This window comes from Bacillus sp. YH3-2-B2 (genome assembly GCF_053663335.1).
Window position 1 is genome coordinate 854,385 of the sequence record NZ_JBSJQE010000001.1, and the last position, 57,671, is coordinate 912,055.

General features: G+C 49.9%; 11 protein-coding genes (2 of these 11 cut by a window edge). 8 read left to right on the plus strand and 3 right to left on the minus strand.

Annotated features, from left to right (window positions below; all coding sequences use genetic code 11):
- The 5 genes in view from ACWJJX_RS04210 to ACWJJX_RS04230 are tightly spaced (at most 17 nt apart) and all read left to right on the plus strand, a layout consistent with a single transcriptional unit that may run on beyond the window.
- A protein-coding gene (locus ACWJJX_RS04210) for an amino acid adenylation domain-containing protein (protein WP_454022750.1) crosses the window boundary here: on the plus strand, positions 1–4,766 show its 3' portion. It extends 10,186 nt beyond the left edge of the window; 4,766 of the gene's 14,952 nt are visible here — the last part of the coding sequence; its start codon lies beyond the left edge, outside the window; its stop codon occupies positions 4,764–4,766.
- A 1-nt stretch (position 4,767) separates the two neighbouring features.
- Positions 4,768–18,192, plus strand: coding sequence for an SDR family NAD(P)-dependent oxidoreductase (locus ACWJJX_RS04215; RefSeq protein ID WP_454022751.1), 13,425 nt, complete (start codon positions 4,768–4,770; stop codon positions 18,190–18,192).
- A gap of 17 nt (positions 18,193–18,209) precedes the next feature.
- Positions 18,210–28,751, plus strand: coding sequence for an SDR family NAD(P)-dependent oxidoreductase (locus ACWJJX_RS04220; protein ID WP_454022752.1), 10,542 nt, complete (start codon positions 18,210–18,212; stop codon positions 28,749–28,751).
- Positions 28,741–45,042 carry an amino acid adenylation domain-containing protein gene (locus ACWJJX_RS04225; protein ID WP_454022753.1) on the plus strand — a complete coding sequence of 5,434 codons (16,302 nt, stop codon included), beginning with the start codon at positions 28,741–28,743 and terminating at the stop codon, positions 45,040–45,042. Before ACWJJX_RS04220 ends, ACWJJX_RS04225 begins: the two co-directional genes overlap by 11 nt.
- Positions 45,043–45,055: 13 nt before the next feature.
- On the plus strand, positions 45,056–52,513 hold the full coding sequence (locus tag ACWJJX_RS04230; RefSeq protein ID WP_454022754.1) for a beta-ketoacyl synthase N-terminal-like domain-containing protein: 7,458 nt from the start codon (positions 45,056–45,058) through the stop codon (positions 52,511–52,513).
- Between the two features lie 133 nt (positions 52,514–52,646).
- Here ACWJJX_RS04230 and ACWJJX_RS04235 read toward each other — a convergent pair whose 3' ends face one another.
- Complete coding sequence (locus ACWJJX_RS04235; protein WP_454022755.1) at positions 52,647–53,858, minus strand: cytochrome P450 family protein; 1,212 nt, start codon at positions 53,856–53,858, stop codon at positions 52,647–52,649.
- Between the two features lie 288 nt (positions 53,859–54,146).
- Here ACWJJX_RS04235 and ACWJJX_RS04240 point away from each other — a divergent pair, with 288 nt between their 5' ends.
- Together ACWJJX_RS04240 and ACWJJX_RS04245 are read left to right on the plus strand one after the other, a co-directional pair.
- Positions 54,147–54,581: a NucA/NucB deoxyribonuclease domain-containing protein gene (locus ACWJJX_RS04240; RefSeq protein ID WP_174737271.1), complete on the plus strand. Its 435-nt coding sequence runs from the start codon at positions 54,147–54,149 to the stop codon at positions 54,579–54,581.
- A gap of 59 nt (positions 54,582–54,640) precedes the next feature.
- The gene (locus ACWJJX_RS04245; protein ID WP_077722226.1) at positions 54,641–55,396 is read left to right on the plus strand and encodes a YoaK family protein; all 756 of its coding nucleotides are present in this window, start codon (positions 54,641–54,643) and stop codon (positions 55,394–55,396) included.
- Positions 55,397–55,429: 33 nt separating this feature from the next.
- Here ACWJJX_RS04245 and ACWJJX_RS04250 read toward each other — a convergent pair whose 3' ends face one another.
- Positions 55,430–55,792 (minus strand): hypothetical protein, encoded by a 363-nt coding sequence (locus ACWJJX_RS04250; RefSeq protein WP_007410383.1) that lies wholly within the window; start codon positions 55,790–55,792, stop codon positions 55,430–55,432.
- A gap of 192 nt (positions 55,793–55,984) precedes the next feature.
- Positions 55,985–57,313, minus strand: a complete 1,329-nt coding sequence (locus ACWJJX_RS04255) for a S8 family peptidase (RefSeq protein WP_454022756.1) — start codon at positions 57,311–57,313, stop codon at positions 55,985–55,987.
- Positions 57,314–57,490: 177 nt separating this feature from the next.
- Here ACWJJX_RS04255 and ACWJJX_RS04260 point away from each other — a divergent pair, with 177 nt between their 5' ends.
- Positions 57,491–57,671: the 5' portion of a hypothetical protein gene (locus ACWJJX_RS04260; RefSeq protein WP_326355222.1), read on the plus strand. Its footprint extends 53 nt past the window's final position; only the first 181 of its 234 coding nucleotides appear in the window; it begins with the start codon at positions 57,491–57,493; the stop codon falls past the right edge of the window.

The following is a 57,671-nucleotide window of genomic DNA, read 5'->3' on the forward strand; positions in this document are numbered from 1 at the left end:
GGCTGTTATTGACTTATGCATGGCGGGCGATAGAAGATGCGGGCTGTAAGCCGGAAAGCCTTTCCGGCACAAATACGGGTGTCTTTATCGGCACCGGAAATACCGGTTATAAAGATTTGTTCACAAGGGCAGGTCTTGCGCCGGAAGGACATGCGGCGACAGGCAGCATGATTCCTTCCATCGGTCCGAACCGTTTAAGCTATTTGTTAAATCTTCACGGGCCGAGCGAGCCGATTGAAACGGCATGTTCAAGCTCGCTTGTTGCGATTCACCGGGCGGTATCCGCTATAGAAAACGGAGAATGCGACATGGCGATTGCCGGGGGAATCAACACGATTCTGACGGAAGAAGCGCATATCAGCTACAGCAAAGCAGGCATGCTCAGCAAAGACGGAAAATGCAAAACCTTCTCCAAAGATGCCAACGGGTATGTCAGAGGAGAAGGCGCGGGAATTCTGATGCTGAAGAAACTGACAGATGCAGAACGTGACGGCAATCCGATTTACGGCGTGATCCGCGGTACGGCTGAAAACCACGGCGGCCGGGCGAATACGTTAACCTCGCCGAATCCGAAACTGCAGGCTGATTTATTGGTGAAAGCATATCGGAAAGCGGGAGTGGACCCGAGCACCGTCACGTATATTGAAGCGCACGGTACAGGAACGGAATTGGGCGACCCGATTGAAATAAACGGTTTGAAAGCGGCGTTTCACGAGCTGGCGAAAACAAATCAAGAGCCCGAAGTCTCCGATCACCGCTGCGGCATCGGTTCGGTCAAGAGCAATATCGGCCATTTAGAGCTTGCCGCGGGAGTATCAGGCGTCATGAAAGTGCTTTTGCAAATGAAGCACAAAACGCTGGTGAAAAGCCTGCATTGCGAGACGATCAATCCGTACATTCAGCTCGATGACAGTCCTTTCTACATCGTGCGGGAAAATCAGGAATGGACGGCAGCGAAAGATAGAAACGGAAATGCGATTCCGCACCGGGCCGGGGTCAGCTCATTTGGCATCGGCGGGGTCAACGCCCATATCGTCATTGAAGAGTATGTTCCGAAAGCAGCCGCGCAGCCTGAGCACAGTCCGGAAAATCCGGCAATCATCCTTTTGTCCGCCAAATCAAAAGAAAAACTGTTTGAACAGGCGCAGCAGCTGCAAAAAGCGATCCGTCAAACGCCGTATACAGATCAAGACTTGGCGGGCGTCGCTTATACGCTGCAAACCGGAAGGGACGAAATGGAAGAGCGCCTGGCCATTCTTGCAGCGACGATGGCGGAATTGGAAACAAAGCTGGAAGCATTTACGAAAAATGAGAAAAACATCGCGGGGCTGTATACCGGCCAGTCTCACCGCAATAAAGATACGTTTGCCTTGTTCACGGCAGATGAAGATATGGACATCGTCATTGACGCCTGGATTAAAAAAGGAAAATTCGCCAAGCTGGCAGAGGTATGGGTGAAAGGCGGCGTGTTGAATTGGAACCGGCTGTATGAAAAGGGTACGCCGCGTTTACTCAGTCTTCCGTCTTATCCGTTCGCAAAAGACACGTATTGGGTGCCTGAGAATCCTGACAAAAATAAGGTCCATACAGAGGAACGGATGAAACGTATTCTGACAAAACAATGGGAACCGAGCCCGCTCGAACTGCGTGAACCGTGCCCACGTTCCGTTGCGATTTTGACAGGCGGGGACACGATCAATCTCGCAGAAGAGATCGCAGCGCATATGCCGAATCACCGTATTATCACAACATCAGACCTTACCGGTGAATATGATTGGCAGGCGTTTGGCGGAGTCATCGACCTCCTCGGCGCAGCGAAAGAAGAAGCTTCTGGAGATATGCCCGGTATCAAATGGCTTCAGCAATTGATTGAGCATGGGCATAAAGAAGGGATGACACTGCTTTGTGTCACGAAAGACCTTGAGTCATTAAATAAAGAGGCCAATCAAACAACAGGAGCAAAACGGGCCGGTCTGTACAGAATGCTGGCATGTGAGTACGGTCATCTGTCTTCAAAGCATCTCGACCTTGAAGGAGCGCTTTCTGATGACAAACTGGCGAAGCAGATTGCCGATGAGTTTCATGCCCGTACTGATGACGCGGAAGTTTGCCGGAGGGACGGCTTGCGCTACCGCGCTGTATTGAGCGGATCAGAAAATATGAATATGCAAGGCGAGAGAATTGATTTTCCGGACAACCATGTGCTTCTGATCACCGGGGGGACGAGGGGGATCGGTCTTTTATGCGCACGTCATTTTGCCGAACATTACGGAGTGAAAAAACTGGTGCTTACAGGCCGTGAGACCCTTCCGCCGCGAAGTGAGTGGACGGGCGGACTGAATGGGGTGACGGCTTCTGTAAAAGCGAAAATTGAAGCTGTTCTCGACTTGGAATCCAAAGGTGTACAAGTGAAGGTATTGTCAGTCCCGTTAGCTGATGAAGCCGGGCTGAGACAGGAACTGAGTCAGATCAAACAGACGCTCGGACCTATCGGCGGCGTGATTCACTGCGCGGGTGTGACCGATAAAGAGACGCTCGCATTCATCAGAAAAACCCATGAAGACATACAGCGCGTGCTCGAGCCGAAAGTAGAGGGGCTTCAGGCGTTATACAGTGTGCTCAGCGAAGAGCCGCTGAAGTTTTTCGTCTTGTTCTCTTCTGTGTCAGCTGCGATACCGGCGCTTTCGGCAGGACAGGCCGACTATGCCATGGCCAATGCGTATATGGACTATTTTGCAGACTCATACAAAGAGCAGCTGCCGATCGTAAGCATTCAGTGGCCGAACTGGAAAGAAACCGGAATGGGCGAAGTCACGAACAAAGCTTATAAAGAGAGCGGGCTATACAGCATCACGAATGCAGAAGGATTACAGCTCCTTGACGGCATACTTCTTGCATCAGCAAGAGGCCCGGTGCTGCCGGCCGTTCTGAATCCTAAGCTGTGGAAGCCGGAGCGATTCCTGCGGCGAAGCAGGCAGGATCAGCCAATGAGCCCTGCTATGGTAAAACCGGCGGAAAAAACCGCTGATACTGCCGCAGACAACGCTCAATTAACAAGGAAAACAGAAGAATGGCTGAAAGAATTATTTTCTGAAGAGCTGCGGATTGACCAGGATCAGCTTGAGACAGACGTATTATTCCAAGATTACGGAGTGGACTCCATTATCCTTGCTCAGCTTCTGCAGCGGATCAATCGGAATCTCTCGGCATCGCTTGACCCGTCCATTCTGTATGAATATCCGACGATTCAATCTTTCGCAAATTGGCTTCTCGAAGGATATACAGAAGTTTTGTCAGAACGGTTTAATTTGGCGGCGGAGCCTGTTATGAAGAAGCCGGCTGAGCCGGTAATTGTAACACAAGCCGTTAAGGTGCAAGAAGAGCCGGCCGAAAAACAGATTCACCGGGAAGATATCGCGGTCGTCGGCATGTCCTGCCGGTTTCCGGGGGCGGCTTCCTTAGAGGCATACTGGTCGCTTTTGGCTGAAGGCCGTTCGGCTATCGGTCCTGTTCCGGCTGAGCGATGGGGTTTGAAAACGCCTTATTACGCGGGAATGCTTGATGGAATTGATCAATTTGATCCGGACTTCTTTTTACTGGCTGAAGAAGATGTAAAGGCAATGGACCCTCAAGCTTTGGCCGCTCTGGAAGAATGTCTCAACCTGTGGTATCACGCTGGCTATACGCCGGATGAGATAAAGGGAGAAGCAATAGGTGTGTACCTCGGCGGACGCAGCCGTCACAGACCGGGTGAAGAGAAACTGCTGGATGCGAAAAACCCGATCGTCGCGCTGGGCCAGAATTATTTGGCCGCAAATCTGTCTCAATATTTTGATATGCGCGGCCCGAGTGTTGTCCTCGATACGGCTTGTTCTTCTGCTTTAGTCGGAATGAATATGGCCGTGCAGGCTCTTGTAACAGGAGAAATAAAAGCGGCCGTCGTCGGCGGTGTGAGCCTGTTTGAATCAGAAGAAACCCATAAATTATTTGAACAGCGCGGCATATTAAGTAAAGCGCAGTCGTTCCATGTATTTGACGAACGCGCCGATGGAGTCGTGCTGGGCGAGGGAGTCGGAATGGTTCTTTTAAAAACCGTGTCTCAGGCCATTGAAGACGGAGATTCTATTTATGCCGTAGTGAAGGCGGCATCCGTCAATAATGACGGAAGAACGGCAGGCCCGGCTACGCCGAGCCTGGAAGCGCAAAAATCCGTCATGAAGACGGCTCTTGAAAAAAGCGGAAAACAGCCGGAAGACATTACTCATATTGAAGCGAACGGTTCAGGCACGGTCGTGACGGATCTGTTAGAACTGAAGGCCATTCAATCCGTCTACCGTTCAAAAGACGCCGGCCCGCTCGGAATCGGATCTGTGAAACCGAACATCGGGCACCCGCTTTGCGCGGAAGGAATTGCAAGTTTCATAAAGGTTGTTCTCATGCTGAAAGAAAAGAGCTTTATCCCGTTTTTATCAGGTGAGCATGAAAACACACATTTTGATAGAGAAAAGGCCAATATTCAGTTCAGCCGCACTCTGGCAGACTGGCCGTCACCAATGCCGGCGGCAGGAATTAACTGCTTTGCCGACGGCGGAACAAATGCCCACGTCATTGTGGAAGCGTGGCAGGAAGACGAAGGGCGCCGAATCAAGCGCCACCCTTTAACACCGCCTGCATTAAATAAGCGGCTGATTTCGCCGGACAGCAAAGAAGAAACGAACGAAAAAGCTGCGGCAAACATCTGGGATACCTATGAAGTGGAGGTTTAACGTGAAGAACTTCAATAAGCAAATCACTTTATCGCTGAAAAATCCGTTTATTTTACATCATGACGTTTACGGACAAAAAGTCCTTCCGGGATTGGCTTATATTGATATGTTTTATCAGATTTTCAAAGAGCGCGGCTATTCATACGACGTGCTTCAGCTGCGCCATTTATCCATATATCAGCCGCTTATCGCGAAAGAAGACAGCGCCGTCAAGCTTACGGTTGAATGTACGAAGGTAAAAGAAGGGCGCTGGAAACTTACCGCAAAAGGGGCTGAGGTCAGCGGCGGACGAGTCCAGCCGGAAGAACGTATTTACGTCAAAGCGGAAATGCACGAGACGGCACCCGCAGTTTTCAGAGACACGCTTGATCTTGACTCTGTCAAACGCGAGGCGGAACGCACCATCGATTTAAATGAGCTGTATGCACAATGCAGAAGCCAGGAATTGGTTCACAGCGGATACATGAAAGCGGAAGGAGAAGTGTTTGAGGAGCGGGACGGCGTCACCTTTGATGTATCGCTCGGAAAAGACGCGATGGGACAGGCCGAAGGGTTTTTGTTCCATCCGACTCTTCTTGACGGAAGCGGCGTCGGCGCAAACCTATTGATCTCCTCGCTGTTAAATGGGGAAAAGAGGCTGTTTCTGCCTCTTTTCTACGAATCTTTTACAGCTTCCGAACCTTTGCAGGCCGGCTGCATCACGAGAATCAAACGTTCGTCGCTCAGGCAGGAAAAAGAGCTCATTTACATTACACTGGAGTTTTTTAACACATCCGGCCGAAAAGTAGCCGAGCTGAAAGATTTTACAAGCAAGCTCGTGCGGGATGCCGAGCTGATCAATACAGACCGAAAGACTGCTGAGAAGTCTCCTGAAAAAGCCGGTTTACCGGAAGTTGCGGCATCGCTTGAAGGCGGACACCCGCATGAGGAAGCAGAGCGGTATGTCATGAATCTGATGGCGGAAAAAATCGGCAAGCCGCTTGAACAGATTGATTCTCAAGTCGGCTACTATGAAATGGGGCTGACATCGTCCGGACTGCTTGACGTCGTCGAAACGATAAGCGAAAAAATCGGCGCAACCCTTTCTCCGACTTTGCTGTTTGAATATACGACGGCAGCAGAGCTGGCAGCTTTCCTGACAGAGCAGTACGGAAGCCATTTCAGCGCGTCTCCTGCAAAAATAGAGAAGCAGGTTGAGAAGCAAACAGAAAGAAGACGGAAAAGCAGTGTTCCGCAAGATGAAGATATCGCGATTATCGGCATGGCCGGCCGCTATCCGCAGGCCGAAAATATTCATGAATTCTGGGAAAACCTGAAAGAAGGAAAAAACTGTGTCACCGAAATTCCGGAGTCTCGCTGGGACTGGCGCAAATTTGAAAATGTAAAGTCGCCTTCCGGAAAGAGCATTTCAAAATGGGGCGGATTTATTGATGATCCGGATTGCTTTGATCCCCAATTTTTCCGGATTACGCCGCGGGAAGCTGAAACAATGGACCCTCAGGAACGGCTGTTTTTACAAACATGCTGGGAAACGATTGAGGATGCCGGATATACGCCGAAATCGCTCGCAGAGGCGCGCGGACGGAATAAGAGACAGCGCGTCGGCGTCTTCGCAGGGGTGATGCATAAGGATTATACGTTGGTCGGAGCTGAAGCTTCTTCTGAAGATCATGTATTCCCGCTTTCTCTTAATTATGCGCAAATCGCAAACAGAGTTTCATATTTTTGCAATTTTCACGGGCCGAGCATGGCGGTCGATACGGTCTGTTCATCCTCGCTGACTGCGGTTCACCTTGCTGCGGAAAGCATTCGGCGCGGGGAATGTGAATCGGCGGTTGCCGGAGGCGTCAACTTGTCGCTGCATCCGAATAAATATCTGACATACGGTTTATGGGACATGTTTTCAACAGACGGGGTTTGTCATACATTCGGGAAAGACGGAGACGGCTATGTACCGGCTGAAGGAATCGGTGCCGTTTTATTAAAACCGCTGCGAGAGGCGGTAAAAGACGGAGACCGGATTTATGCGGTGATAAAGGGCAGTGCCGTCAACCACGTGGGGACAGTGAGCGGAATTTCCGTGCCGAGTCCTGTCGCGCAGGCCGATTTGATTGAAGAATGCCTGGACAAAGCGGGCATCGATCCGCGCACGGTCAGTTATATTGAGGCGCACGGGACGGGAACTTCTCTCGGCGACCCGATCGAGGTTCAAGGCCTTGTCAAGGCGTTCCGCCAGTACACACAGGACAAACAGTTCTGTTCGATCGGATCAGTGAAGTCCAATATCGGCCATGCGGAATCGGCGGCGGGCATCAGCGGCTTAAGCAAAGTTGCCCTGCAGCTTCACCATAAAACTCTGGTGCCGTCTCTTCATTCCGAGGAGCTGAATCCGTATTTAGATTTTGAGCAATCACCGTTTTACGTCCAGCATCATACCGAAGCATGGCAGCAGCCCTCAGTAAAGGAAAACGGAAATGAGACCGTATATCCCCGGCGTGCGGGCATCAGTTCTTTCGGGGCGACAGGTTCAAACGTACATCTCATTCTGGAGGAATTTGTCCCTGAAGAATCACACGGAACAGTGGCTGAACCGGCAGAAGAACAGACATTCATTTTCCCGGTTTCAGCCCGGAATGAAGAACGGCTAAAAGAGTATGTTGCGAAGCTGTCTGCATTTATTCATCCCGGCCTGCCGCTTGAGGATGCGGCGTATACACTTCAGATCGGCCGTGAACAGATGGAGGAGCGGGTTGCGTTCACCGCTCAGAATATGACACAGCTCAAAGAGCGGCTGGAAGGCTTTCTGGCGGGTAAAACGGTCAGCGGGTGCTGGCGGAACCGAGCCGATAAAAGCAAACAGGCAGAGCTTGCTCCGGACTTGATACATAATTGGCTTTCTTCCGGGAGTCTGGAGATGATTGCCGAAAAGTGGGCCGGCGGAGGAACGATGGATTGGAATCTCTTGTACAGTGAAAACAAACCGAATCGGATCAGCCTGCCGACATATCCATTTGAAAAAATCCGGTATTGGGTGCCAAAGGCGGAGAAAAGAGAATCGCTGCCGCAAAACAGGGCAGGCATGCTGCATCCGCTCCTTCATGAAAATGTATCAAACATGTCAGGCGTCCGTTTCCGGTCCTCTTTTAGCGGCGGAGAATTTTTCCTGAAAGATCACGTCGTCAAAAACGAGCGGACGTTACCGGGAGCGGCTTATCTGGAAATGGTCCGGGCGGCCGTTGAACACGCGGCAGAAACGAAGGAAGAAGGAACAGTCCGTCTGAAACATGTCGCATGGATACGTCCGTTTACAGCGGCGGATGAGTCCGCAGAACTGTATCTCCGTCTTTATGATAAAGAAAATGGGGAGATGGGCTTCACGGTTTACAGTGAATCGGCTTCCTCGGAACAAGAGCCCGTTCTCTATGCGCAAGGAAGCGCGGCGTTTGTCCGAGCGGGCGAACCGGCCAAAATCGAGATTGACAAATTAAGAGAGTCACGCCGTCTGATCACACCTGACGCTTGCTATCAGGCATACAAACAGATGGGGATTGAATACGGGGATGCTCACAAAGCGGTCACGGAAATCTATGCAAAAGACAGCAAAGTGCTCGCGAAGCTCTCACTCCCGTCATCTATTTCTCATACAAAAGATCAGTTTGTCCTTCACCCGAGCCTTTTGGATGCGGCCTTCCACGCGACAATCGGGTTAATGCTTGACAGAGACGGGACTGACATAAGGCCGATGCTGCCGTTTGCTCTCGAACAGATTGATGTGTTGAAAAGCTGTAAAAGCGATATGTGGGTTTCCATTGCGTACAGCGGCGAAAGCAAGCCTGAAGATGCCGTGCAGAAGCTGGATATTGATGTATGTGACGAACAAGGCAATGTATGTGTGAAAATGACTGGTTATTCCGCACGGGAAATTGAAACGGATAAAACAGATACACTATTTTTTGAACACGTATGGGAAGAGAAGACCGCTGTACATGAAAAAGCACCGACTCATTTCAAAGCCCGTCACGTGATGATATCAGACCGGTTTACGGATCAAATGAACAGCATACAGACAGACTTCAGCTGTCATGTGCTCCGTGATCAGCATAAGAGTGAAGACGAACGGTTTGAAGCTTGTGCGCTTCAGGCGTTCGAAGAAGTGAAGAAAATCCTCGCTTCAAATTCCGGCGGGCGCGAGCTCATTCAGATTGTCGTGCCTCAAGAAGCGGATACGCAGCTCCTTTGCGGCTTAACGGGGCTTTTGAAAACAGCGGCGCTTGAAAACCCGAACCTGACCGGCCAGCTGATTGAATTGGAGCCGGACGTCAAGGCAGACACGCTGTCCCGATATGTAAAAGAATGCAGCGCTCATCCTGATGACAAGCATATTCGCTATGAAAACGGCAAGCGCTATACGGCACAATGGCAGGAAACAGGGCTTGAACAGTTCGGCGCCGAAAAGCCGTGGAAGGATAAAGGTGTTTATCTGATCACAGGCGGTGCGGGCGGACTCGGATTTTTATTCGCCAAAGAAATCGCCCGGCATGCAAAAGACGCCGTTCTTATTTTAACGGGGCGTTCTCTGTTGGATAACCGTAAAAAAGTCCAGCTTCAAGAACTGTCCGATCTCGGCGCGCAAGCCGTGTACAAACAAACGGACATGACGGAAAAACAAGAAGTTCAATCGCTCACAGCGGACATCTGCCGGAAGTACGGCGGATTAAACGGTATCATACACAGCGCGGGAACGATAAAAGACAACTATATTCTGAAAAAGCACAAAGATGAAATCCGTGATGTACTGGCGCCGAAAGTCTCCGGGCTGGTTCATCTTGATGAAGCGGCAAAGGACATTGAGCTTGATTTTCTGATTCTTTTCTCTTCCGGAGCCGGAAGCGCCGGAAGCGCGGGCCAGGCTGATTATGCGATGGCCAATGCGTTTATGAACGCCTTCAGTGAAAAAAGAAACCGTAAAAAAGCCCGAAATGAACGCTATGGACACACCCTTTCAATCTGCTGGCCGCTTTGGAAAGACGGCGGCATGACGGTTGATGCTGAAACGGAAGCGATGCTGACAAAAGAAAGCGGCATGGTCCCTATGAAAACAGAAAACGGCATCCATGCTTTGTACCGCGGGTGGGCGGCAAACACATCCCAAATCATGGTGACGGAAGGCTACGCCGCAAAAATCCGGGCGTTTCTGAAAAAATCAGCGGATGATCAGCCGGATAAGGGCAGCAAAACGGAAGAAACGGCAGGTCTTACAGCAGGCGGAGAGAACATGCTTGCAGAAAAAACGGAGCATTTCTTGAAACATGTGCTTTCGGAAGTAACCAAACTTCCTGTCGGCAAAATTGACGCCAAGGCGCCTATGGAAGATTACGGAATTGATTCGATTATGATTATGCATTTGACGGGCCGGCTGGAAAAGAGCTTCGGTTCATTGTCAAAAACATTGTTCTTCGAGTACCAGAATATCGAATCGCTGGCGCAGTATTTTATGAAAGCACACCGGGACACGCTGCTGGAAGTGACCGGGATGAAAACAGAAGAAACCCCTGCAGCCAAACCGGCGCTGTCTGAAAAAGCCGAAATAAAGCCCGTTTCCAAACGGAATGAAGGCAAAAAAGGCTTTGCGCAAGTCCGCACAGACACGCGGAAAAATCCAGTGACGGAGCGTGAAGATATCGCGATTATCGGTATATCAGGACGATATCCGCAGGCCGAAAATCTTCAGGAATTTTGGAAGAACTTGAGTGAAGGCACTGACTGCATAACCGAAATTCCAAACGATCGCTGGGATCACAGTCTTTATTACGACGCTGATAAAGATAAAGAAGGCAAGACGTACGGAAAATGGGGAGGATTTTTGAAAGACGTGGACAAATTTGATCCGCAATTCTTCTCTATTTCGCCCCGGGATGCAAAATTGATGGACCCGCAGGAGCGGTTATTCCTGCAATGTGTCTACGAAACGATGGAAGATGCCGGTTACACGCGCAAAAAGCTCACGGAAACATCGGGTGATTTGCTTGGCGCCAATGTCGGTGTTTACGTAGGCGTCATGTATGAGGAATATCAGCTTTACGGAGCCGAAGAACAGGCGCGCGGAAAATCGCTTGCGCTGACCGGAAATCCGTCATCAATTGCGAACAGGGCTTCCTATGTATTCGGTTTTAACGGTCCGAGCATGGCGCTGGATACGATGTGCTCTTCTTCTTTAACAGCCATTCATCTGGCATGCCAAAGCTTGCGGAACGGGGAATGCGAGACAGCATTTGCCGGGGGCGTCAATGTATCCGTTCATCCGAATAAATATTTGATGCTCGGCCAGAACAGATTTTTATCAAGCAAAGGCAGATGTGAAAGTTTCGGTGAAGGCGGGGACGGTTATGTGCCCGGTGAAGGAGTGGGAGCCGTACTCCTTAAGCCGCTTTCTAAAGCGAAAGCGGACGGTGATCATATTTACGGCCTGATCAAAGGAACGGCCGTAAACCATGATGGAAAAACAAACGGGTATTCCGTACCGAACCCGAACGCCCAAGCCGCGGTGATCAAACAGGCGTTAAAAGACGCGGGAACCGATCCGAGGGCGGTCAGCTACATTGAAGCCCACGGTACCGGGACTTCACTCGGTGATCCGATTGAAATCACGGGTCTGACAAAAGCCTTTTCAGAACAAACACAAGATAAACAGTTTTGTGCCATCGGCTCAGCGAAATCCAATATCGGGCACTGTGAAAGCGCGGCGGGCATCGCGGGTCTGACGAAGGTGCTCCTGCAAATGAAACATAAGAAACTCGCACCCTCACTGCATTCCCGGACGCTTAACCCGAATATTGATTTTCTCGCTACGCCGTTTAAAGTGCAGCAGACGCTTGAAGAGTGGAAAAGACCGGTCATAAATGAAAACGGAGTAAATAAAGAACTGCCGAGAACCGCGGGGCTTTCCTCATTCGGAGCCGGCGGCGTCAACGCTCATATCGTCATCGAAGAATATACCGCTGATGAGGATAAGGAGACGGCTTTTGCCGCACCTCATCCGTCGATGATCGTCCTTTCCGCGAAAAATGAACAACGGCTTCAAAAACGGGCGGAACGTCTTCTTGATACGCTTCGGAGCGGGCGTTACCGGGAAGCGGATCTGAGCCGGATCGCCTATACGCTTCAAATCGGACGTGAACCGATGGAAGAGCGTCTCGGAATCATTGTCAGCAATTTGCGCGAGCTTGAAGAAAAGCTTGACGAATTTACGGGCGGCAAGGAGTCAATTGAACGGCTCTACCGCGGACAAGTCAAACAGAATAAAGACACGATGGCGCTGTTTGCGGCTGATGAGGACATGGAAAAAACAATTGAGGCATGGCTTGAAAAAGGCAAAGCCGCAAAGGTATTAGAGCTTTGGGTGAAGGGCCTTCCGCTGAATTGGGATAAGCTGTATCAAATGGGCAGACCGCAAAAAATCAGTCTCCCGGCCTACCCGTTTGCAAAAGACCGTTATTGGATCGACACATCAGCTGATACAGCTGTCAAAAGACCGGCCGAAACACAGTCTGCGCCGATCGCACCGGCGGCCGTCCCGGAACCGGTCATTGAAGTAACAACTCTTCACGAGGAGACTGCCAAAGAAAAACCGTCAAACATTTTATTGCAGCCTTTGAGCGGCGCGACACCGAAAAGAACCGTACAGTCTGCTTCCAGTCCGGCGGTTTCCGCTGAAAAAGTAAGTGCCGAATTAACGGAAAGGTTGGCGGACGTTTTATATATGGATGCCGACGATATCGACGCAGATGACACATTTATTGATATCGGCATGGATTCAATCACCGGTCTTGAATGGATAAAGGCCGTTAATAAAGCGTACGGCACGTCCCTTACGGTGACGAAGGTATATGATTATCCGACAATCCGCCAGTTTGCGGCCTTCTTGCAAAAAGAGCTCGGGACAGAACCGATCCTTGAGGAAGCAGCCGAACCGCAGAAAACAGAGGCCGTAAAAAAACCGTCAAACATACTGCTGCAGCCTTTAAACGCTCATAAGCAGCATGTGATACAAGCAGAAGCGGATATTCTGGAGGCGATGTCTGAAACGGCAGCTTCCGCCGAACCGGAAGAACCGATTGAAGCGGTGCATGACGAGTTATCAAAAGCACTGGCTGATGTATTGTACATGGAGCGGCATGAAGTGGATATTGATGAGGCCTTTATTGACCTCGGTATGGATTCGATTACCGGTCTTGAATGGATAAAGGCCGTCAATAAACGGTACGGCACGGACTGTAATGTAACGAAAGTGTATGATTATCCGACAATCCGTCAATTTGCCGATTTTCTGCGCACGCAGCCGTCCGTCCGCGGAAGAAAAAAACAGGCGGTTCCCGTACGTCCAAAGCCGCTTACGCAGCAAGCCGCCCCGCAGGAGAAAACACCTGCCGAGCCGGAGAGATTAACGGTTCAAAAGGAACCTGAACCGGTGCAGGCCAAACGGGAGCCTAAAGACGAGATAGTGGACGCGATAGCCATCGTCGGCATGTCGGGCAAGTACCCGGATGCGCCGGACCTAAAGACATATTGGGACAACTTAGCCCATGCGAAAAACGCCATTCGCGACATCCCGCTTTCCCGCTGGGATGTAAACAAATACTATGATCCGGCCTTAAACAAGAAGGGCAAAGTATACTGCAGATCAATCGGTATGCTTGACGGCATTGAAGAGTTTGATCCGCTGTTCTTTAATATATCTCCGTCTGAAGCGGAACTTATGGACCCGCAGCACCGGATATTTTTACAGGAAGGTTTTAAAGCCTTTGAAGATGCGGGTTACAGCTCAAAAGAATTAAACGGAAAAAATTGCGGCGTTTATTTGGGGATTATGAACAATGAATACGGCATGATGTTAAACAAACATCAGACAGGAGGAAGCGCGACGGGCAACAGTTTCAGCATCGCGGCGGCCCGCCTGCCTTATTATCTCAATTTGAAAGGGCCGGCCATTCCGATTGATACGGCATGCTCTTCATCTCTTGTCGGGACTCATTTGGCGCGTCAGGCGCTGTTGAATCATGAAATTGACATGGCCCTTGTCGGCGGCGTCACCTTGTATTTAACGCCTGAATCATACATCAGCATGTGTGAAGCAGGAATGCTGTCTCCTGACGGCCAATGTAAAGCATTTGATAACAGTGCGAACGGATTTGTGCCTGGCGAAGGCGCGGGGGCGCTCGTTTTGAAGAGGCTGAAAGATGCGGAAGCCGATCAAGACCATATTTACGGAGTCATTATCGGATCAGGAATTAACCAGGACGGAAAAACCAACGGCATTACCGCACCAAGCGCGAAAAGCCAAATGGATTTAGAGCGTCAAGTGTATGAAGCGCACAACATCCACCCTGAGAGCATCACCTATGCGGAAATGCACGGCACCGGCACAAAGCAGGGGGACCCGATTGAATTAGAAGCCTTATCTTCTGTATTCAAGGAAAAAACGGACCGCAAACAATTTTGCGCCATCGGTTCGGTTAAATCGAATATCGGGCATACGTCGGCGGCGGCAGGTGTAGCAAGCGTCCAGAAGGTTCTGCTGTCGATGAAACATCAGCAGCTTGTGCCGACCCTTCATTTCAGCACGCCGAATGAACATTTTGATTTCGATGACTCGCCTTTATTTGTCAATACCGAACTTAAACCTTGGGAAACAGGCGGAGCACCGCGGCGGGCCTGTGTCAGCTCATTCGGCTACAGCGGCACAAACGCTCATCTCGTTATCGAAGAGTATCAGCCGAAAGACCGGGGAAGCCGTAAGTCTGATGAGACAAACATTTTTGTGCTGTCGGCGAAAAAAGCGCCGCAGGTAAAAACCTATGCCGAGTCTGTGATCCAATTTGCAAAAGCCAATCAGAATATCAATCTTTCAGATATGGCATACACGCTTCAGACCGGGCGTGATGCGATGGATTACCGTCTTGCGGTTACAGCCGGTTCGAGAGAAGAACTGATCAGCCGTTTAACCGATTTTGTAAACGGAAATACGGGTGAAGGGATATATGAAGCCCACATCAAAACGGCAAAAAAAGAAATCAAAGCATTTGAAACGGACGATGATCTGAAGCAGCTTGTCAGGTCGTGGTTCGATAAGAAAAAATACGTCAAAATAGCGGAATTGTGGGCCAAAGGGCTTCAGACGGACTGGGACAGACTCTATCAAGGCGAAAAACCCCGCAGAATCAGTCTGCCGGCTTACCCGTTTGCGAAGGAGCCTTACTGGCTGCCTGAACCGAAAGCCGTACCGCAGGAAACAGAAGACCGGCGCAAGGCTGTGCTTTTAGAAAAGCAATGGGTTCCGAGTGAGGTCGATTCGGCCGGTGAGAAAAGCGGCAGGACGGTCATGATTCTGGCTGATGCAAGGACAGCGGGGCTTGCCGAAGAGACTGCAAAGCATTTCGCTGACTCGTTCATTTTCCCGGCCGATTCCGCTGACACTGCAGCTAGCGATTGGAATCACATAGATGGCGCAATCGATCTGACGGGATGCGGAGACGAAGACCTTTCACTGGAAGGGATCAGCCGGCTCCAGACTCTGATTGATACAAGCCGCCGGCAAGCGCGGCCGCTGACGCTGCTATATGTAACAAAAGGCTTGGAGCCATTTCAGCAGAAAACGATTCATCTTGCAGGAGCGGCAAAAAGCGGCCTGTACAGAATGCTTCAAAATGAGTATCAAAACGTGACGTCCAGACACATGGATGCCGATACAGATACGGATCAGCAGACGCTTGCCAAACAGATTGCAGATGAATTTTCGGCGGACAGCACAGAACCGGAAGTCTGCCGCCGAAACGGAAAGAGATACCGTGTTTTGTTCAGCGAGATTCCAAGCGGGAAGCGAGCAGAACATAAGCCAGCACCGTTTCCTGAAGACCATGTGCTTTTCATTACCGGAGGGACGAGGGGACTGGGTCTCTTATGCGCCCGCCATTTCACAGAAAAACACGGCGTGAAAAAAGTAGTGTTGACAGGCAGGGAGCCGATTCCTCCCCGTCATGAACGGTCAGCCGTTAATACGAGGCTGAAAGAGAAGATACGGGCGATTGAAGAGCTTGAAGCAAAAGGAGTGCAAGTGGCGGTGATCAGTCTGAAATTGTCTGATCATGATGCGGCGGCAGCGGAAATTGAAACGATCCGGCGCACGATGGGACCGATCGGCGGCGTCATTCACTGTGCGGGATCGGTTAATTCAGTAAATCCGGCGTTTATCAGAAAGACTGCCGACGATATACAAGAAGTGCTGGAACCGAAAGTCGCCGGGCTTCAAACATTAAGCAGCCTTTTCACAAATGATCCTTTGCAATTTTTTGTCTTATTTTCTTCAGTATCTGCAGTCGTTCCGGCGCTCGCGGCGGGACAGTCGGATTATGCGATGGCAAATGCGTACATGGATTATTTCGCGGCGGCTCATCAGCATCAATATCCGTTAGTCAGCATTCAATGGCCGAACTGGAAGGAAACCGGATTGGGTGAAGTCCGCACAGAAAACCTGAAGCAGACCGGGCTGCTGGGACTGTCCAACGCGGAAGGACTTGACTTGCTGGACCGCATTTTATCTGAAAACATCCGCCCGTCCGTTCTGCCGGCTATCGTGGATCGGAGCGAATGGCATCCCGACAGGCTGCTCTGTCAAGAGAAAAAACAAAAAGAGACTGAAGCCGTAATAAACGGCAAAGACGCGGACAAACATTCAGACAGAGAACTGCTTCTTGATACGAAGGCGTGGCTTGTGAAACTGTTTTCCGATGAGCTGAAAATCGCTCCGGAAGAACTGGAAACAGACGAACCGTTTCAGGATTACGGGGTTGATTCGATCATTTTAGCACAGCTTTTACAGCAAATGAATCATGCGCTCAAAGAGGACTTAGATCCGTCTGTTTTATATGAACATCCGACGATTGACGCGTTTGCCGAATGGCTTGTATCCAATGGTCAGCCGCTGCTTGCAGAAAGGGAGGAACCTGATACAGAAATGTTGGTTCCGGCTGCCGTACAAACGGTTCACACTGAACAAAAGCGTGATGCCGTAACTGAAGACATTGCCGTCGTCGGAATGAGCTGCCGTTTTCCGGGAGCGGAATCGTTAGAACAATATTGGGATTTGCTGAGAAGCGGCAGGTCCGCAATCGGCTCCGTCCCGGCGGAACGTTTCGGATATGCAAATCAATATGTTGCGGGATTGATTGACAATATGGATCACTTTGATTCCGAATTCTTTTTCATTCCGGAAAACGACGCGAAAGCGATGGACCCTCAGGCGTTGGCGGTGCTGGAAGAGAGCTTGAAACTTTGGTGCCATGCCGGCTATACCCGTGAAGAAATCAAGGGCATAGAAGCCGGTGTTTATATCGGAGGCCGCAGCCAGCATCAGCCCGATCCTGAAAGTCTTGCGAATACCCGCAACCCGATTGTTGCGGGCGGGCAGAATTATTTAGCGGCAAACGTTTCGCAATTTTTTGATCTGCGCGGGCCGAGCATCGTGCTTGATACGGCTTGTTCATCGGCTTTGACAGGAATGAACATGGCCGTTCAGGCACTGAGAAGCGGCGATATCAAAGCGGCGGTAGTTGGCGGCGTCAGCCTGCTGAACACGGATGCGGCGCACCGGATGTTCCAAGAGCGCGGGCTGTTAAACGAAAAACCGGCATTTCACGTATTTGACAAGCGTTCAGGCGGAGTTGTCCTCGGTGAAGGCGTCGGCATGGTTCTGTTAAAAACAGTAAGCCAGGCGCAAAAAGACGGCGACACGATACACGCGGTCATTAAGGCTGCCGCCATGAACAATGACGGCAGAACGGCAGGCCCGTCAGCCCCGAATATGCAGGCGCAAAAAGACGTTATGCAAAGCGCGCTTTTCAAAAGCGGCAAAAAGCCGGAAGACATCAGTTATATCGAAGCAAACGGATCGGGTTCCGCGGTGACTGATTTGCTTGAGCTGAAGGCGATTCAATCTGTATACCGCTCAGGTCCGCATGTTCCGCTCGGCATCGGGTCAATCAAGCCGAACATCGGGCATCCGCTTTGCGCCGAAGGCATCGCAAGCTTCATTAAAGTCGTATTAATGCTGAAGCATAAACAAACGGTTCCGTTTCTCTCAGGAGACGAACCGATGCCGCATTTTGATATAACAAAGACAGATTTTCACTTTCATAAAACAGCCGGCGAATGGGATGCAGCCAGACCGTCAGCAGCCATCAACTGCTTTGCCGACGGCGGAACGAACGCCCACGTCATTCTGGAAGCTTGGGAAGAAAAAGATACCCGAATGAAAAGAAAGCCGCTGCCGGTACCGTCATTAAGACGTAAGGCTCTGGTAAAAGAACCTGACGTACGAGCGGAGAAACAAGAGCTTCCTGCGAAAAAAATGTTTTGGAAAGCATTTAAATAAGAGAGGAGTGGGAAGGAATGATATCGGAAAAAATCAATATCTCACTGGATCATCCCATCATGAAGGGCCATATGGTCTTTGGTGAAGCGGTATTGCCCGGTCTTGCTTATATCGATTTGATTTATCAGGTTTTTCAGGAACACGGTTATGTATACAATGAGCTTGAATTGAAGCACGTTACGATTTATCAGCCTTTAACCGTCAGTGAAACGGCTGCAATCATTCTGACCATTCAATGTTCTGATAGCGGAGATGGAAAGTGGCTCATCTCCCTTTCAGGGCAGAAACAGCAAGGTGACGAGCTGTCAGACAATATACAATATGCGACGGCTGAAATGGTGAAAAGAGACGCTGTCACATTTGACGAAACCATTGATTTCGGCGATGTGAAGCAGTCAGGCAGATCTCTGAATCTTGATGACATGTATAACCGCTGCCTGGATCATGACTTGGTTCATTCCGGCATGATGAAATCGAACGGACGATTGTACGAAACAGAAGGCGGCATGCTGGCTGAGCTTTCTTGCGAAGAAGGAAAAGATTTCTTTTTATTCCATCCGGCCCTTTTGGATGCGAGCGGAATCGGGGGGAGCGGTTTGCTTTCAGAAACAAACCGGCTTCACCTGCCTTTATATTATGAATCGTTCACGGCCGCTGACAGGCTTCAATCAGAGTGCACGGCGCGTATCGCCGCTTCCGGCGTCCGTCAGGAAAAAGAACTCACAACGATGACGATCGAGTACTTCAGCCGATCCGGACAAAAGGTGGCGGAGCTTAAAAACATTACGGGAAAAGCGGTTCGGCTCGAAGAAGACGCGAATACAGCCGAACAGAATCAACAGGCTGCAGCTGAGCCGGAAAGCGCAGATGAAAAAGACATCATTCTGTTTTTAAAGAAGCTTTTGGCTGATAAGCTTGGGCAGCCTTGGGAGACGCTGGACGTTCTTGCAGGCTACTACGAGCTTGGACTGGATTCATCTTCTTTGCTTGAGATTGTACAGGATATCAGTAAAAAGACGGGTGCGGACCTCGCGCCCACTCTTCTCTTTGAATATACAAATATAAAAGAACTCGCAGCCTTTCTGAAAAAGACTGGTTCATTTGAATATGCGGAGGAACGTGCAGCCGAATCATCACGGTCTGAAGCTGAAGCACCGGACGCGCCAGAACATCATAAAAACACCGGAGACATCGCGATTATCGGAATGGCCGGCCGCTATCCGAAAGCGAAAAGTGTGGCGGAGTTTTGGGAAAACCTTAAGGCAGGCACCGATTGCATCACTGAAGTTCCGAAGTCCCGATGGGATTGGAAAACATATCAAAACGTAACGTCCCCGTCTGGAAAAACAGTATCAAAATGGGGCGGTTTCATTGACGATGCCGACTGTTTCGATCCGCAGTTTTTCAGAATCTCACCGCGTGAGGCGGAAACGATGGATCCGCAGGAGCGCCTGTTTTTAGAAACATGCTGGGAAACGATTGAAGATGCGGGGTATACGCCTGAAACGCTGGGGAGTAAAGGGGAGAAACAGCATCCGATCGGCGTATTTGCAGGGGTGATGCATAAAGATTATTCCTTAATCGGCGCAGAACAATTATCTGAAGCTGATCCTTTTCCGGTTTCACTGAATTATGCGCAGATCGCCAACAGAGTGTCCTATTATTGTGACTTCCACGGGCCGAGCATCGCGGTGGATACCGTTTGTTCCTCATCATTGACTGCCGTCCATCTGGCCATTGAAAGCATCCGCCGCGGCGAATGTGAAGCCGCGCTTGCGGGAGGGGTGAACTTGTCGCTGCACCCGGCGAAATATCTCAGCTACGGAAGCGTGGGCATGCACTCAAGTGACGGCCGCTGCCGCACATTCGGCGAGGGCGGGGACGGCTACGTTTCCGGAGAAGGAGTCGGTGCGGTCTTGCTCAAGCCGCTGGAAAAAGCCGAACAAGACGGCGACCGCATTTACGCGGTCATTAAAGGAAGCGCCGTTAACCACGTCGGGAAAGTAAGCGGAATTACCGTCCCGAGTCCTGCTGCACAGGCAGAAGTCATTAAGGCCTGTCTGAAAAAAGCAGGTATCAGCCCGCAGACCGTCAGTTATGTGGAAGCCCATGGCACGGGTACTTCGTTAGGAGACCCGATTGAAATTGAAGGTCTGTCAAAAGCGTTCAGCCAAGGGACGCAGGATCAGCAATTTTGTTCCATCGGTTCGGTCAAATCAAATATCGGTCACGCAGAATCAGCGGCGGGAATCAGCGGGTTAACAAAAGCGGCGCTGCAGCTTCATCACAAAACGCTTGTCAAATCACTGCATTCTGCGGAATTAAATCCTTACCTGAAATTTGAGGGATCTCCTTTTTACGTACAGCAGCAGACTGCTTCGTGGAAGCAGCCGGCAGCCGAAGAAAACGGAAAAGTCACACATTATCCGCGCCGGGCCGGACTCAGTTCCTTCGGTGCATCAGGTTCGAACGCCCATATCATTTTAGAAGAATACATTCAGCCTGAACAAAAAGCGCCTGCACCTGAGAACGATGCAGCAAAACTCATCCCGCTGTCAGCAAGAAATAAAGACAGGCTTCTGGCCTATGCGGAAAAATTAGCCCGATCGCTTTCAGAAAAGACGGTGCTGTCTGAACTGGCTTATACACTTCAGACAGGACGTGAAGCAATGGAGGAGAGAGCTGTCTTCCTTGTAAATGACACCCGCGACTTGAAAGAAAAGCTGAATGATTTCGTAAAAGGAAACGAAAACATCCCCGGTCTTTGGCGCGGACAAGCCGAGCTGCCGGAACTGAGCGAAACCGCTCCTGAGACGGATGATCCGATACGGCTTGCCGAGTTATGGGCAGAAGGGAAAATAATAGATTGGAATAGGCTGTACGCTTCGGGTAAACCGCGTAAAACAAGCGTTCCGACGTATCCGTTTGCAAAAGAACGCTATTGGATTCCGCAGCAGAAAAAACAGGAGAAAAGCGTGTCAGGCACAGTGCTGCATCCGCTTTTACAAGAAAATACGTCAGATTTTTCGCATCAGCGCTTCACGTCTCTTTTTACTGGAGATGAATTTTTCCTATCTGACCATGTCGTCAACGGACAAAAAATACTGCCGGGTGTCGCCTATTTGGAAATGGCCAGAGAGGCGGTCAAAAAGGCTGCTGCCGTGACGGAAAAAGGCCATAGCGTCACACTCAGGCAGGTTGTTTGGGTCCGGCCGGTCATGATTGAAGACAAACCGAAGGAAATACATATTGCCCTTTACCCAGAAGATAATGGTGAGATTACCTATGAAATATACAGTGAGGCAGAGAACGGCGAAGATCCGGTTATTCACAGCCAAGGTGAAGCGGTCATTACCGAACCGGGAAGCGCCCAGATTGATATCGAGTCTGTCAAAGCTTCCTGCAATTCAGGGACCGTGACTGCGGAAGAATGTTACGGTGCTTTTGAGAAGATCGGTCTGGATTACGGAGAGGCATACAGAGGCGTACAGCAATTGCTGATCGGAGAAGACCGATTATTGGCCCGTATTTCACTCCCGGCTGCCGTACATGACAATAAAGAACAGTATACGCTTCACCCGAGTATGATGGACGCCGCTTTTCACGCCTCAGTCGGTCTGCTTGTCCGCTCAATACATGACGATGCAGACAGCCACGAGCTTTCTCTGCCGTTTGCGATGCAGGAAGTGGAAGTGTTCGGGCCGTGTCCTGAACATATCTGGTCATATATCCGGTACACAGAAGGCAGCAAAGCAGATGACAACGTAAGAAAATTTGACATTGATATGTGCGATGATGCCGGTACGGTTTATGTCCGGATGAAAGGCGCGTCCGTCCGGGCGCTTGACACAGGCCAAACAGCAGGCGGTGAAACCCCGGAGGCGCCTGTCGGCCATACGATGCTGATTCCGGCTTGGGAGCCCGTTGCACTTAAAAAAACGAAGAAAGCAAAAACGGCGGAAAAGCAGACTGCGGTTTTCGGTGAAACTGACAGAATGCATATGCGCATAAAAGAACATCTGCCGAACGCTTCCTATTATCCGATCAGAGGTACGGATGATATCACATCTCTTACGCACATGCTTGAAGGACAAAAAGAACTGGAGCAAATCATTTGGCTTGCTCCGCAGGCTGAGAGTGCTGACAGCCTCAAGGAACAGGAAAGAAACGTTCTTCATGTGTTCAAGCTGATGAAAGCATTACTTGCCTTGGGGTACGGAGAAAAACATTTGGACTGGTGCATCGTCACAGCAAATGCCCAGCCGTTTTCCGATCAAGACAGCGCCGACCCGTCACAAGCCGCAGTCAGCGGACTTGCCGGAACAATGGCGAAAGAATATCCGCATTGGAATATCCGCATGATTGACACGGAAACGGACGGCAGCTGGCCGATCGAAGAGGCGCTCAGTCTTTCTGCCGGAAAAAACGGTCAAATTTGGGCGTACCGCAATCAGCAGCTGTTTGAGCGGCAGCTGATACCGCTTGACAATATGCCGAAAAACGGCACGCTGTACCAAACAGGCGGAGTTTATGCCGTGATCGGAGGCGCCGGATATCTTGGCGAGGCATGGAGTGAATACATGATCCGCCGCTACAAAGCACGCATCATTTGGATCGGAAGAAGCACACTGAATGATTCCATACAGGCGAAACTCGACCGGCTCAGCGCATTCGGCCCGGCGCCTGAATATGTTTCCGCCGATGCCGCTGACAGTGCTTCCTTAGAGCGGGCTTATCAGTTTATAAAAGAGCGTCACACAAAAATGAACGGAATCATCCACTCGGCAATGGATCTGTCTGAGCAAAGCTTAAATAATATGAAGACAGAAGAGTTCAAATCGGTGCTGCGGGCAAAAGCCGATGTCAGTGTGTCCATGGCGGAGGTATTTGGACGGGAGCCGCTTGACTTTGCGCTCTTCTTCTCCTCGCTTGTGGCATTTATCCATAACGTGAAACAAAGCCACTATGCCGCAGGATGCGCTTTCAGTGACGCATTTGCGAAAGAACTTGATCAGACGTGGAATTGTCCGGTCAAAGTCATGAATTGGGGCTATTGGGGCAACAGCGAAGCGGCTGAAGACGGCGATTTTATTCAGCTGATGGATCAGATCGGATTGGGATTGATCGAACCGGACGCTGCGATGGAGGCGCTTGAAACCCTTATGACGCTGCCGGTTGATCAAGCGGCTTTCATTCATACGACAAAACCGGTCGCGGTCGAAGGGATGAGTGAAACAGAAAAAATTTCCGTTTATCCGTCTCAGCCGCTTGTCTCTTCACAACAGCTGAAGGCTGCTCCGCCCGGCGCACGTCTTGTAAGAGAAGCTGAACATCAGAAGCTCGATGATTTTCTGTATCAGCTTTTGATCGCCCAGCTTAAAGAAGCAGACTTGCTGACGCCGCAAAGCCTTAAAACGTATGAGCCCGAACACGAATACTTTAAAAAATGGCTCAATCAAACGATCGCTTTCCTTCTGGAACATGGCTATCTGGAAGGGAATGCGGATTCATATAAATTGTCGGCGCGAGCCGAAGACACAACCGCCTCGCTATGGCAAAAATGGGAGCAGGAAAAAGAGGAATGGCTCAATAACGCCGATACAAAAGCGATGACTGTTTTAGCCGAGACGATGCTTAAAGCACTGCCGGACATTCTGCGCGAAGACGTGCCGGCGACTGACATCATGTTCCCGCACTCTTCAATGGAACTTGTAGAAGGAATTTATAAGCACAATCAAGTCGCGGATTACTTTAACAGCGCTCTGTCAGATACATTAACGGCTTATGTGAAAGAAAACATCAGCAAACATTCAAAAGCCGAGATCCGCATACTGGAAATCGGAGCGGGCACAGGCGGCACAAGCGCAGGCATATTTGAAAAGCTTAGGCCGTATCAAAACTATATAAAAGAATACTGTTACACCGATGTATCGAAAGCTTTTCTCGTGCATGCGGAGACGGAATACGGCAAACGGAATCCTTATCTGACGTATAAGCTTTTTAACGCAGAAGCGCCGCTTGCCGGCCAGGACATAGAGCCGGGCGCATACGACATTGTCGTTGCGGCCAATGTGCTCCACGCGACGAAAGACATCCGCCAGACGCTGAGAAACGCCAAAGCCGTTTTAAAAGACAACGGTTTGCTGCTCTTAAATGAAATGGCGGGAAACAGCCTGTTCCCGCATATTACTTTCGGACTGCTTGAAGGCTGGTGGCTGCATGAAGATTCCGCCCTTCGTATTCCGGGGTGCCCGGGCTTGTATCCTGAAAGCTGGAAGCGCGTGTTAGAAAGTGAAGGCTGGCATTCTGTCTTCTTCCCAGCAGAAGCGGCACATGAATTAAGCCATCAGATTATAGCGGCAAAAAGCAACGGCGTTGTTCGCCAAAAAACGCTTACATCAGGGGCCGGAAAACGGACCGCTCCGCCAAAAGCAGCATATACGCCGGAACTTCAGGCGCAAACAACGGTGCAAAAAGGCGACACGTCTTTAACAGAAAAAAGCACCGAGTACTTGAAAACGTTAATCGGAGAAACATTAAAAATTCCGCCGGCTCAAATTGATCCGAAAGCGCCGCTTGAAAAATACGGAATTGATTCTATCGTCGTCGTACAGCTGACAAACGCGTTACGAAATGTATTGGACCAAGTCAGCAGCACTTTATTTTTTGAATATCAGACGATCGAGGCGCTCGTCGCTCACTTAATCAAAACGAAAAAAGACGCGATGATCAAACTGACAGGACAAACGCCTGTTCAGGAAGAACGGAAGGCAACACCAGAACCGCAGGCTGTACAGCCGGCTAAGCCGCTTCCCACTGACTGGCGGCGGAGGGAAAAGCGGGCAGCCAAAGAGACCGTCCGGCAAAGTTCGGTTCGCGACGTGGCCATCATCGGTGTTTCAGGACGCTACCCGCAGGCAAAAACAGCGGCTGAGCTTTGGGATAATATTAAAAAAGGAAAAAACTGCATAGAAGAAATTCCCCGGGAACGCTGGAACTGGCAGGATTACTACGATGAAGAGAAAGGTAAAGAAGGCTCTATTTATACGAAATGGGGCGGCTTCATTGAGGATATGGACAAGTTTGATCCGCTGTTCTTTCAGATTTCTCCTTTGGAAGCGGAGCGAATGGACCCGCAGGAGCGATTATTTTTAGAAACGGCATATGCGAGTATCGAGGATGCCGGCTATACGCCTGACAACCTGTGCCAAAGCAGAAAAATCGGTGTTTTTGCCGGCGCGATGAACAAAAACTACCCGACAGGCTACGGCTACTGGTCCATTGCCAACAGGGTATCTTACCTTTTTGATTTTCAAGGGCCGAGCATTGCCGTTGATACAGCCTGCTCCTCTTCTTTGACGGCCATTCATCTGGCGCTTGAGAGCATATACAGCGGTTCAAGCGAATGCGCGATTGCAGGGGGCGTAAACATAGTGACCGACCCGATCCATTATATGAATCTGTCAGTCATGAACATGCTTTCCGCAAGCGACACGTGCAAATCGTTCGGAGACCGCGCGGACGGCTTTGTCGACGGAGAAGGGGTGGGCGCTGTCGTATTAAAGCCGTTGGAGCAAGCGATCGCCGATAACGATCACATTTACGGTGTGATTAAAGGAAGCACCATTAACAGCGGAGGCAAAACGAACGGATACACCGTTCCGAATCCAAATGCGCAGGCCGCCTTAATAAAAGAAGCTTTCCAAAGGGCAAACGTCCCGGCGCGCACCGTCAGTTATATTGAAGCCCACGGTACGGGGACCGCATTAGGAGATCCGATTGAAATCGCCGGATTAACGAAAGCATTTGAAGAGGATACAACAGACAAACAGTTTTGCGCCATCGGCTCCGCAAAATCAAATATCGGTCATTGCGAAAGCGCCGCGGGCATTGCGGGTCTGACAAAAATATTATTCCAGCTCAAAGACCGCCAAATTGCGCCGTCCCTGCACGCGGAACAGCTGAATCCAAATATTGATTTCGCGTATACGCCGTTTGCCGTTCAGCAGGAGCTCGGTGAGTGGAAACGTCCCGTCATCGGCGGCAAAGAGCTTCCGAGAAGGGCGGGGTTAAGCAGCTTCGGCGCGGGAGGAGCAAACGCCCACCTCATCATAGAAGAATATACGGCAGACAAAGTGCCTGATGAGACGCCGGCAGATCAGCCCGCCATCATCGTCCTGTCCGCGAAAAACAGCGAACGGCTCACTGAAAAAGCAAAACAGCTCAGAGACGCTATCCGTGAAAAAAGATACAACGGCAGCGACCTTATGAGCATAGCCTTTACTCTCCAGACTGGCCGGGTGCCGATGGAAGAGCGTCTCGGTTTTATCGTCCATTCACTACATGAACTTGAGGAAAAACTGAACGGATTTATTGCCGAACAAAACAGCGCCGGACTGCACCGTGACGGCACGGAAGAAAACAAACGGATGCTTGCCGTATTTTCGGCGGATGATGATATGGAAACAATCATAGACGCTTGGATCAGCAAAAGAAAATATTCTAAGCTGCTTGAGCTTTGGGTAAAAGGATTGGACATCAATTGGGCGAAATTATACGGAGACCGTCCTCCGGCCCGCATCAGCCTGCCTGCTTATCCGTTTGCGAAAGAACGCTTCTGGCATCAGCAGCCTGTACAAAGCAAGGCTGCGCCCGTTAAGGCGCCGGCTGATGAAACTGATCCGGCAGAACAGTTTGAAGTGATGGCTTTTAGAGAAGTTCTTAAAGAACAGGCTCTGCCGGCTGCCGGAGAAAAACAAGTCGAAACGGTGATTTCTTTCTTAACTGATCAGAAGAAGCAGCAGGAAGCCGTCTCTGTGATCAAATCGTATGACAGTGACATTGACGTTATTTTTATCGCTCAGGGAGACCGGTATGAGGCCTTGTCCGCCGGCCGCTGCCAAGTGGTGCGGGAAGATCCGCAATCATATGTGAACGCTTTTGCGGATATTCAAAAAGAGTACGGTGAAGCTTCCGCCATTTTGTATTTATGGGCGCTTGAAGATAAAAGCTGCATCGAAGATTATTCATGTATTGTCCATATTCTCAAAGCAATGGCTGAGACCGGTCTGCAGCCGGAAAGGCTGTTATTGGCGGGGGAATATGCATCCGGTCTGGAAAGGTGCTACTTGGAATCATGGATCGGCTTTGAGCGTTCGCTCGGCATTGTTCTTCCGAAAACAAGTGTTACCGGCCACTTCCGAAAAGCCGGCGCGGCCATAACGGACTGGATGAGAACCATTTGGGACGAGCTGAAAGCTGAAACAGACCATACCGTTTTCTTGGAAGAGGGAAAACGATATGTCTATCACACCGAACCAACCGGACTAACGAAAGAAAACGGCAGGATCAGAACCGGCGGAACATATCTCATTACAGGCGGATTAGGAGGGCTCGGCTACTTATTTGCCCGCCATCTCGCCCGGAACTACCAGGCAAATGTCATTCTCACGGGGCGGTCGCCGATCAATGAAGAAAAGAAAGAAAAAATGAAAGACCTGGAAAATCTCGGCGCGGGTGTTCTTTACGCCGAAGCCGATGTTTGTGATCCGATCGGAATGGGCGACTGCATCAAGCGCGCGAAAGAACGATTCGGAGCTATTCACGGCGTCATTCATGCGGCGGGCATCGAAAGCAGAACATCCGTCTTTGAAAATGAAATCGGGAATTTCCGCAGTACGCTTGAACCGAAAATAAACGGGAGCCTGCTTCTTGACGAGTGGCTGAAAAACGAAACGCCTGATTTCATCTGCTACTTTTCATCCACATCTGCTGTTTTAGGAGATTTCGGCTGCTGTGATTACGCGGTCGCGAACAGGTTCCAAATGGCGTATGCCCGCTATAAAAACGAACAATCCGAAAGCGGAAACGCTTTTGTCATAAACTGGCCGGTCTGGAAAAACGGCGGAATGGCCGTCGGCGGTGAAGAGACGACGGGCATGTACCTGCAATCAAGCGGACAGCGCCTGTTAGAAACAGATGAAGGCATTGAGCTGTTTGAGCGCATCATTTCTCAAGACAACACCCAGTGCCTTGTCATTGCCGGCAAAAGAAGCCGCGCCGAACGATTTTTAGGCATACGGCGGGACGATTCATCAAAACCGGATGCGCTTTTGGAAACCGTGAGCCGCCGCATCCCGGAAGAAAGCACGGAAAAACGGCTCGAAGCGGATTTGAAAGAGCTGATACACAGTCTGCTGAAAATATCTAAAGATAAACTCGTCCTGCATAAAAACTGGGCGGAATTCGGATTTGATTCCATCTATTTAGCCAAATTTGCCGCTCTTTTGTCGAGTCATTACGGCATTGAAGTCACTCCGGCGTTATTTTACAGCTATGCCACGCTCGGAGACGTCATCAGCTATTACCTGACAGAACACAAAGAAACGATCGAAACGTTTTACCGAACGGAAGAAACTGAAACAAAAGCCGCCGCTCCGGATAACAAGGAGTACACGGATCAGGAGATCATCGCCATGATGAAACAGGTCTCTGAGGGGACATTAGATTTTAAAAGAGTGCAAGACATCATAGAAGGGAGTAAGACCTATGAATCATAAAGAACTTCTCGATGCCTACAGATCAGGAACGCTCACCATCGCTGAAGTAGAACAAAAGCTTCAGGCTTTCAAGCGGACAACTGCAAAACGTCCGCTTTCTGAAGGCCAGAAAGGTTTGTGGATGCTTCAGAAAATGTTTCCGGAGATGAGCGCATATAACATTCCGTTATGCTTTCGTTTTCAAAAGCTGGATATCGAGACATTCAAAAACGCCCTTTTGTCCGTGCAGCGCCAGCACCCTATTTTGACCAGTGTGATAAAAGAGGAAAACGGCCTTCCGTATCAGATAGAAGATACGGATCGGCATTTTCCGATTGAAGAAATGGATCTTTCTGAATTAAGCGGGCGTGACGTTCTTTCGTTTATTAAAGAAAAAGCAAAAGAACCGTTCGCGCTTGAAACCGGGCCGCTCCTGCGTGTTCATATATTCCGGCGGGCGAAGCGGGAGCCGATTGTGTTAATCACCATTCACCATATCATTTTTGACGGCGTCTCTCTTATGACGTTTATGTCGGCGCTGCTGGACGCTTATGTAAAAGCAAGTGAAGGCAAAGAACCTGTCATGGTTCAGCAGGCCGCAGATTATCATGATTTTGTGAAATGGGAAAAAGAGCTGCTGGAAAGCGAAGCGGGAAAAACGCATCTCTCTTATTGGAAAAAGCAGCTGGAAGGACCGCTGCCGGTGCTTGAGCTTCCGTCGGATTATCCGAGATCATCGGTTCAAACTTGCAAAGGGCAGGCGTATCAGCGCTTGCTTCCTGATGAACTGAACCGGCAGATTAAAGTGTGCGCCCAAAAACATAATGTCAATGAATCCGTTGTGTATCTCGCTATTTTCAAAGGGCTGCTCTATCAATATACGAATCAGGAAGATGTCATCGTCGGCATGCCGACGATGGGGCGCTCTGAGGCTCAATTTGAGTCTGTCATCGGATACTTTATTAATATGATCGCGGTCAGAAGCAGGGAGACGGGCGCCAAATCCTTTACGGCGTTTTTGAAGGAGCTGCAGCTGACACTGGCAGAAGGGCTGGACCATGCCGCGTATCCGTTTCCCGCGCTTGTCAAAGAATTGAAGACGGAACGCTCGCCTGCGGTTTCGCCTGTTTTTCAAACCGCGTTTTTCTATCAAAACTTCTTCCGGACAGAAGGAGCGGAAAAGCTGGCGGAACTATATCAATCACTCGGCATCGAAATGATAGAAGACATTCATCAGGAAGGCGAATTTGAGCTTGCGCTTGAAGTCTATAAAAAAGAAACGGGAACCGTCCTGCAATTTCTGTACAACCCGGATGTCTACAGCCCTTCTTTCATCGAACGGATGGCGGAGCATTATATGAAACTGGCAGAAAAGGTGCTTTCTGATCCGGAGATCGCTTTTGAAGCCTGTTCCGGCCTGCTCAATCAAAAACGTGAAGCAAGCCGTTCATCCCATCAGCCGAATGAGCGCTGCATTCATGAAGTGTTTGCGGAAAAAGCCGGACGCCACCCTGACAGAGAAGCCGTCACATTCGGTGAAAACAGTCTTACATATCGTGAATTAGATGAACGAAGCACGGCGCTCGCTGTGTACCTGCAAGAAAAGGGCGTCACACCGGAATGCCCGGTCGGCATTTGTACGGAGCGTTCTTTTGAGATGGTCATCGGCATCCTCGCCATTTTAAAAGCGGGAGGCGCGTATGTGCCGCTGGACCCGGCTTTTCCAAACGAACGGATGGTGCACGTGTTGACTGACAGCGGCGTTTCAATCGTATTAACTCAAGCAAAGACGCGCGGCATGATTGAACAGTTGGCCGTCGGCGGTGTGAGCACGGTGGAAATTGAAAAGAGCGGACGTTCTGTCAGCGGGGCAAAACTGACGCCGCGTTCAAAACCGCATCATCTCGCTTATATTCTATATACGTCCGGAAGCACGGGAAAACCGAAAGGCGTCATGGTTGAGCACAGGGCCATCATGAATACGCTGCAGTTTTTGGAAGCTGAGTATCCGGTCGCACAAGAGGATGCCTATTTGTTAAAAACGAATTACGTATTTGACGTTTCGATTTCTGAATTATTCGGCTGGTTTATCGGAAACGGACGGCTTGTCATTTTGCCGCCTGGTGCAGAAAAAAACCCGCAGCTTTGCATGGAATACATCCAAACCCACCAGGTCACGCATCTGAATTTTGCTCCCGCCGTGTTTAATGTATTTCTGGAAACGGTAAAGCGGCATACGGCATTTACAGAAGACGGCCCTGTGAAATATGTGATGGTGGCCGGTGAGGCATTTCCGAAAGATTTAGTCAAAAAGGCCGTTTCCATCTTCAAACATGCCAGAATTGAAAACATATACGGCCCGACGGAAACATCTATTTATGCCGCTTACTACAGCTGCGGCCAAAAGGAAATCACAAGCAGGAATACGCCGATCGGGAAACCGATTCACAATACGCGGCTTTATATCGTCGATGAAAAGCTCAGCCCCGTCCCTGACGGTGTGGCCGGGGAGCTTTGCGTGGCCGGCGCCGGTCTGGCCAGAGGCTATTACAATCAGCCTGAGCTGACGGCGGCATCATTTATTGATAATCCGTTTAGTGAAGGAGAAAAACTTTACAAGACAGGTGATTTAGCCAGATGGCTGCCTGACGGAAATATAGAATATGCCGGCCGGATTGACAGTCAGGTGAAAATTCGCGGCTTCCGCATCGAATTGGGAGCGATTGAAACGAAATTGAACGAACATCCGGACATTCTTGATCAGGCGGTTGTTGTTCAGGAAAAGAACGGACATAAAAAGCTGATTGCTTATTATACGGCCCGCTCCGGTCATACGGCAGATGAAAAAGCGCTCCGCAACCATCTTTTATCGAGTCTGCCGGATTATATGGCGCCTGCTCATTTTATCCGTCTGGATGCGCTGCCGTTAACACCGAGCGGAAAAGTGAACCGCAAAGACCTAAAACAGCGCAAGGTAATTGTTCACCGGTCTGAAAAGACGGGCAGACTGCCGTTATCAGAAGCGGAAGCGAAAGTGACCGCAATATGGGAAGACCTGCTGAATACGGCGGGCATCAAAATCGAAGACGGCTTTTTCGATGTGGGAGGCGACTCGCTTTTGGCTGTTGCGGCGGCAGAACGCATTAAACAGGAGCTCGAATGCGATTTTACCGTTACGGATTTATTCGAACACTCTACCATTCAGGCGATCAGCCGATTTATTGTTGAAACAAAACAGGCGGCTGAACCAGAGGCGCCCGGCCAAGATGAGAGTGAAAGAGAACAAACACCGCAAAACGGGGTGCCGTCTTACTTTGATGACAGTGTGGCGATTGTGGGGATTTCCTGCCAGTTCCCCGGCGCGAAAAATCATCATGAGTTTTGGAAGCAGTTAAGAGAAGGAAAGGAAAGCGTCCGGTTCTACTCGGAAGAAGAACTTCGGGAAGCCGGCGTGCCTGAAGATTTGATCGAAAATCCCGACTATGTGCCGGCATTATCGACGATAGAAGGAAAAGATCTCTTTGACCCTGAGTTCTTTCACATTTCTCCGAAAGACGCAGAATTTATGGATCCTCAGCTTCGGCTTCTGCTGCTTCATTCTTGGAAAGCCGTCGAGGACGCGGGATATGTATCCAAAGAGATTCCGAAGACAAGCGTATATATGTCGGCAAGCAATAATTCGTATCGGTCGCTTTTGCCGGAAAAAACGACAGAAGGCCATGAATCTCCCGATGGCTATGTGTCATGGGTGTTAGCGCAGAGCGGTACGATTCCGACGATGGTTTCCCATAAGCTCGGATTAAAAGGGCCAAGCTATTTCGTTCATTCCAATTGCTCATCATCATTAGTCGGTCTTTATTCAGCCTATAAAAGTATAACGAGCGGAGAATCGGAATACGCGCTCGTCGGCGGAGCAACTCTGCATGCAGCGACCGGTATCGGCTATGTGCACCAAAACGGATTGAATTTTTCAAGCGACGGGCATGTCAAGGCATTTGACGCTTCAGCCGACGGTATGGCGGGCGGAGAAGGAGCGGCCGTCATTCTGCTGAAAAAGGCGTCGCAAGCCGTTCAGGACGGAGATCACATATACGCCATGCTCAGAGGCATCGGTCTGAACAATGACGGAGCGGATAAAGTCGGATTTTACGCACCAAGTGTAAAAGGTCAGGCTGACGTCATCCAGCATGTTTTAGACAGCACGAATATTCACCCGGAGACGATTTCCTATATCGAAGCGCACGGCACTGGAACGACATTGGGTGATCCGATTGAAATGTCCGCGCTGCAGCAAGTGTATAAACGTTACACGGACCGGGAGCAGTATTGCGGGATCGGCTCCGTAAAAACGAATATCGGACATTTGGATACAGCAGCAGGTCTGGCCGGGTGCATCAAAGTCGCCATGAGTTTATATCATCGGGAGCTGGCACCTACCATTAATTACACGTCACCGAATCCGAATATCAAATTCAGCGGTTCGCCGTTTTATGTGGCGGATAAGAGAAAACCGCTTCCGGAGAGAGAGACGCCGCACCGGGCAGCGTTAAGCTCATTCGGACTCGGAGGAACAAACGCACACGCCATTTTTGAACAGTATGAAAACAAAACGATCAGCGGATTAAATGACGGACAGCCGCCTTATATCGTTCCGCTGTCAGCGAGAAATAAGCAGCGTCTTACTGCCTATGCATCTTGTTTATCCGGCTTTCTGGATGAAGCCGAAAACGATGTTTCCTTGCATGATCTGGCATTTACGTATCAGACCGGACGTGAAGCGATGGAAGAGAGAGCCGTTTTTATCAGTCATGATCATCACGATTTGAAGCGTCAGCTGCAGGATTTTATCAACGGCAATGACCAAAACATCTTACGGGGCGAAAAAGTGAGAAGCAGAGAAGTGTCGGCTCAGGAGATGGAAGAGCTTGCGGCATGTCAGACACGTGATGAAAAGCTGAAAGCATTTGCGGCGCTCTGGATTGAAGGAGCGCGTGTTGATTGGGGCTTATTGTATCAGGATTCCGCGCCGCGAAGAATCAGTGCGCCGACCTACCCGTTCGCAGAGGAGCGCTTCTGGCCGGAAGAAACTGTGAAGCAAACAGATGCGAAGTTTTTGCATCCGCTGGTACATCAGAATACATCCGTCTTGCAGGAGCAGCGGTTCAGTTCGGAATTCACGGGAAAAGAGTATTTTATTGCCGAGCATATCATTAAAGGAATGGCGATCGTGCCGGCTGCCGTCACCCTTGAGATGGCACGGGCCGCGGCGGAGAAAAGCATCGGCGGGGCAACAGAGGATTCTCTCGGCCTGCGCTTAAAGAATATCGTATGGGTACGCCCGGTGATAGCCGATCAGGACGCTGTCCGTGTCCATATCGGACTTTATGAAGAAGAGGACGGACAGATTCAATACAGAATGTACGGCGGTAACGATTCTATCGGTGAAGAAGCTCCCCTTTATAATCAGGGCATCGCTGAAATCATCCGGAAGGAACCGGAGGAAGCGGCGGATATTGAGCAGCTGAAGCGCCGGTGCACGCAGGGAACAATCGAATCTCAAGCGTTTTACAAAGGAATGATCGGAGCTGATTACGGGCCGGGCTACAAAGGTGTACAGCTTGTATACAAAGGCGAAGACCGTCTGCTTGCTAAATTGAAGCTTCCTGAATCCGTCTCCCATACGAAAGCTGATTATATCCTTCATCCGAGTATGATGGACGGTGCGCTTCAGGCCGCCGAATATTTGCAAAACGTGACGAGAGCGCTGCTGGCAGAAAGCGGGGAACCATTCAAAGCCGCATTGCCGTTTGCTTTAGAGGAGCTGGACGTTCTGAATCCGTGCGCTGATGATATGTGGGTGCACGTCACATTCAATGCGAACAATAAAGCCGGCGATCCTATCCAAAAAGCAGATATTGATTTATATGACAATAACGGCGGGCTTTGTGTGCGGATGAGAGGTTTCTCAACGCGGATCATGGAAGAAAACGCGGGTGCCGGCGTTCCCGTCAGCCGTACCGAGACATTGCTCGCTGAACCGGTCTGGAAAGAGCAGCCGGAACCGGCCGATCATGCGCCTTCGTATGAACAGCATATCATTTTCCTTTGTGAGTACGATGAAGCCGTTAAACAAGCTGTCGAAGCAAAGCTTGAACATGCAAGCGTCATTATCTTGGACGATCGTCCCGCATCTATTGCAGAGCGGTATCATTCTTATGCGGGTCAGCTGTTTGACCATATCAAAACCATAATGAAAAGCAAGCCGAAGGGTCGGGTTCTTTTTCAGGCTGTTACGCGGTCAGCAGGCTTACAGCAGGTGTTCTCAGGCATTACCGGCCTCTTCAAAACCGCATGCCTTGAACATTCCAAGCTGATCTGTCAAATGATCGAAGCCGAGGAGAAAGAAAGTGCTGAAGGCATCGCGGAAAAAGCGGCGGAAAACCGTATGCATGCCGAAAGCGTCCATGTGAAATATGAAAACGGCAAGCGCTTTGCCGCTGATTGGGAAGAGGTGGATATTTCTCAAGCGGAGCCGGATATTCCGTGGAAAGACGAAGGCGTTTATCTCATTACAGGAGGTGCCGGAGGTTTAGGTCTGATTTTTGCAAAAGAGATCGCAAACCGTACAAAAGACGCTGTCATCATACTAACCGGCCGGTCCGCTCTCAGAGAAAAGCAGAAAGACATGCTGGAAACAGTACGTGCTGCCGGCGCTTCTGTTTTCTACGAGCAGACCGATGTCACGGACGAAGCAGAAGTATACCGATTGATCCGCAATATCCGCAAACGGCACGGCAAGCTGGACGGGATTGTTCACAGTGCCGGCATTATAAAAGACAACTACATGGTGAAGAAGACGGCAGAGGAATTCCAACACGTTCTCGCTCCGAAAGTGAAGGGCCTTGTGTATCTTGATGAAGCGTCACAACATGAGAAATTAGATGTCTTTATTGTCTTCTCATCCTTATCAGGTGTGCTTGGAAGCGTCGGCCAGGCTGATTATGCGTCTGCAAATGTCTTTACGGAGATGTATGCCGAGTACCGCCGTTCTTTACAAGCCGCAGGACAAAGATACGGAAAGACGCTTTCTGTCAGCTGGCCGTTATGGAAAGAAGGCGGAATGCAGGCAGGAAAGCAGACGGAAGATATGCTGATGCAGGAGGCGGGAATCGCACCGCTCGGCACAGATGCCGGCATCAAGGCTTTATATCAAGGCTTAATGAGCGGGACAGCCCGGATGACGGTTCTTGAAGGAGATGTGAAAAACATGAAAGCAAAACTGTTCCGCAAAGAGAATGATCATCCGGAAGCAGAGACCGGCGTACGTCATGACATTGATGCTGACAGCCTGCTTGAAAAAGTGAAGCATCTGTTAAAACAGCAGACGGCCTCGCTGTTAAAAGTAAACATTGACAAAATTGATCCTCACGAAGAAATGACAAAATACGGGCTGGATTCTATCTCGATGACTGAGTTTACGAACCAGTTAAACAAAACGTACCGGCTTACGTTAACGCCGACGATTTTCTTTGATCATCCGACAATCCATGAATTTGCCGTTCATTTAATCAGTGAATACGAAGAGGAATTTGCCGGACGGTTTGCGGTAAATACAAAAACGGTTCAATCGGCAAGACCGGTAAAAGAGACTCAAATCACGCGCCCGGCCGTTAAGCGGCGCCGCACTCTGCCTGAGACACTTCCGCAGACAGTACAGCGGGACCAAGGGCCGGAACCGATCGCAATCGTAGGCATCAGCGGGATTTTCCCGATGGCAGAAGACATTGAAGCTTTCTGGCAGAACCTGAAAGAAGGCAAAGACTGCATGACCGAGATTCCGAAAGACCGCTGGGACTGGCGGGACTATTACGGGGATCCCGCAAAAGAAGCCAATAAAACAAACGTCAACCAAGGCGGGTTTATTGACGGAATTGCCGAATTTGATCCGTTGTTTTTCGGGATTTCACCCCGGGAAGCGGAGCAAATGGACCCTCAGCAGCGCCTCTTGCTGACGTATGCGTGGAAAGCGATTGAAGATGCCGGATATGCGTCAAAGAGTCTCTCAGGCACAAAGACAGGTGTGTTTATCGGGACCGGAAACACCGGCTACGGTTCTCTTTTAGCCAATGCCGATGCGGCGATTGAAGGGTCATCCGCGGCGAATACAAGTCCGTCTGTCGGACCGAACCGTGTCAGCTATACGCTCAATCTGCACGGGCCGAGCGAGCCGATTGATACCGCCTGCTCAAGCTCACTCGTTGCCATACACCATGCCGTTTCTTCAATTGAAGAAGGGACGTGCGACATGGCTTTGGCGGGAGGAATCAATACGATTGTTCTTCCGGATGTGTATATCAGTTTTGACAAAGCGGGCGCGCTGAGTAAAGAAGGAAGATGCAAAACGTTCTCCGATCAGGCTGACGGTTTTGCCCATGGTGAAGGAGCCGGGCTCTTTTTCCTCAAAAAGCTGAAAGCCGCTGAGGAGGATGGGGACCATATTTACGGCGTCATTAAAGGAAGCGCGGTGAATCACGGCGGCCGTGCGGCATCTTTAACAACGCCTAACCCGAAACAACAGGCGGAAGTTATTAAAGCCGCATATAAAAAAGCGGGCATTGATCCGAAAACAGTCTCTTATATCGAAGCGCACGGCACCGGAACAGAACTGGGAGATCCCGTTGAAATTAACGGCCTGAAACAAGCGTTCAGCTCGTTTGCAGACGGAAAAGAGAAAGCGGCCGGCTATTGCGGCTTAGGGTCGGTCAAAACGAATATCGGCCATTTATCCCTTGCCGCGGGAGCAGCGGGCATTATTAAAATTTTGCTGCAGATGAAGCATCGCACATTAGTCAAAAGTCTCCACTGTGAGACGGTAAATCCGTACATTCAGCTTGAAGACAGCCCGTTTTATCTGGTGCGGGAGACGATGGAATGGAAGACACAGACAGACGAACGCGGAAACGAACAGCCGCGCCGCGCGGGCATCAGCTCATTCGGCATCGGAGGCGTAAATGCCCACGTCGTCATCGAAGAATACATCCCAGAAGACAGAGAGGAAGCGGATGATTCTCATATCGACCCATGTCTTTTCGTTCTGTCCGCCAAAAATGAAAAACGCCTGAAAGAGCGGGCAAAACAGCTGAAACGTGCGCTTACTGAAAAACGGTACGATCAATCCAGCCTCGTTTCTATGGCATATACCCTCCAAATCGGAAGGGACGCCATGGAAGAACGCCTGGCGGTTATTGCCGGATCCGCAGAAGAACTGCAGGAAAAACTGTCACAGTTTATCACTGGAGATAAGCATGCGGATTTGTACAGAGGAAGAATAGACAAAGGCACGCTGCAAATGCTGACGGAAGATGAAGAAATTCAAGAAGCCGTTGAAAAATGGATGGCACGCGGCAAATACGCGAAGCTGCTTGAATTATGGGTCAAAGGGTTGAACGTCGATTGGGCGAAGCTGTATGGAGACCGGCCGCCTAAACGCATGAGCCTGCCGTCGTATCCTTTTGCAAAAGACCGCTATTGGGCGGCGAAACACACCGGAAAACACGAAAAAACAAGCACTGTGTCTGCCGGAAAACAAGACGCGCTTCATCCGCTTCTGCACAGAAATACTTCAAACCTTGCAGAACAGCGGTTCAGCTCAATCTATACAGGAGAAGAATTTTACCTTGCGGATCATGTTGTAAAAGGCGTGCCGATTTTACCGGGTGTGGCACATCTTGAAATGGCGCGCGCAGCAATGGAACAGGCATCTGAAGTACCGGCCGGACAAGGAAGCATCAAGCTTAAGAATACGGTTTGGGTGCGGCCGATCGCCATTGAAGACGAGCCGGTCCATGTCAACATCCGTCTCATTCCTGAAACGGCAAATGACGTTCAATTCGACATTTACAGCGGCCGGGAAACAGATCAGCCGTCCGTTTACAGCCAAGGGGCAGTATCAGTCCGCCCTGACGCAAAGGCTCCGGTCATTGATCTGCAAAAACTGAGATCACAATCCGCCGAGACACCGTTTTCTGCAGATGAAGTGTACGATATGTACCGCAAAATCGGTTTTGATTACGGCCCGACTTTCCGAGGTGTCAAAGCGATTTATACAGGTGATGATTTCGTATTGGGCAGACTGTCTCTTGATGCGGCTTGTGCGGACACGGTGCAGGAGTATGTCATGCATCCGGGCTTATTGGACTCTGCATTGCAGGCATCAAGCATATTAACCGGAACAAATGATGAAAAACTGATGCTTCCGTTTGCGGTTCAGGAGCTTGAAGTATTCAGCGCATGCGCTGCCGAGATGTGGGTTTACGCCAGACTTTCTGAAGACCACAAAGCCGGCCAGATTGAAAAGCGCGATCTTGATATTTGTGATGAAAACGGCAAGGTTTGCGTAAGTCTGAAAGGTTTGTCATTCAGAACGGCTGAAAAAGAACCTGAGAAAAAAGAAAAAGCTCCGGAAACGCTCATGCTTGAGCCGGTATGGACACGAAGCGATGAAACTGCCGTTCAAACGGAACCGGTTTTTGCCCGGCATATCGTAATGCTTTGTGACACAGACGCCGGATTAAAACAAGCCGTTGAAGCCGCGGGAGCTGAATGTATTGAAATGACCTCCCCGCACGGGAAAGCGGCGGCGCGCTTCCGTGATTATACAGGACGGATATTAGAGACGCTGCAAAAACTGCTGAAGGAAGAGACGGAAGGAGACGTCCTTATCCAGACGGTTCTCGCTAAAACAGATAAGCATCAGCTGCTCTCAGGGATTTCAGCTCTGCTAAAAACAGCCGGCCTGGAACATAAAAAACTGAAAACCCAGCTGATTGAAATAGAACCGGCGGAAAACGGCAGAATCACAGACATCATCAGAGAAAATAAAACAAGGGCTGATGACAGCCATATCAAATATGAAAACGGCATCCGATACAGCGCAGATGTCAAAGAAACGGCCGTGTCCGGCGGCAAAATACGCATTCCGTGGAACGACGGAGGCATTTATCTCATTACCGGAGGAGCCGGGGGCCTCGGCTTTATTTTCGCGAAAGAAATTGCCAGGAAAGTCAAAGAGCCGACACTGGTTTTGACAGGCCGTTCCGCATTAAGCGAGAATCAGCGGAAGCAGCTGCAATCGCTTCAATCACTCGGAGCAAAAGCGGAATACAAACAGGCTGACGTAACAAACGCTCAAACTGCGGCAGACCTGGTCAAAACAATTGAAACGGAATATGGCGGCCTTCACGGCATCATTCATAGCGCGGGTGTGATGAGAGATCAATATATCGCAAAGAAAACAACCGAAGAGTTTTACAGTGTATTGGCTCCTAAAACGGACGGATTTGTCAACCTTGATGAAGCAACCGAGCATTTAGCGCTGGACTTTTTCATCGTTTTCTCATCCATTTCCGGTGTCACCGGGAATGCGGGACAGGCGGATTATGCGGCGGCAAACGCATTTATGGACAGCTATGCGGCATACCGCAACGCGCTGGTTACGGCAATGTACCGCCACGGTCACACATTGTCAATCAATTGGCCGCTTTGGAAAGACGGCGGAATGCAAGTCAACGAAGAAATGGCGAAGCTCACCGAAAAAAGAACCGGCGTAACACCGATGCGCACTGAAACCGGAATAGAAGCTCTTTACAAAGCATGGAGCACGGGGAAAACAAGCGTGCTCGTTATGGAAGGAAACCGCGCCGTAATGCGGGAAAAATTGCTTCAAAAGACTCCCGCAGCCGCTTTTGCACCGGTTAAGAAAACGGAGGAAACGCCTGCGCCGAAAGACCTGACGGCCAAACTTCAGGAATTGCTGGCAAAAGAAGTTTCCGGGCTTCTGAAAATAAACATTGAAGAAATCGATATCGAATTGGAGTTCAATCAATACGGATTTGATTCCATTACGCTGACGGAATTCGCCAACAAGCTGAATGACACTTATCAGCTTGATCTCACACCGACCATATTTTTTGAATATGCGACGATTCAAGCCTTGGCGCATCATTTAGCAGAAGACTATCAAACACAATTTGCCGCAAGCACACAGCCGAAAGAAGAAAAACAAAGCGGTGTAACAGATGATGGCGGCATCAGACTGGCAGGGAACAAACGATTTGCAAAAACTTTCGTACAGCCTGTTCAGACTGCGGCTGAACATAAACCGGAACCGATCGCCATTGTCGGCATGAGCGGAGTGTTTCCGAAGGCCGCAAATATTGATGAGTATTGGCGCAATTTAGAAGAGGGAAAAGATTGTATAACAGAGGTGCCGGCGGATCGCTGGGACTGGCGGGAGTATTACGGTGACCCGCTTAACGAAGCCAACAAAACAAATGTAAAGTGGGGCGGATTTATTGACGGAGTTGCGGAATTTGATCCGCTGTTCTTCGGAATTTCACCGCTGGAAGCCGAACAGATGGATCCCCAGCAGCGCTTGTTAATGATGTATGCGTGGAAGGCGATAGAAGATGCGGGATATTCCGCTAAAAGCCTTTCCGGCACGAAAACCGGCCTGTATATCGGCACGGGGAATACCGGATACGGCTCACTGTTTTCCGACCTGGATATCGGCGGTGCGTCAGCCGCAAATATGAGTCCGTCAGCAGGGCCGAACCGCGTCAGCTATATGCTCAATCTGCACGGGCCGAGTGAACCGATCGACACGGCTTGTTCCAGCTCGCTGGTCGCGATTCATCACGCCGTATGCGCCATTGAAAACGGGAACTGCGAGATGGCGATCGCCGGCGGCGTGAATACCGTTGTCACACCGCAAGGCCACATCGCTTATGACAAAGCGGGTGCGCTGAGCAAAGAAGGGAAATGCAAAACGTTCTCCGACAGGGCGGACGGATTTGCCGTCAGTGAAGGTGCCGGAATTCTGTTTTTGAAAAAGCTGTCAGAAGCGGAAAAAGCGGGCGATCATATTTACGGCGTCATCAAAGGCAGCGCGGTCAACCACGGCGGACGCGCGAACTCCTTGACGACACCGAACCCGAAAGCCCAGGCGGAAGTCGTCAGAACGGCTTATGACAAAGCAGGCATTGATCCGAGAACCGTCACTTATATAGAAGCGCACGGAACCGGAACGGAGCTTGGCGATCCGGTTGAAATCAACGGCCTGAAATCCGCCTTTCAAAAGCTGTACGAAAAAACAGGCGATCCCGCCGTTTACGCGAGTCACTGCGGTTTGGGATCGGCAAAAACCAATATCGGCCACCTGTCACTGGCAGCCGGTGTCGCGGGTGTGATCAAAGTGCTGATGCAGATGAAGCATAAAACACTTGCAAAAAGCCTCCACAGCGAGGTCATCAACCCGTATATCAAGCTGAAAGACAGTCCGTTTTACATCGTACAGGAAAAAAGAGAATGGACGGCATTGAAAGACGAAAACGGCAATCATCTGCCGCGCCGTGCGGGAATCAGTTCTTTCGGCATCGGCGGCGTAAACGCCCATGTCGTCATTGAAGAATATATCCCGAAGGAAGAAAGAAAAACAGCTGTTTTCACACACCCTCAAATCTTTGTGCTGTCGGCCAAAGAAGAAGAACGTCTGCAGGAACAAGCGCAGCAGCTGGCGCAAGCTTCTTTTACGGATGCTGATCTTGCCGATGTTGCTTACACGCTTCAGCAGGGACGTGATGCGATGGAAGAAAGAGCGGCCATCATCGCTTCCACGGCCGAAGAACTGCGGGACAAGCTAAAAAGCTGTGCGAAAGGACGTTATGATATAGCGGGCATTTATAAAGGAAAAGCGGGTAAAATCCCGCTGAAATCCATTCTGGCAGGCGCAAACGGCGAAGCGGATATCGAAGAGCTGGTAAGCCGCCGGGAGAATGACAAGCTTGCGGAATTATGGGTGCAGGGCGCGGATATCAAATGGGACGGCTTATATTCTGATATCAAGCCCCAACGGATGAGTCTTCCTGCTTACCCGTTTGCGAAAGAGCGGTACTGGATCACGGACAACCGGCCGAAAGCAGAAAAACCGCAAGCTGTGCCGACGGCGCGGGTGCTGCACCCGCTGCTTCACGAAAATGTATCGGATTTAACAGAGCAGCGGTACCGATCCGAATTTACGGGACAAGAGACGATTTTCACCGATCATCTTATTAAAGGCAAGCCGGTCATGCCGGGCGTTGCCTACTTGGAAATGGCCAGGGCGGCGGTTGCTCAGGCAGTCAAAGGGCAAAAGGAACGTCCTTCTGTCACCCGCCTGAAAAACATCGTTTGGGTTCGGCCGATCGAAGCGGGAAACCGCCCGATTGAAGCGCAAATCAGCCTGAACCCGAGGGAAAACGGTGAAATCGTGTATGACATTTACACCGATTCACAAACAGAAGCAAGCGGCAGGCAGATACACTGTCAGGGGGCTGCCGGCATTCTCAGCGCCGGTGAGGCTCCGCACCGTGATATAGGCGCACTGAAAGCTCAATGCGGCCGCAGCATGCTGACTTCTGAGCAGTGTTACGGTTTATTCAGCAAAATCGGCATTGACTACGGTCCCGGACAACAAGGAATTCAGCACATTCATATCGGAAGCAATCAAGCATTAGCTGAGCTCCGTCTGCCTTCCTTCCTCGAAGAAACGGCAGATCAATACGTTCTTCACCCGTGTATGCTTGATTCAGCTCTGCAAGCGACAATCGGACTGAAGCTGCATGCAGATGATAACCAGCTGTCACTGCCGTTCGCCCTTGAGGAACTGGACATTTTCAGCCCGTGCACGACAAGTATGTGGGCGTATGTCAGCTCCCGGGGAACGGATGAAAAAATACAGCGGCTGGACATTGACTTATGCGATGAGACAGGCCGGGTCTGTATCAGGATTAAAGGGATTTCTTCCAGAATGATGGAAGGCCCGGCGCCGGAAACATCATTAAATGGAGCAAACCTTCTGGCTCCGGTATGGGATCTTGCGGAATTCCGTGACCAAAGCCCGGCATATAAGACGGAAGAGGTTGTCTTTATCGCAGGGGATGAGGAAAGCGCGGCTTTTCAATTGCATCATCCTTCTGCGAAACGGCTTCATATCAACCCGGAGGATGAAATAGAGGCTGTTGCGGCTGAACTGAAAGCAAGAGGGTCTTTCGGGCATATCGTATGGATCGCTCCTTTTCACAGCGATGATGACATGGTGAAAGCTCAAGATGCGGGCGTCATCCAGATGTACAGAGTGATTAAGGCGATGCTTGCTTTAGGATACGGAGGCAAGCGAATCAGCTTGACTGCAGTCACAATAAAAACACAGTCCGTACAGCCGGCGGACATCATTGATCCGGCTCATGCAGGCATTCACGGTTTGATCGGTTCGCTCGCAAAAGAGTATCCGAACTGGCAAACACGGCTGATTGATGCCGGATGTCCGGAAGATGTTTCAAAGGCGGAGCTGTTCTCAGCGCCGTTTGATGAGCAAGGCAACACTTGGGCGTACCGGAACAATCACTGGTACAAACAGCGCCTTATTCCTGTACAGCAGCCGGTGTCAAGCCGGCCCGCTTACCAAAAAGGCGGCGTTTATGTCGTCATCGGCGGCGCGGGGGGCATCGGCGAGGCATGGAGCGAATATGCCGTGAAAACGTATCAGGCGCGAGTCGTTTGGATCGGCAGACGAAAACATAACAGCGCCATCCAGGAAAAAATCGACAGACTCAGCCAATTCGGGCCGGCGCCGATTTATATTGAAGCTGACGCGGCAAATCCGGATGAGCTCACACGGGCGTATGAAACGATTAAACGCACGCACCCGCAAATTAACGGAATCATCCATTCCGCAATTGTTTTAGAGGATCAGAGCCTGGCAAATATGCCGGAAAGCCGTTTGAAAAGCGTGCTCGCTGCAAAAGTCAATGTCAGCGTGAATATGGCCCGCGTGTTCCAAAATGAGCCGCTGGACTTTGCTTTGTTCTTCTCATCTGTTCAATCATTTGCACGAGCGGCCGGACAAAGCAATTATGCTGCCGGGTGCAGTTTCAAAGATGCCTTTGCCGCTCATTTGGCTCAAGTCCGGCCGTATTCGGCGGCAGTGATGAATTGGAGCTACTGGGGCAGTGTCGGAATCGTATCATCTGCCGATTATCAAGAACGGATGAAACAGGCGGGAGTCGGATCAATTGAAGCGCCCGAAGCAATGGCGGCGCTTGAACGATTGCTCGGCGGCCCATTGAATCAGTTCGTCATGATGAAACAGGCGGAAGAGCCGGAGGAAAAACCGGAAGAAATGATAGAAGTATACCCTGAACATCACGGCTCGGCGATGCAAAAACTGCGAAGCTATCAGCCTAAAGTAACAAGACATGTACAACAATTGAGTTAAGGAGGGGACGGCTTTGCAAAACACTGAAGATCTTCTTTACAAACTATTGGCAGGCCAGCTGAAATCTGTCGGATTTTTTACGGAAAACGAAACGCAGCCTGTCATGCAGGGGTTTTACGGCAGGTGGCTGGAAGAAAGCATCTCCATCTTGGTGCAAAAAGGCTTTTTGAAACAGTCTGGCAGTACGTATGTGTTAACGGGTCCGATAGAGCGTGCGGACGTTCTGTGGCAAGAATGGGATGAAAAGAAAGCTCCTTTACTCAAGGACAGCAGCAAACGGGCGATGATCACCTTAGTGGAGACCGCTCTCAGAGCTTTGCCGGATATTTTATCCGGCAGAGTTTCTGCCACTGATGTTCTGTTTCCTGATTCCTCAATGGAATTGGTTGAAGGAATCTATAAAAACAATGAAACGGCAGACTACTTTAATGAGGTGCTCGCTGACACATTGACGGCTTTCATTGAAGAACGCCTGAAAGAAGACCCGAACGCGGAAATCCGGATATTAGAGATCGGAGCGGGGACGGGCGGGACGAGCGCGGCCGTTTTCAAAAGATTAAAAGAGGTCAAACATCATGTGAAAGAATATTGCTACACCGATCTGTCAAAGGCCTTTTTCATGCATGCTGAAAAAGAATACGGTCCCGACAATCCGTATTTGACTTATAAGCGGTTTAATGTGGAAGAGCCCCCGGCTTTGCAGGGTATAGAGGCGGGCGCATATGACGCGGTAATTGCGGCAAATGTGCTTCACGCGACAAAAAATATTCGTCGGACACTTCGCAATGCCAAAGCGGTGCTTAAAAAGAATGGGATTTTGCTATTAAATGAGATCAGCAGCCATTCGGTTTATTCTCATCTGACATTCGGTCTTTTGGAAGGCTGGTGGCTGTATGAAGACGCCAAACTGCGCATTCCCGGATGCCCTGGGCTGTATCCTGAAGCGTGGCAGTCTGCGCTGGAAAGCGAGGGATATCGGTACGTTACATTTATGGCGGAATCGTCACATCACCTCGGCCAGCAGATCGTGGCGGCAGAAAGCGACGGCGTCATCAGGCAAAAGCAGCCGGACGCGCCGGCGGTTGAAGAAATTGCGGCTTCCAAAGAGCCGGCTGATTTCACAGAACCGTCTTTCTCAGTCACAGACCGGACGGTGCAATTCATAAAAGAAACGTTAGCCAAGTCCATAAAGCTTGCTCCCGAGCGCATTCAGCCGGAAACCAGCTTTGAAAAATACGGCATCGACTCCATTTTGCAGGTGAATTTTATCCGTGAACTGGAAACATTGACGGGCGAGCTGCCGAAAACGGTCTTATTTGAACACACGAATACGAAAGAACTTGCCGAGTATTTGCTGGAAACTTACCCGGATAAGCTGCAACAGGCATTCGGAGCCGATCAAGCGCCTCCTGAAACGGAGCATCCGGAACCTGCAATGAATGAACCGGTGCCGCTTGTCACGGAAACGCGGCGATTTATCACTGAACAAAAAGAGCCAAAAGCGCCAAAGCCGGAAACAGAAAACGTCACCGATAATCGCTCAGATCGTGACGACATTGCCATTATCGGCATCAGCGGCCGCTATCCCGAGTCTGAAACCCTCGATGAGCTGTGGGAGCATTTAAAAGCCGGAGACAGCTGTATTACGGAAGCTCCGGAAAACAGATGGAAGTCCGGTCTTCTGAAAACGATGGCAAAAGAAACACGAAAAGAAGAACGCAAAACACGGTACGGCGGATTTCTGAAGCATATTGACGCTTTTGACCATCACTTGTTTGACATCCGGGAAGACCATGTGATGGAGATGACGCCTGAGCTCCGTCTAAGCCTTGAAACCGTATGGGAAACATTTGAAAACGGAGGCTACTCGTTAGAGAGAGTAAACGAATGGCAGGAATCAGACAGCGGAATTGGTGTATTTATGGGCAGTATGTACAATCAATATTTCTGGAATATCCCGTCATTGGAAAAAGCTGCACTCAGCTCTAACGGAGGGGATTGGCATATCGCCAACCGCATTTCCCACTTTTTCAATTTAACGGGTCCGAGCATGGGCGTTACGACCGCATGCTCCAGCTCACTGAGCGCCATTCATCTCGCCTGTGAAAGCCTGAAGCTTAACAGCTGTTCCATGGCGATTGCCGGAGGGGTCAATCTCACGCTTGAACCGTCTAAATATGATGCGCTCGAACGGGCGAATTTGCTTGAGCAGGGAAGTGAAAGCAAAAGCTTCGGAACCGGCACGGGCCTGATGCCGGGAGAAGGAGTCGGAGCAGTGCTCTTGAAGCCGCTCTCCAAAGCGGTTGCCGACAAAGACCATATTTACGGGATCATTAAAAGCAGCGCGTTGTGCCATAGCGGCGGAAGGCAGATGTACACGGCTCCGGATCCGAAACAGCAGGCGAAGCTCATGGCGGCTTCCATTGACAAGGCCGGAATCAATCCGGAAACAATCAGTTATGTTGAATCAGCGGCAAACGGCTCTGTATTGGGAGATCCGATTGAGGTCATTGCCCTGACAAACGCGTTCTCGCAATATACCGATAAAAAACGATTTTGCGCGCTTGGATCCGTCAAGTCAAATCTCGGCCATTTAGAGGCGGCCTCCGGGATGTCCCAGCTCGCGAAAGTGCTGCTGCAAATGGAGCGGGAAACATTAGTTCCAACCATTAATGCAAAACCGCAAAATCCGAATATCGTGCTTGAACAAACGGCCTTTTACCTGCAGGAGAAAACCGAGTATTGGGAGCGTCTGAAGGATGCCGAGACGGGAGACATCATACCGCGGAGAAGCATGATCAATTCCTTCGGGGCAGGCGGGGCATATGCAAATCTCATCGTAGAAGAATATATCAATCCGAATTCTAATCATGCCCGTCACGGCAATGAGGAATATATTTTCCCTGTGTCAGCGAAAACAAAATGGAGTTTTGAAGCCTATCTTGAGAGACTGGCGGCCTTTTTAGAAAAGACGCCATCTCTTCATCCGGCCGCCATCGCATCCGCGCTGCAAAAAAGAACGCATCATCCGGAGTATCGGGCGGCATTTACGGCTGCTTCCGTTCAGGAACTGTCGGAAAAACTGGCCGCTTACCGCATGGATCAGCGGAATCTCAATTTCTCCGATTCTGATATCGGCCGGCGTGCGCGGCAATGGGAAAAAGGAGAGAATATCACGTTTGATCAGTTGCAGCAAGAGCACGCCGTTCATCTGCCGGCCTACGCTTTTGACCACGGGACTTCTTTTCATTTCGGTGAATCAGAAAACGCTGCCGGCGTTCAGGCGGTATACAGTGATGACGACCCATACGTGAAAGGGCATCAATTCAGCGGAGAACCGGTACTCGTCGGCGCTACATATAACAGTCTGGCAGTCGATCATTTTTGTGATCTTTTTCCTGAAGCAGAGGGAGGACATATTAAAAAACTGAATTACGTCAGCCCCATTACCGTAAAAAAAGGCGATCGCATCGAGCTGAAAACAGAATCGAAACAAAACGGGGATGGATTTGAACTGAGCATAATGCACCGCAGCCGCACGTCTCCTGATTGGAGCATAGCGGCGTATGCCGAGTGCAGCCCGTATCCGTTTCAAAAGCAGCACGCGGATCTGGCGGCCATTCAGCGCTCATACCGGGAAGTGGGCCGGATAGATGAGTTATACGGAGACGGAACGGGAACCGTCGTGTGGGGAGAAGAATTTAAAACGATCACCCGCCTGTACAAAGGCACTGATGCCGTTTTAGCGAAAGTGAACCTGAACAATAGCGACTCACAACAAGCGCATCATTATGCCATAAATCCGTTAATCGCCAACAGTGCTTACTTGGCCTCGCTTTCTTTATTGGACCAAACAGAGGCGGAAAGCTATCTGCCGTTCGGCATTAATTCCGTCACCTTCAGCAGCCCGGAAAATCTTACCGATTGCTGGCTGCACATCAAGCTGGCCAAACAAACGGGGGAAATGATTCTGATTAACGCAGATGTCATCAGCAGCCGATCGGAAGTGGTGATGCGTTTTGAAGGCTATGCCCTGAAACGGTTCCGCCCGAAAACCGAACAGATGAATCAGCCGGCCCGAACGGCTGTTAAGAATGCGGGAGCACCGATTTCTGCCGGCAGTCTGACAGATGATATCCGCAGCTACGTCCTTGGCAAGCTCGCCAAGATGATGGATGAACCCGCGTCCTCTCTTCGTTCTGACGCGAATATCATGGAATTGGGACTTGATTCAGCGAGTCTGATCGGGCTGACAAAAGAGATCGGCCAAGAGGCGGACATCGATGTGAATCCAACATTGTTTTTCGAGTATCCGACGGCGGAGGAGCTGACCCGCCACTTCGCGTCAGCATATGAGAGCAAGTTTTCTCAATTGCTTGCCGATCATAAGCATTCAGAAGAGGCTGGGGTCACGGAAACAGAAGAGCGCACTTTACCGAAGAAACAGCATACGCCTTGTGAAAACGCCGATGTCAAGCAAGGAATCGCGATTATCGGTATGTCAGCTCAGTTTCCGCAATCCCCGGATATCCAGTCTTTTTGGGGGCACATCGTAAACGGGGATCGCTGTATTACCGAAATTCCGGCGGACCGCTGGGACTGGCGCCGTTACGCCGGCGATGAGAATGACACGAGTCTCAGATGGGGCGGTTTTATTGACGGTGTCGGAGAATTTGACCCGCTCTTTTTCGGAATTTCTCCTAAAGAGGCATCACAAATGGGGCCGGAGCAGTTTCTGCTTTTGATGCATACATGGAAGGCAATGGAGGATGCGGGCCTGACAAATAAGGCATTATCAAGCAGGACGACAGGCGTTTTCGTTGCCGCGGGCAACAGCGATCCGAACAATGGAACAGCCATTCCGTCCATCATTCCGAACAGGATATCATATGCCTTGAATTTACAAGGACCGAGTGAATATTACGAGGCTGCCTGCACGTCAACGCTGGTGGCATTGCACAGGGCGGTTCAATCAATCCGTCATAACGAATGTGAGCAGGCTGTCGTGGGCGCCGCCAATATTCTGCAATCGCCGAAAGGTTTTATCGGTTTTGACTCAATGGGATATTTAAGCAAAAACGGCCGGGCGAAATCGTTCCAAAAAGATGCGGATGGCTTTGTCAGAAGCGAAGGGGCGGGCGTGATCATCATCAAACCGCTTGAGGCGGCAATTGAAGACGGCGATCATATTCACATGGTCATTAAAGGAACAGGAGTGTCTCACGGCGGTAAAGGCATGTCGCTTCACGCACCGAATCCGGCGGGAATGAAGGCCGCGATGAAAAAAGCGTACGAAGACACCGATGTTGATCCGCAAACCGTCACTTATATTGAAGCGCACGGCATTGCCTCCGAAATGGCAGATGCGCTGGAGTTTAATGCAATCAAAGCGGGTTACGGCGAGTCTGCAAATCAAGAGGAAAGCACGCCTTGTTATATCAGCACCGTGAAACCTTGCATCGGGCACGGCGAACTCGCTTCCGGACTGGCCGCCCTTATAAAAGTAGCGATGGCCATGAAGCATCATACCATCCCGGGCCTTCCCGGATTTACAGCTGCAAATGAGCAAATGGCTATTCAAAAAAGCCGCTTCCGTTTCACCGAAGACAATCAGGAATGGACACAGCTCACCGACCATACGGGCAGACCGATCCCGCGCCGGGCCGCAATTAACAGCTATGGCTTCGGCGGCATGAATGCGCATGTCGTCTTGGAACAGTACAGCCCGAGCCATAAAGACAAAGAATCTGAGCATGACCCGCAGCTTATCGTGCTTTCTGCTAAGAGCGAAGGGCGTCTTAAGGCGGCCGCAGGTCAGCTGGCTGATTTTGTGCAAACTGGAGATACTCCGTCATTGCGGGATATTGCTTATACGCTTCAGACCGGCCGTGAGGCGATGAACTGCCGCTTGGCACTCGTTGCCCGCAATCAAGATGAATTGCTGGAAAAACTGAAAGAGTACAGAGCATTTTCCGAAGAAAGCAATGGAATGAAAAGCTTCTTTACAGGCAGTCAGCAGACTGGATCAGGAGATATCGGCGTTTTACTGGAAGGGACTCTCGGTACAGTCGTCACGGAGACGCTGTTGGCTGAAAACAATCTGGAAAAGCTTGCATTTTGCTGGGTGAAAGGAGCGGATATACCGTGGGACAGACTCCACCAAGGCGAATCTGTTCAAAGAGTGCCGCTTCCGACATATCCTTTTGAACACCACAAGTATTGGAACGGCGGTCAGCCAGAAGAGATCAGCCTTGCACCGGTTTCCCAGGACCCTCAGCTCCGCCGCGAGAGCGCAGCTGACATTGTGGCTGACATTTTGGGGATGAAGGCAGCGGAAATTGATCAAAATAAGCCCCTGACTGAATACGGATTCGATTCAATCTCCTGTATTCAGCTGCTGAAAAAACTTGAGGACGGAGACAGCCGCATCAGTCTGGAAGCTCTTCAGAAATGCAGCACTCTTCAGGAGATCGGCATGCTGTTAAAAACGAACCAACCGCATGAGGCGGGCCGGAATTTTCCCGAACTCGTCAAGCTGAATGAAAGAGAAAAAGGCCGTCCTGTTTTTTGGTTTCACGGCGGAACAGGAGGCGTTGAAGCATACCAGCCATTCGCCAAAAAGAGTCAACGTCCTTTTTACGGCATCCAGGCAAGAGGTTTGACAGGGAAAGAGCCGCTGCAAGGAATCGAAGAGACGGCCGCTTCTTATATGAGAATCATCCAAGCGGTACAGCCGAAAGGCCCTTATGACCTCGGCGGATATTCCTTGGGCGGAATGCTTGCATATGAAACCGCGCGCCTCTTGCAGGAGGAAGGTCATACAGTAAAAAGCGCCGTCATGATCGACACCCCGTACAGTGAAAAATGGAAAGAAAGAAAACCATCTGTTAAGTCAGTCATGCTGCAAACGATCAATACGATGCTTACGGCATATCTTAAGCCTGAAAACCTTGAAGAGGCATTAATCAGCAGAGAAGACATTACCGTCCAGGCTGAGGGAGAAGAAGTATTGAAAGAATTGATCGGCCTTGCCAAAAAGCGCGGTCTGCCAAAATCCGAAGAAGCGATCCGGATGCAGCTGGAGCAAATGATGAAGACGCAGCTCGCTTACGGAATGGAAGAGTATGACATGAAGCCGCTGCCTCATCCGGAAGCGCTGCAATGCTACTACTTCCGTAATAAAAGCGGTTTGTTCCTCGGAGATCTTGAACGTTATCTGACAGCAGAGGAAGAACAAATTCCGTTAGACCATGATGCGTATTGGAAAGAATGGGAACACCAGATGAAACACTTTCACCTGCTGGACGTCCACTCCTCCAATCATGTCACAATGCTGTCGGAACCAAAGCCGCAAAACGCCATTAAGGCATTCTGCGAAAAACTGTACGCAAACAAAGGAACGATAAGCGCAAATTTCCTTAAATCTTTCAGAAAAAAGCTGGACGAAACAAATGAGTTGGTAAAACGGTAATAGAGAACGGCCGGAGCAATCCGGCCGTTTTTTTATACATAGAACTAAATTCATTATGTACTAAATATTTACTATTATATTGATTTCCTGTTTATAAGACATTAAAAAAACCCCCGATAAACAGGGGGCGATATTAAAATCTGACAGGCAATGTTTCAAGCCCTCTCAAAAACACGTTTTTTCTCCATGTTACATCCTCGGGCGCGCCTTTCAGCTCTATATTCGGGAACCGTTTTAAAAGCGAAGTAAAGGCAATGGATGCTTCCATCCGGGCGAGCGGAGCCCCGAGACAAAAATGAATGCCGAATCCAAAAGAGATATGACGGTTCGGTGTTCTCGCTATATTTAATGTATCAGGATCATCGAAATATTCCGGGTCCCGATTGGCTGAACCGATGCCGATAAATATCATATCGCCTTTTTTAATAGAAACATCTTTATAGGTGAAATCTTCAAGCGCCCATCGATTCGCCATCATGATGACGGGAGAGGTGTAACGCAAAAGCTCTTCGACCGCCGTCTGGATATTTTCGGGCTGCCGCTTTATCTTCTCCATCTGGTCTTTGTGCAGAAGAAGCGCCAGGGTGCCGGAGCCGAGAAGGTTAACCGTTGTTTCAAGCCCGGCAACGACTAACAAAAACAGCATGGAATACAGCTCTGATTCACTCAGCTTTTGGCCGTCCTCTTCAGCGTAAATAAGCTTGGTTGTCAGATCTTCAGCCGGATGTTTTCTTTTTTCTTCGATCAGTGTTTTCATATATTGTTTAAATTCTTTGAGAGCCTGGTTGGTCGCATCTTGTCCGCTTTCTGACGTGTCAACCATTGCGTTTGTCCACACTTGAAATTTGGCGCGGTCCTCTTTCGGAATTCCGAGCAGCTCGGAAATGACGATAAACGGAAGCGGTGCCGCGAAATCTCTCATGATATCAGGGTCTGCTTTTTTTTCCATTTCATCCAGCAGCTCTTCTGTGATCTGCTCTATCCCGGTGCGAAGCTGCTCAATCATCCGGGGAGTGAACCCCTGATGCACCAAAGATCGAAGACGTGAATGATCCGGAGGGTCTTTTGCCAGCATATGCTCTGAGACAAAATCGATATCTTCGCTGACATTCAGCTTCGCGATCAGCTCCTTCGGCATGACCCGTTTTACATCTCTCGTAATTCTGCCGTCTTTTAAAAACGCCATACAATCATCATAACGCGTGATGAGCCATGCCGGAAAGGTGCCTCCGAAACGCTGCAGTTCGAATTTATGTATGGGGTCCTGCTCTCTGAATCTGCTTAAAACCGCAAAAGGGTCTTCGTGAAACTCGGGTGAGTGTGGGTGAAACATTGTTTTTTCCATCTGGATTTCCCCGCCTTCATGTTTTTGAAAAGACATAACCAACAGCCGGTGCCTGCCGACCGGACGGCATTCCTCCTTTTATCTGCCGAAGACACTGATCACAACGGCTCATAAGTATGTCTAAAATATATAAGGAAACAGAAGCCGGTTCAATAGATAAATCGTAAAGCCGCCATTTTCGTTAATTATCAACAAAACAGCAAACTTTTTTTGCCAATTCATCATGTGTGTTAAATCCGGCTAATATACATATTTACGCTTCATATCAACTTCTTAAGGAGGATGTGAATGAATGCGTTTATGAAATGGGCGGCAAGTCTGCTTTTGGTGATCTCTCTTCAGTTCGGCCTTACGGGCGCCGGCATCCATTCGGACAGTGCTGCTCGTGCCGCATCCCGATACGATCAGGTGCTGTATTTCCCGCTGTCAAAATATCCAGAGACGGGAAATCATATAAAAGCCGCCATTTCGGCAGGTCATTCTGAGATTTGTACAATTGATCGGGGCGGAGCGGAGAATAGAAGGAAAGAATCATTGAAAGGAATTCCGACAAAGCCCGGGTTTGACCGTGATGAATGGCCCATGGCAGTCTGCACAGAAGGCGGGGCGGGGGCTGATATCAGATATGTAACCCCGTCGGATAACCGCGGGGCCGGTTCATGGGTTGGAAATCAAATGAGCGGCTATTCCGACGGCACGAGAGTATTATTTATCGTTCAGTAACTTCTCCGGTTCGCCGGAGTTTTTTTATGCTTTGAAAAAGCGGCACGCCGGCTGGACATATGAAATGGCAAAGAGTAAACTTATATGTTGGAATCAGCATAAGAAAGGATTGGATCACATTGACAGTGACTACATACCGAAATATTGCACTTTTACTTCTTTGTTTAACAGCGGGAATTGTGGATGTGATCGGTTATTTAAGCCTGGGACATATCTTTACTGCCAATATGACGGGGAATATCGTTCTGTTCGGCCTGGCGATCGGCAATTCATGGCACCTTGCCGTACTCAAATCGTTAACCTCGTTAATCGGATTTATTGCCGGCGTTATTGCCGCGGCCCTGCTTGTGGGCAATAAAAAGAAATCATTCTGGCCCCCTGCGGTAACTGCCGCTTTAGCTATTGAAGGAGCTGTTTTGCTGCTGTTTGCTTTGTTCTCTTGCTTTTTTGCAGATGCCATTTCTGTTTATGTGCTGATTATGCTGCTCAGCTTCGCAATGGGAATGCAGACGACAGCCGCGAGAAAACTTGGTGTAGCGGGGATTTCCACGACCGTATTAACGGGAACGCTCGCTAATTTTTTTGAAGATCTCACCGCAAGGTTTTACAAAGCGGACAAGCGGAAGCAGTTTACGAGAGATGCTGTATTGCGCGCGCTTGCCTTGGTTCTGTATTGCTTTGGGGCGGTCATAGGCGCTTTTGCCGAACCGGATTATAAGTTTGCCGTGATCTGGCTCCCGATTATCATTATTTTAGGCATTATGCTTTGCGCATTCACGATGTTCCACGGATATTCTGAAGAAAAAAACCAATAAAAAAACGCCGCTGATTCAGGGCGTTTTTTCTTTTTATTGCTCTTTCCGGGTCCCGATTGTATACACGGCCCGATCTGTATGTACCTTTAATCCGTCTTGCTCCTTTTGGATGGTAATGTCGCCGAGCAGAGGAATTTCATACGCATCTTGGGGAAGCGGGACATTTCCTTCCTCCGTATAGGTTGTGCCGTGCCCTTTTAAGACGAGTTCTTCATCCGCTACATAGTCATCGGGATGGTTTGTCCGGCGGACGAGAACATCATCAAGGTGAAGCATGATCTGATCCATATCAGAAATCTCGTTTCGGCTGTCTGTCAGCTCTCCTTTTCTGATATCAAGCGTTTGTCCGATCTGTTTTTGCAGCCATTCAGACAATTCGGTGTTTGTAAGTGCCATTGTGATTCCTCCTTTTATCTACACCATACTTATTCCCTATTTTTTTAGAAATACACTGCCTTGCATTGATCTTTTTTTCTGACAGCCGGTTCTGACCTGTTCCGAGTTCCTTCATTATAAATGTTTCATCTATTCACCTGAAAAACGGAGTCATCTGCCGGTGCAGACGACCCCGTTCTCATGATAAAAAGGTTACTCTTTCGGCACGGCGTTTTCGGCGTTCACTGCGCCCGCTCCGTAAATGTTCGGATCTTCATTTGTCCATTGATCCGGACTTTGTTTGATCAATGTTTTCACTTCGTCAGGCGAAAGCTGCGGGTTTTGCTGAAGGATTAAGGCGGCGATGCCCGCACAGATCGGAGTGGCCATGGACGTGCCCGAAAGACTGAAATACAAGGAGCCTACTCGGTTTGATTTCTGTAATTTGTCAAGATATGAACGCGGAGAACGGAGAGATACGATATCGACCCCGGGCGCAAGAATGTCAGGCTTCTCTTTTCTGTACACCGTCGGGCCGCGGCTTGAGAAAGAAGCGACCGTATCGTCCTCATTGCTGGCTGTATCATTGTCATCATAGGCGCCTACCGTGATGACCTTCTCGCTGACACCGGGGCTTGAAATCGTTTGAGCTTCCGGACCGGAGTTGCCCGCGGCGACGCAGACGACGATTCCTTCATTCCATGCCTCTTCAACGGCCTTGACGAGCGGGTCGTCCGTTTCTTTATCATATCTGAGCGCATCTCCGCCCAGTGACATGCTGATGATTCTGATCGGATTCTTTGTGTGTTCTTTATTATATTGTATGCACCATTCCACACCTTCAATGATATCAGCCAAGGTTCCTGATCCTGATTTGTTTAAAACCTTGACTCCGATCAGATCGGCTTCCGGCGCCGGCCCCTGATATTTACCCGAAGATGAAGCGCCGCTGCTTGCGATATCACCGGCGCAATGGGTGCCGTGCCCGTTGTCATCATACGGTTCTGTCTTTTGGTTGACAAAGTCCGCAAATCCGATAATCCTGCCTTCTAAATCGGGATGCTGGTAGATTCCGGTATCAATAACGGCGACGGTTATGCCTTTTCCTGTTAATACGGTGCCGTTACGGGTCACTTCTTTTGCATGAGACGATTCAGCTGCCGTATCAAGGAGAGCTTTTACTTCACGGTTTAAATAGATTTTACGGATATCCCGGCATTGCGAAAGAAGCATGTGAAGGGCGGACGGAGTGACTTCGGCGCTGCAGCAATTGATTGTTTGAAACTGCTTTTTTATAGTGCAGCGTTTTTCTTTTGATAAGACCTGTCCTGTGCTGTGAAAACCGGATTCATGGCAGCCCTCTTCAAATTCAATGATGACTGACATTTTCTTTCTGTTTTTCACCTTTTTTTCGAAAAAATTGTGTAAAAAGCAAGGTGTCCATTTGAAAGGTTTATATAACTGTAATACGTTTTCTCTGAGCGGCCAGTCCAGCTTATGAGCATTTGACCGCACCATTTGTACCATTGAGTAACCAAACATATATACTTTTCCTCCCATTCTGGCGATTCTCTCTATACCATATGAACAGGCCGTATGTTCGGTCAGTTTGTTTGTCCTTCAGGAGAGCTGGTTACTTGCGGTTTTTCAGGAGAAGAAATCAAGTTGGATCAGAACGTTTGTTCGTTTATGATGAATCCGGCGGAAGGAGGTATACACATGAACATCATATTGAGACATTCCTTGGAAAAACAGCTTCCGATTGATATTATATATATGAAAAAAGACGGCTCCATTTCAAAACGGACCATTATGACAAAAAAAGGGGATGAGCGGGCTGTAACGGTATTTTGCTGTACAAAAAGGCAGATGAGAACTTTTTTGACGGGCTCCATTCTGT

What these genes read in the sequence shown, in the direction of transcription:
- ACWJJX_RS04225 (WP_454022753.1), top strand. Translation starts at nt 28,741, where the DNA reads ATGAATCATAAAGAACTTCTCGATGCCTACAGATCAGGAACGCTCACC.
- ACWJJX_RS04220 (WP_454022752.1), top strand. Translation starts at nt 18,210, where the DNA reads ATGATATCGGAAAAAATCAATATCTCACTGGATCATCCCATCATGAAG.
- ACWJJX_RS04240 (WP_174737271.1), top strand. Translation starts at nt 54,147, where the DNA reads ATGAATGCGTTTATGAAATGGGCGGCAAGTCTGCTTTTGGTGATCTCT.
- ACWJJX_RS04255 (WP_454022756.1), bottom strand. Translation starts at nt 57,313, where the DNA reads ATGTTTGGTTACTCAATGGTACAAATGGTGCGGTCAAATGCTCATAAG.
- ACWJJX_RS04245 (WP_077722226.1), top strand. Translation starts at nt 54,641, where the DNA reads ATGAAATGGCAAAGAGTAAACTTATATGTTGGAATCAGCATAAGAAAG.
- ACWJJX_RS04235 (WP_454022755.1), bottom strand. Translation starts at nt 53,858, where the DNA reads ATGGAAAAAACAATGTTTCACCCACACTCACCCGAGTTTCACGAAGAC.
- ACWJJX_RS04250 (WP_007410383.1), bottom strand. Translation starts at nt 55,792, where the DNA reads ATGGCACTTACAAACACCGAATTGTCTGAATGGCTGCAAAAACAGATC.